The organism is Paenibacillus sp. N22P23 (assembly GCF_059383735.1).
Window position 1 is genome coordinate 1,267,004 of record NZ_JBXENT010000001.1, and the last position, 57,671, is coordinate 1,324,674.

General features: G+C 47.3%; 51 protein-coding genes (1 of these 51 cut by a window edge). 6 read left to right on the top strand and 45 right to left on the bottom strand.

The window, feature by feature from the left end:
* Window positions 1–412: 412 nt before the first annotated feature.
* Window positions 413–1,195 (bottom strand): squalene/phytoene synthase family protein, encoded by a 783-nt coding sequence (locus AC506A_RS06080; protein ID WP_495460074.1) that lies wholly within the window; start codon window positions 1,193–1,195, stop codon window positions 413–415.
* 388 nt (window positions 1,196–1,583) lie between these two features.
* Window positions 1,584–2,222 carry an HD domain-containing protein gene (locus tag AC506A_RS06085; RefSeq protein ID WP_495460075.1) on the bottom strand — a complete coding sequence of 213 codons (639 nt, stop codon included), beginning with the start codon at window positions 2,220–2,222 and terminating at the stop codon, window positions 1,584–1,586.
* Window positions 2,223–2,422: 200 nt separating this feature from the next.
* On the opposite strand from AC506A_RS06085, the gene AC506A_RS06090 reads away from it, so the two are divergent.
* Complete coding sequence (locus AC506A_RS06090) at window positions 2,423–3,409, top strand: aminoglycoside phosphotransferase family protein (protein WP_495460076.1); 987 nt, start codon at window positions 2,423–2,425, stop codon at window positions 3,407–3,409.
* 100 nt (window positions 3,410–3,509) lie between these two features.
* On the opposite strand, the gene AC506A_RS06095 is transcribed toward AC506A_RS06090, so the two are convergent.
* The 19 genes from AC506A_RS06095 to AC506A_RS06185 form a co-directional block, all read right to left on the bottom strand.
* On the bottom strand, window positions 3,510–4,526 hold the full coding sequence (locus AC506A_RS06095; protein WP_495460077.1) for an aminoglycoside phosphotransferase family protein: 1,017 nt from the start codon (window positions 4,524–4,526) through the stop codon (window positions 3,510–3,512).
* On the bottom strand, window positions 4,519–5,535 hold the full coding sequence (rsgA, locus tag AC506A_RS06100; RefSeq protein ID WP_495460078.1) for a ribosome small subunit-dependent GTPase A: 1,017 nt from the start codon (window positions 5,533–5,535) through the stop codon (window positions 4,519–4,521). The genes AC506A_RS06095 and rsgA overlap by 8 nt, the downstream gene beginning before the upstream one ends.
* Window positions 5,536–6,099: 564 nt before the next feature.
* Window positions 6,100–6,276, bottom strand: coding sequence for a hypothetical protein (locus tag AC506A_RS06105; protein WP_495460079.1), 177 nt, complete (start codon window positions 6,274–6,276; stop codon window positions 6,100–6,102).
* 80 nt (window positions 6,277–6,356) lie between these two features.
* Complete coding sequence (locus AC506A_RS06110) at window positions 6,357–6,731, bottom strand: hypothetical protein (RefSeq protein ID WP_495460080.1); 375 nt, start codon at window positions 6,729–6,731, stop codon at window positions 6,357–6,359.
* Between the two features lie 145 nt (window positions 6,732–6,876).
* Complete coding sequence (locus tag AC506A_RS06115) at window positions 6,877–8,979, bottom strand: hypothetical protein (RefSeq protein ID WP_495460081.1); 2,103 nt, start codon at window positions 8,977–8,979, stop codon at window positions 6,877–6,879.
* Window positions 8,980–9,070: 91 nt separating this feature from the next.
* Window positions 9,071–10,618, bottom strand: a complete 1,548-nt coding sequence (locus tag AC506A_RS06120; RefSeq protein ID WP_495460082.1) for an extracellular solute-binding protein — start codon at window positions 10,616–10,618, stop codon at window positions 9,071–9,073.
* Between the two features lie 80 nt (window positions 10,619–10,698).
* Complete coding sequence (locus AC506A_RS06125) at window positions 10,699–11,559, bottom strand: carbohydrate ABC transporter permease (protein ID WP_495460083.1); 861 nt, start codon at window positions 11,557–11,559, stop codon at window positions 10,699–10,701.
* Window positions 11,553–12,518 (bottom strand): ABC transporter permease, encoded by a 966-nt coding sequence (locus AC506A_RS06130; RefSeq protein WP_495460084.1) that lies wholly within the window; start codon window positions 12,516–12,518, stop codon window positions 11,553–11,555. Before AC506A_RS06130 ends, AC506A_RS06125 begins: the two co-directional genes overlap by 7 nt.
* Window positions 12,519–12,692: 174 nt before the next feature.
* Window positions 12,693–14,450, bottom strand: coding sequence for a cache domain-containing sensor histidine kinase (locus AC506A_RS06135; RefSeq protein ID WP_495460085.1), 1,758 nt, complete (start codon window positions 14,448–14,450; stop codon window positions 12,693–12,695).
* 6 nt (window positions 14,451–14,456) lie between these two features.
* On the bottom strand, window positions 14,457–16,019 hold the full coding sequence (locus tag AC506A_RS06140) for a response regulator transcription factor (RefSeq protein ID WP_495460086.1): 1,563 nt from the start codon (window positions 16,017–16,019) through the stop codon (window positions 14,457–14,459).
* Between the two features lie 132 nt (window positions 16,020–16,151).
* A complete protein-coding gene (locus AC506A_RS06145) occupies window positions 16,152–16,535 on the bottom strand; it encodes a VOC family protein (protein ID WP_495460087.1) in 384 nt (127 codons plus the stop codon).
* Complete coding sequence (locus AC506A_RS06150; protein WP_495460977.1) at window positions 16,536–16,814, bottom strand: ArsR/SmtB family transcription factor; 279 nt, start codon at window positions 16,812–16,814, stop codon at window positions 16,536–16,538.
* 94 nt (window positions 16,815–16,908) lie between these two features.
* Window positions 16,909–17,757 (bottom strand): formylglycine-generating enzyme family protein, encoded by an 849-nt coding sequence (locus AC506A_RS06155; protein WP_495460088.1) that lies wholly within the window; start codon window positions 17,755–17,757, stop codon window positions 16,909–16,911.
* 102 nt (window positions 17,758–17,859) lie between these two features.
* A complete protein-coding gene (locus tag AC506A_RS06160; protein ID WP_495460089.1) occupies window positions 17,860–18,498 on the bottom strand; it encodes a glycoside hydrolase family 11 protein in 639 nt (212 codons plus the stop codon).
* Between the two features lie 265 nt (window positions 18,499–18,763).
* Entirely contained in the window at window positions 18,764–19,441 is a 678-nt protein-coding gene (locus AC506A_RS06165) for an ABC transporter ATP-binding protein (RefSeq protein WP_495460090.1), read from the bottom strand.
* Entirely contained in the window at window positions 19,438–20,565 is a 1,128-nt protein-coding gene (locus tag AC506A_RS06170) for an ABC transporter permease (RefSeq protein WP_495460091.1), read from the bottom strand. The genes AC506A_RS06165 and AC506A_RS06170 overlap by 4 nt, the downstream gene beginning before the upstream one ends.
* Before the next feature lie 66 nt (window positions 20,566–20,631).
* Complete coding sequence (locus AC506A_RS06175; protein WP_495460092.1) at window positions 20,632–22,011, bottom strand: sensor histidine kinase; 1,380 nt, start codon at window positions 22,009–22,011, stop codon at window positions 20,632–20,634.
* Window positions 22,008–22,685 carry a response regulator transcription factor gene (locus AC506A_RS06180; RefSeq protein ID WP_495460093.1) on the bottom strand — a complete coding sequence of 226 codons (678 nt, stop codon included), beginning with the start codon at window positions 22,683–22,685 and terminating at the stop codon, window positions 22,008–22,010. The genes AC506A_RS06175 and AC506A_RS06180 overlap by 4 nt, the downstream gene beginning before the upstream one ends.
* Window positions 22,686–22,796: 111 nt before the next feature.
* Window positions 22,797–23,156: an iron chaperone gene (locus AC506A_RS06185; RefSeq protein ID WP_495460094.1), complete on the bottom strand. Its 360-nt coding sequence runs from the start codon at window positions 23,154–23,156 to the stop codon at window positions 22,797–22,799.
* Window positions 23,157–23,317: 161 nt separating this feature from the next.
* Here AC506A_RS06185 and AC506A_RS06190 point away from each other — a divergent pair, with 161 nt between their 5' ends.
* Both AC506A_RS06190 and AC506A_RS06195 read left to right on the top strand, forming a co-directional pair.
* Entirely contained in the window at window positions 23,318–23,932 is a 615-nt protein-coding gene (locus AC506A_RS06190) for a TetR/AcrR family transcriptional regulator (RefSeq protein WP_495460095.1), read from the top strand.
* 51 nt (window positions 23,933–23,983) lie between these two features.
* Window positions 23,984–26,338, top strand: a complete 2,355-nt coding sequence (locus AC506A_RS06195) for an MMPL family transporter (RefSeq protein WP_495460096.1) — start codon at window positions 23,984–23,986, stop codon at window positions 26,336–26,338.
* A gap of 136 nt (window positions 26,339–26,474) precedes the next feature.
* Here AC506A_RS06195 and AC506A_RS06200 read toward each other — a convergent pair whose 3' ends face one another.
* From AC506A_RS06200 to AC506A_RS06240, 9 genes are all read right to left on the bottom strand, one after another.
* Window positions 26,475–27,305 (bottom strand): Cof-type HAD-IIB family hydrolase, encoded by an 831-nt coding sequence (locus tag AC506A_RS06200; protein ID WP_495460097.1) that lies wholly within the window; start codon window positions 27,303–27,305, stop codon window positions 26,475–26,477.
* A 224-nt stretch (window positions 27,306–27,529) separates the two neighbouring features.
* Window positions 27,530–28,171: a GNAT family N-acetyltransferase gene (locus AC506A_RS06205; RefSeq protein WP_495460098.1), complete on the bottom strand. Its 642-nt coding sequence runs from the start codon at window positions 28,169–28,171 to the stop codon at window positions 27,530–27,532.
* A 278-nt stretch (window positions 28,172–28,449) separates the two neighbouring features.
* On the bottom strand, window positions 28,450–29,406 hold the full coding sequence (locus tag AC506A_RS06210) for a phosphotransferase enzyme family protein (RefSeq protein WP_495460099.1): 957 nt from the start codon (window positions 29,404–29,406) through the stop codon (window positions 28,450–28,452).
* Window positions 29,407–29,577: 171 nt separating this feature from the next.
* Window positions 29,578–32,628, bottom strand: coding sequence for an Ig-like domain-containing protein (locus AC506A_RS06215; RefSeq protein WP_495460100.1), 3,051 nt, complete (start codon window positions 32,626–32,628; stop codon window positions 29,578–29,580).
* Between the two features lie 409 nt (window positions 32,629–33,037).
* Window positions 33,038–34,471 carry a sigma-70 family RNA polymerase sigma factor gene (locus AC506A_RS06220; protein WP_495460101.1) on the bottom strand — a complete coding sequence of 478 codons (1,434 nt, stop codon included), beginning with the start codon at window positions 34,469–34,471 and terminating at the stop codon, window positions 33,038–33,040.
* A 160-nt stretch (window positions 34,472–34,631) separates the two neighbouring features.
* Window positions 34,632–34,817 carry a hypothetical protein gene (locus AC506A_RS06225; protein ID WP_495460102.1) on the bottom strand — a complete coding sequence of 62 codons (186 nt, stop codon included), beginning with the start codon at window positions 34,815–34,817 and terminating at the stop codon, window positions 34,632–34,634.
* 1,008 nt (window positions 34,818–35,825) lie between these two features.
* A complete protein-coding gene (locus AC506A_RS06230; RefSeq protein WP_495460978.1) occupies window positions 35,826–37,055 on the bottom strand; it encodes a serine hydrolase domain-containing protein in 1,230 nt (409 codons plus the stop codon).
* A 176-nt stretch (window positions 37,056–37,231) separates the two neighbouring features.
* Entirely contained in the window at window positions 37,232–38,587 is a 1,356-nt protein-coding gene (locus AC506A_RS06235) for a DUF2252 domain-containing protein (protein WP_495460103.1), read from the bottom strand.
* The gene (locus tag AC506A_RS06240; RefSeq protein WP_495460104.1) at window positions 38,584–39,717 is read right to left on the bottom strand and encodes a stalk domain-containing protein; all 1,134 of its coding nucleotides are present in this window, start codon (window positions 39,715–39,717) and stop codon (window positions 38,584–38,586) included. The genes AC506A_RS06235 and AC506A_RS06240 overlap by 4 nt, the downstream gene beginning before the upstream one ends.
* 180 nt (window positions 39,718–39,897) lie before the next feature.
* Here AC506A_RS06240 and AC506A_RS06245 point away from each other — a divergent pair, with 180 nt between their 5' ends.
* A complete protein-coding gene (locus AC506A_RS06245; RefSeq protein WP_495460105.1) occupies window positions 39,898–41,718 on the top strand; it encodes a PAS domain S-box protein in 1,821 nt (606 codons plus the stop codon).
* Between the two features lie 721 nt (window positions 41,719–42,439).
* On the opposite strand, the gene AC506A_RS06250 is transcribed toward AC506A_RS06245, so the two are convergent.
* From AC506A_RS06250 to AC506A_RS06310, 13 genes are all read right to left on the bottom strand, one after another.
* On the bottom strand, window positions 42,440–42,901 hold the full coding sequence (locus AC506A_RS06250) for a small multi-drug export protein (RefSeq protein WP_495460106.1): 462 nt from the start codon (window positions 42,899–42,901) through the stop codon (window positions 42,440–42,442).
* A gap of 38 nt (window positions 42,902–42,939) precedes the next feature.
* The gene (locus AC506A_RS06255) at window positions 42,940–44,034 is read right to left on the bottom strand and encodes a DUF5808 domain-containing protein (protein ID WP_495460107.1); all 1,095 of its coding nucleotides are present in this window, start codon (window positions 44,032–44,034) and stop codon (window positions 42,940–42,942) included.
* The gene (locus AC506A_RS06260; protein WP_495460108.1) at window positions 44,031–44,432 is read right to left on the bottom strand and encodes a GntR family transcriptional regulator; all 402 of its coding nucleotides are present in this window, start codon (window positions 44,430–44,432) and stop codon (window positions 44,031–44,033) included. Before AC506A_RS06260 ends, AC506A_RS06255 begins: the two co-directional genes overlap by 4 nt.
* Window positions 44,433–44,463: 31 nt before the next feature.
* Window positions 44,464–45,237, bottom strand: a complete 774-nt coding sequence (locus tag AC506A_RS06265) for a CPBP family intramembrane glutamic endopeptidase (protein WP_495460109.1) — start codon at window positions 45,235–45,237, stop codon at window positions 44,464–44,466.
* A 603-nt stretch (window positions 45,238–45,840) separates the two neighbouring features.
* Window positions 45,841–46,515 (bottom strand): PspA/IM30 family protein, encoded by a 675-nt coding sequence (locus AC506A_RS06270; protein ID WP_495460110.1) that lies wholly within the window; start codon window positions 46,513–46,515, stop codon window positions 45,841–45,843.
* Between the two features lies 1 nt (window position 46,516).
* Window positions 46,517–46,999 (bottom strand): hypothetical protein, encoded by a 483-nt coding sequence (locus AC506A_RS06275; RefSeq protein ID WP_495460111.1) that lies wholly within the window; start codon window positions 46,997–46,999, stop codon window positions 46,517–46,519.
* 170 nt (window positions 47,000–47,169) lie between these two features.
* Complete coding sequence (locus AC506A_RS06280; protein WP_495460112.1) at window positions 47,170–48,480, bottom strand: sensor histidine kinase; 1,311 nt, start codon at window positions 48,478–48,480, stop codon at window positions 47,170–47,172.
* The gene (locus tag AC506A_RS06285) at window positions 48,464–49,144 is read right to left on the bottom strand and encodes a response regulator transcription factor (RefSeq protein WP_495460113.1); all 681 of its coding nucleotides are present in this window, start codon (window positions 49,142–49,144) and stop codon (window positions 48,464–48,466) included. Before AC506A_RS06285 ends, AC506A_RS06280 begins: the two co-directional genes overlap by 17 nt.
* Window positions 49,145–49,366: 222 nt before the next feature.
* A complete protein-coding gene (locus tag AC506A_RS06290; protein ID WP_495460114.1) occupies window positions 49,367–50,269 on the bottom strand; it encodes a phosphotransferase family protein in 903 nt (300 codons plus the stop codon).
* Window positions 50,266–50,613, bottom strand: a complete 348-nt coding sequence (locus AC506A_RS06295; RefSeq protein WP_495460115.1) for a VOC family protein — start codon at window positions 50,611–50,613, stop codon at window positions 50,266–50,268. The genes AC506A_RS06290 and AC506A_RS06295 overlap by 4 nt, the downstream gene beginning before the upstream one ends.
* 30 nt (window positions 50,614–50,643) lie before the next feature.
* A complete protein-coding gene (locus tag AC506A_RS06300) occupies window positions 50,644–51,156 on the bottom strand; it encodes a P-loop nucleotide/nucleoside kinase family protein (protein ID WP_495460116.1) in 513 nt (170 codons plus the stop codon).
* A 517-nt stretch (window positions 51,157–51,673) separates the two neighbouring features.
* The gene (locus AC506A_RS06305; RefSeq protein ID WP_495460117.1) at window positions 51,674–52,003 is read right to left on the bottom strand and encodes a hypothetical protein; all 330 of its coding nucleotides are present in this window, start codon (window positions 52,001–52,003) and stop codon (window positions 51,674–51,676) included.
* Window positions 52,004–52,158: 155 nt separating this feature from the next.
* Complete coding sequence (locus AC506A_RS06310; RefSeq protein ID WP_495460118.1) at window positions 52,159–52,659, bottom strand: hypothetical protein; 501 nt, start codon at window positions 52,657–52,659, stop codon at window positions 52,159–52,161.
* Window positions 52,660–52,911: 252 nt separating this feature from the next.
* On the opposite strand from AC506A_RS06310, the gene spoIIP reads away from it, so the two are divergent.
* Window positions 52,912–54,399, top strand: coding sequence for a stage II sporulation protein P (gene spoIIP, locus AC506A_RS06315; RefSeq protein ID WP_495460119.1), 1,488 nt, complete (start codon window positions 52,912–52,914; stop codon window positions 54,397–54,399).
* Between the two features lie 26 nt (window positions 54,400–54,425).
* On the opposite strand, the gene AC506A_RS06320 is transcribed toward spoIIP, so the two are convergent.
* A complete protein-coding gene (locus AC506A_RS06320) occupies window positions 54,426–55,313 on the bottom strand; it encodes a M15 family metallopeptidase (RefSeq protein WP_495460120.1) in 888 nt (295 codons plus the stop codon).
* A gap of 136 nt (window positions 55,314–55,449) precedes the next feature.
* The gene (locus AC506A_RS06325; RefSeq protein ID WP_495460121.1) at window positions 55,450–56,421 is read right to left on the bottom strand and encodes an AraC family transcriptional regulator; all 972 of its coding nucleotides are present in this window, start codon (window positions 56,419–56,421) and stop codon (window positions 55,450–55,452) included.
* A gap of 191 nt (window positions 56,422–56,612) precedes the next feature.
* Between AC506A_RS06325 and AC506A_RS06330 the strand changes: the two genes are divergently transcribed.
* On the top strand, window positions 56,613–57,671 hold the 5' portion of the coding sequence (locus AC506A_RS06330; RefSeq protein WP_495460122.1) for an MFS transporter. 351 nt of this gene lie beyond the right edge of the window; only the first 1,059 of its 1,410 coding nucleotides appear in the window; the start codon lies at window positions 56,613–56,615; its stop codon lies off the right edge, out of view.

Genomic DNA, 57,671 nt, shown 5'->3' on the forward strand with positions numbered 1-57,671 from the left:
CACCTCCGTTGAAACGATCAGGATATGAAAGCGCTTACTGTATTGTGTATTTTTCTACATGTAGTGTTGGGTTCCTGCTCTGCGGCAATATTTTTTTTTGCCCTTAACGAAAGCATAGGGTGATAGCGGACAATGAATCCAGTTTCGACATCATTCGCCAAATAGGATGTGCAGAGGCGGAACCATCGTATAGGTAGACTGCAAAGCCGCGATTTTCGCGACCTTTCGCGGCCTTTAATAACGTCATTCTATTTTATCCTTTTGACTCTGAATTAATAGGTCCAGCCTTTCATTGCTATTTCTTCGAGTATGCTAAATCCCCCAAGGCTAGTCATCCTGCATAAGTTCAATAATAAAGATTTTACAACAACAAAAAAGAAGCCAATACACATATGGCTTCTTATTCATCGTATTAACCCGTCACTCGACTCACAATTTTCAGAACGGTATCTCTTGTTAATTTGCTTCCACCAGCAGCGATGAGGTTTACAGTAGCATGAGCTAGCGCTAATGGTACCTTGCAAAATTTCAACGCTGGACCATTATTCAAGTCGGCTACGTAAGAGTCGGCGAGTTGCAAATTACGTCGTGTATACTGTTGCATCTCCTTAAATCCCCATCCATCAGGAAAAAAGTCAACGCCACGTTTAAGATCCTCGTTTCGATTTCGGAGGATATTTACCGCCTGCAGTCCTCTTCCGAAAGCAACTGCCTTCGTCAAATCAGATTGAGTGCCGTCATGCCATAACCACAGTTCTGATAACATCTCTCCAACCATGCCAGCTACGCTATAGGTGTAACGATCCAAATCTTCTTCCGTATGAATATTCCACCCGTTTTGAACCCATTCGGCCATTTGTAGAGCCATCTTTGCGATGTAACGATATACAATTGGGGCTCCTGAAGAAGGACAAAGTTTCAGCCATTCATCGAGTTGTACCGTAACTGCTGGTAATACCTCCCGATAAGGCCATAATAATTGTTGTGTAGCTTCAATAAAATGCGGAGTTTGGAGTGCATCGTGTATCCCAAGCAATAGTTCCACTTTTAATTTGTCTGTGATTTTATCATGATCTTCAATTTCATCTATTGCCCGCATACACAGATAGGCAGATGTTACAGCCTCTTTCAATCCCAAATCCATTTGACTTATCGGGATATAAAAAGTACGGCTCGTTTTTTTCAACATGGTCATTGCTTCATTTAGGACGCCGTTATTAATGTTAATTCCCTCCAAGTATAAGCTTAGCTTTTTAACTTTTTCATAGTTTTATATTATGATAACATACATTTATATTGTCAATCCAATAAGAAGTTGCTTGTCATCACCAAATGACGAGAATTTGAACCGATAAATAAGAAAAGCCCGCGGTTTCGCGGACTCCATTCACTCTAGTTTTCATTTCTTCAGTGAATCCCGAAGCATTGATTCCTAATTTTTCTCAACGATTACAAGTGAATAGACGGTTGAAATATCCCCGCCTCCTGACATAGCACTCTGAGATACAACCTTCCATCCCTCTTGTAGAAGTTGATTTAGCTCACTTAAGTTATTCTTCTTATCAAAGCAACCGATTATTCCATTACTCATCCCATTTGGAATGAAGGACATGATGGCAGAAGTTGGGCCGCTTATATCCAGGAAGAAGCAGTTCGCACACGTCGGCATTAATCGTCCCGTATGTTGTTTCCGGTTTGTGTTTGAAGCCTTCTAAGAATGCATGTAAGATGTTGTGTTTGAACCGGTTGCGAGGAAAAGCTTCGACGACTTGCTGACGCGCTTCTGTTGAGATGAGATCGAAGTTCTTCCCGACCACATCATAACCGACGCCAAAATTCATAAGCGCTACTTCGGTTTCCTTATATTCGACGATGCCGATGGTTGTATGCAGGGCAACAGCATCCCATACAAGCCGAATGGAATCTTCCGGGACGCCGCGACTTTTAAGAAAATCGCGGGCAGCATTAGCCCCATCGACCTCAAAGCGTTTGTCCGTGCTTCGGAATTTGGGGGTAAGTCCGATATCGTGGAAAAGCGAACTGATATATAGCAATTCAGAATCGAATTTCATTTGATTCATGTTACCCTTCATTGCCGCAAACAGAAATACCCGGTTCGAGTGATTCCACAGAAGGTCGTCGCTATGCTCACGCAATAATTCAGCAGCTTCAACGGCTAATTTACTATCGGGAATCTTTATTTCAGCGATTAAATTTGTCATCGTTACTTCCCCCTGTAAAATACATTTATAGCTTGTTCATCTAAGAAGACAATTGAAGGAACATATCTGTGACAAAAAGCAACCATGCTCACGATTGGGAATAACACGATTCATATAGAATTCCCAATATTTCCGTGATTATTTTATATCACCATACCCGGTAGCAGGATTTTCTTTTCATTGAAGAGGGAGGTAGACTAGTGGAACTGACAGCCGATTATAAATTAATAAATTACTGCTTATCGAGATTAGGTTATACAGTAACTGACTCCATTACTTCCGAAAAGATTAACTCTGGCGGAAGCGGCTCTACTATTTACACGATCAATGTGCACGAAGAACAAGTGATTTTAAAATTTACAGATAAGAATATGAATAACGATGTTCTGTTGAGAGCGTCGAGAGAACACCATTTTTACCATGAGATGTGCTCGACGATTGACATCCCAATTCCCAAATTGATTGGCTCATTCGCAGATGAACATATGGGTATTGGTATACTTCTACAAGCATATAAACAAACTCCTGAGCCGAATCGTTGGAGTACGGAACTTTGTTTAAACGCGGTACGGATGATTGCCAGATTACATGCAGCTTTCTGGAATAACATAAGTTCTTTAACTTCTTTCGAATGGCTGAAGCAAAATGATGACTTTGTTTCAATCGAAGCCAAAAGCACGGCTGTTCAAGCCTGGAACGAAAGTCTTAGTAACATGCCGAGCAATATAAACAACAACCTCATATCTAACAAACAAATTGAATACATGATGGACAGGCTGGAAGACCTAATTTCCTTAAAAAATAAATTCCCGAGGACACTATGTCACGGTGACTTCCATATGGAGAATGTGTTGCAACATGCGGACAACTCACTGGTGATTTCCGATTGGCAAGAAGTATGTATTGCCAGCGGCCCGGAAGACATTTCGTTTTTTCTGCAAAGGGCGAATGCAAGCGGAAACCAACTCTCATCTGATGTTGTAATCGAAGTCTATACGAATACGATCAATGACATTTTACTGGACAACATATCTACTCGCTCTGTCAGAGAAGTAATAGATGCCGCTAAGTTGCACACCATGTTAATACATTGGCCGCATTATTTGTTAAGCGCTTCTCCCGAAGTTATCCTCGGAATAAGCAATGAAATGAGATTAGCAGCAGGCAGATTGGGGTTTATATCTTAGGCAGCCGTGTACCAATTGAACCTATATAATAAATAACTACAACTTATTTATTACACACAAAAGCCACATCGGAGGATAATCCGATGTGGCTTTTGCACATTTAAGTGAGCATGGCTTTTAGAATTTCTACACAACGCCTTTTAGTATAATCGTCCTTACCATTCAAGTAGAGACTGGTGATGCGGAAGCCCCATGCAAGGGCGAAAACATCCCGTACAAACGTATCCTTCATGTCAAAATCCACACCTTGAAGCTTAGCGCCTTGACTGTAGCCGTCCATAATGCGCCGCCGGAAGTAGGGCAGTAAGGTAACATCCCTGTCTGAGTAGACGAAAGCTTCAATGAGGACATCTACGGCATCCTCACCCATTCGGCCATACCCAGCGCTGTCCCAGTCAATGAGGTATATCGACATGCCATCCGCTTCTTCGCGTAAAATTAAATTATCATGGTGAACGTCCCCCTGACACAGTGTTAAGGGGAGGGCGTCGAATGAGTGAAGTAGTTCAACAGCTTGTTCCGCATAGCCATTAAGGATTTGTCGTAACTCCTCAGGGAAACCCTCAATATTCTCGCGGAGCGGTTCGGCCACGTAGTTCCACCAAAGATCAAAACTGGAACGTACAGCCGGGTAGCTTCGTAGCAAACTCAAATCTTTCTGTCCTCTCAGGTGAAACTCTGCTTGGAAGCTGCCAAGCCTTTCAGCGGCAAGCGCCAGCTCTTCAGCATGCAGCTGCTTACCTGTGACACCTTCTACATATTCCATCCAGATGCGGGTTAAGTCTGCTTCTTCTTCGAGCAGCAAACAGCGCGGCAGTTTGATTGAGGTGGGGAAATCATCAATTATATTTGCGTCGTATAAATCATGTTCCCGCCGCCAGCAATGGGGATCGCCATGCCGTTCCCACTTCCGCTGTGTTTTGATGACAATTTTATAAGGCTGACGACTGTTCCCCATTAGCGCATCCCCGAATATTAGGTATACTTCGCCTAGTGTTCCTCCCTGCAGCATCTCCATCTCAAACGATGCATCGGTGACGGTCGTACTAAACAGCGCAGTCAGCGCTTGAAGAAGTGACGTTTTGTCTATTGTAACCATTGGATCCATCCTATTCATGTTTCTTCTTTCCTTTCATAGTTCCTGATTTTTTCGCAACAATGCTTGCTTCGCGCTTCTGCGCAAGATAGCCGTTCCACTGCGATTGCGGCAAGCTTCCATTCTTAAGTGCTGACTGCACTGCACAGCCAGGCTCATGGTTATGATTACAGTCTGAAAACCGACATCCAGCAAATAACGCTTCAACTGCGGAGAATGAAGCGCTGATCCCTTCTTCCGCATGCCATAATCCGAGTTCGCGCATACCAGGCGTATCGATGATAAGCGCACCTGAAGGAAGCTTAACCAGCTGTCGGTGCGTGGTTGTATGACGGCCCCGCGCATCATCCTCGCGGATTTCCTTAACTGCCATCAACCTATCTCCAGCCAACGCATTGAGCAAAGATGATTTTCCTATCCCTGACGAGCCTAGGAAGACAATGGTCTTCGCAGGTTCTAAATAATGACTAAGCTGTTCAAAGCCTCTACCCGTAAAGCTGCTCAAAGCAATAATGTCGATATCGTCTGCTATCTTTCGCAGCATTTCCACATGCTCATCACAGGTTTCGCATAAATCGGCTTTTGTTAATACAATGACAGGAAGGCCGCCACTTTGCCTAGCTAACGTTACATACCGTGCAATGCGGTTCAAGTTGAAATCCTGATTGAGCGACGACATGATGAACACGTAATCGAAGTTGGCGGCCACTACTTGCTCCAGAATGCTTTTGGCATAGCCTGCAGCGTGTCCGGAGTAATCCGTTCTGGAAAATTTGGATCGTCGAGGAGAGACGTTGACGATGCTCGAACTTCCGCTGTCATTGTATTTCAGCCATACGAAATCGCCGACTGCGGGGTATTCGCTTCTATCTTCTGTTTCATAGACAAACGAGCCTTTAAGGGTGGCAGCAACTTCTCCATGTTCGCAGATTGCCTTGTATCGCTTGCGGTGAATCTCTATAATTCTTGCTGGAATCAATCCGTTGATTGTCGAGCTGTTACTGTAACCATATGCTTGCAAATCTATCATCTTGCATCGCTCCCTGAATTTGATTATCCGAATTTGGGCGCAAAAATACCGCAAAACAAGCAGCCTCGTTGGAAGCTGGTTGTTCTGCGGTATTTGTCAGGTAAAATAATCCTGCAAATATAAAGACACGACCTACATCGTATCCAGCAAACAAGCAGTATGCACGAAAGGTTACTTTGGATGCGGCGCATCAAAATAAAGGGTTGTCCCCCCCGATACTTTTGACGTGCGCCTACTATTCGGTTTTAAATTAGAACCACCGTAATTGTAGTTGTCATAAGATTGAACATCCCCTTTCGAGTGTAATCCATCCTTTACGGATTGAGTTTACTATATGCGACCATCCACTTATTTGTCAATATTAGGAATTGAATACATATTGCTTATTCATGATGGATTTCGTTGTAAAATCATAGATCAGAATTCCCTCTTCTGCATCATTAAGCTGATCGACTAAATATTCTTCATTGTCCGGCGGTAAACTGCATCTTGTTTCATTAAGCTATCGTTCCGCGTGGAAGAAAAAACGTCCCTATCGGGGACGCTTTTTCGTAGAGATTACATTCACTTCGTAATGACAGCAATGATTTTATTCAAGGGCACGAATATTTTCGTTCCCAACAGGGTTCGTAGTACGACGATGCCGTTGTTTACTTTGATGATTCGGCCTCCGATTTCTTCCGACGAAGCTGTTTTAAGCACGACAAATTTCCCTCGTAAACGGTTCAATAGTGTTAGCATGGAGTTTCATCCCCCTCTCGTTTATTCTCATTCTATGAGAATTGGAACGCTAGGGTTCGGGCTTGTACGCCAGGGAAACTTTATTGAATGACATCCGCTATTGGCAATTTAAGATAGACGGCATCAATTTCATTTTCATCATTAATCAATGCTCTTGCAATTCTATGTCCCCCATCGATTAATTGGCCATCTGAACATAATAATATGGGGTACGCCATGTCTGCATTGATTATCCGCTGACAATGAAACGCAACATTTCGTATAGTTGGAACGGGTCTACTCCTGCTATCTGCAAACCAACAATCCTGATCAAGTTCCATTATGGAATCAATCTTAATTTGTTGAATGGGTAAATGCTTAGACAATTCCCACAGTTTTTCTACGTCCCAGAAATGTTGCCTTCCGTCAATTACCCTTCCGTGTTTATGCTTCATTCGCGAGAGTAACTCATCCATAATAAGCACCTCCGTTTTTCATCTAGTTCATCCTATATTACACTTGCAACCAAAAACTAAAAAGCCTTAATCCGGTTCAAGACCGAATTAAGGCTGCTTAGGGCTGCTTCTTCATATTGTCCGGAGTACGCCTTTTCCGTGGACTTCATTCGGACACTGCTTGAGTCCTCCCATTCTCATGGATCGTTTCCAGCTCTTCATTGACGGTCTTCATGATCGTGACCATATCTGTATAGGGCTGATCCTGTTGGTTGACCAAGCCTGTGTTGAAATTCTCGCCGTCTTTACGCCCGGTAACCGCCTGATCGAAATATGCAAACCAACCTGAGCCGACAAACAACGGATGTGCTGTTTGACTTTCGATGAATGCTTTGTAGGCCGCGCCTCTGTCCGCAATACTAGCCGTGCTAGTAGCCGCATTGGCAGGCGATAACCCGCGCTCGCTTGTGCTAAATGTGTATTCCAAGTTGAGCAGCGGTTTTCCGAAAGCTTCATACCTGGAGAGCCAAGCTGCATCTTTCGAATATTGATCGACAGAGAAAGCATCCACATATTCCATAGCGGCCGAATCCCAATCCAGACTGGTCCGCCAGGTGGAAACGATCGAAGAACCTAGGAACAAATGGTTCGTATCATATTTCTCGATAACCGTACGGATTGTTGAGAAGTATGTTTTGGATGCCAGCTTGATATAGTCCGATACATCAACAGCCGGAACTTTTGCGATTGTGATTGACGTATTCATTAATGCGTCAAATGATTCGGCGCTCGTGCCAAACAGCTGGTTAACAGCAGCAATGTCATTGTGATATCTTGGCGCAAGAAATTCTACAAAGGCTCTCTTTGCCGCGGATGTTGCGTCATACGTCAAAATCTCTTTAACAATATCCGCCGTCCATCCGGCCTCGTTATCGTACGTGTAGCCGATCAGCCACCGGTCGTTCTTCGCATTCTGAAGCTGTGGGCTTAAAGCATTGTCGATCATGGACATAGCCTGCGGATCGAATACGTCGTACGACCATTGAATGCGTTTCAAATTCATCGGATCTTGTAAAACCTGAATATAAGGAAACGTGACGTGATTAGGTCGGGTCCACTTGCTAAAGGCATTAAAGCCCCAATCGATCAACCGTTTCTTGGTGATATCCTCCCACTTTGATTCATAGTTGCTGCCATATTTTCTCATGACATTGGCGATGACAAAGCTGACTCTTTCGCCATTTAAGTCATTTGTGTAAGCGGGAGCAAAACTGCTCGGATCAGGAAGCTCCTCGAACACCATCCGTGGTGTGCCGTCCGCCCGTTGATACGGCGTTCCGTATCCCCACTCCCATATGCTTGTCGCATCCACGCCTTTTAAGATGAATTTATAGCCGGCCGGTGTAATAAACCACCATTTATGATCGATTTGTTCAAGTCGGAAAAATCCGGTGCCCGTGTGCTGCCCCCCGCTTCTTATCCCGCCGTACGGATCATATTTGCTGCGGTCCAGCGAAACTTTCGCCAGCGTTCGTGCCTCATTCACATATTCCTTCTTCAATTGCGCGTCAGTTGCAACCTTTCCCGGCCATGTTTCATAAATCCATTGTCCGTATTTATCGACCATCAAAGCATCTTTCAGCAGTTCAGCCTGCATTTGTTCTACGGTAAAAGCTGGAGCCGGATTCTGTCCTTCATCGCCTGTGCCTTTATTGATTTGCACTTCCGTAAGCGGGATATGCTGATAGGCGTTCGACCGCTTGATTTCGATGACAATAAACCTGGCCATCTTGTTGTTCATCGGGATGCTAATCGAATCGTTCAAGGCGGTTCCTGATTTCGCATGTTTGCCGGCAATATAGTAATAATCCGCAGCAGCCTCGGGACGGTATTTCACCGACAATTGTTTAAAACCCCAATAGCTGTTAGGCGAATTCAATACGATGTTTATGCTATCCAGCGGGTAATCCTTCAGCAGGTCAAACACCACCTTCACCGTTCCTGCGGCGGTGGCGCTCCCCATCCAACCGGCATAGGTCGTCGTTAAGTCGTCAAAAAGTTTGCCTCCCTCGGACGATACCAAGCCGGTCGCACGTAAGTCGGGAGAATTGCCTGCATCCGGGGCAGGACTGTAATAATAGTTTCCGGTTGTAAGCTTCAAACCTTCCGCGAGCGTTCCACCTCCGGCAGGTATGCACGACAATACCAGCAGGAATAAGAGAAATCGTCTACAAGTATCACCTCGAAACGATCCATACCATTTGCTCATAATTTACCTCCGCCTTCGTAGTCGTCGACATGGTTGAGTTGGTAAATTAATCCTGTTAAAACGATACACCTCAATGAAGCGCTCTTCCTTCTTATTTGCCGTAACCGAGCTCCTCCAGCTGCTTGGTTGATGCATCCATGTAGGTTTTGAAGTTCATGCTCGATTCAAGCGTTTTAAGGAAGCTGTCGTACTTGGAGAGCGGGTTGTTACCATAACTGAATTTCACGAATTCTTCATCTATGAAACGACTGGTGTCCGCCGGATTATACCCTTCAGGATTCGTCAGGAATCCGTTCAGGATTTGAATTCTCGGCTGGCTGTTGGCAAATTGGATATAGGGGGACTGCGGCGCGAATTTTGTCTCTAGATAAGCCATTTCCGGTCGACCGGTAAACTGGTACAGCCAAGTAAAGCCCGCTTCCTTGCCCATCAGCTCGGTCGGCGTGACCTTGTCGCCTTCCAGATTGTAGTGCGTTCCGTTAATACCGAACTGCACCAGCATCGAACCATCCTTGCCGGAAACGAAGTTCAGCAGATCGAATACTTTCTGAAGCTTATCCTTGTTATTTTCCAGCGCTTTGGGGATTGCATATATACCGGTGGTACCGCCAATATCGTACGGCCCGTCATATTGTCCGCCTGGCCCTTTCGGTGGTGCCAGCTGTATCCAATTCGCGTTCGGGTTTACTTTCTTGATTTGCTCGGTGAATTGATCCTTACTCATGTTCGGCCAATCGATCCAGATCAATCCGGCTTGCCCTTTAATCGCCTTCTCCTGATGCTGAAGGCCGGTGTTAGCCATAATCTCCGGGTCGACCGCTCCGGTTTCGATCAGCTTCTTGATGAAACCAAGTGCGTCTTTCATTGCCGGGTCATACAGAGAATTGGTCAGTTTCCCGTCTTTGATATAGAACGTGTTCGGGTCTCCTACGCCGAATGCGCCGAAGATCGGAGAGAACGTGGAAAGCTTGCTGCCGGTGAGTCCGAGCGTATCTTTCTTGCCATTGCCGTCCGGATCCTGCTCGGCGAACGCCTTAACCACATTCAGAAACTCATCGATCGTAGAAGGCGACTGAAGGCCGAGCTTATCGAGCCAATCCTTGCGGATCCAATAGGTGTTGTAAGGGATGCTGGGCGCTTTCGGAACGGCGAACACCTTACCATCAATCGTCGTCTTCTTCAAGCTCTCGTCGCCGATGAAATCCTTAACCGGCTGCAGTTTATCCGTATAGGGGGTCAGATCGAGCACAAGCCCCTGCTCGACTAATTGCTTCAGTGCCGCACGGTCCGAGACTTGGAATAAATCAGGAAAGTTACCGGATGCCAGACGAACATTCAATTGGTTCTTATAATCATCAGCCGACGCATATACGTTTAAATTCAAATCCGACTGGATCGCTTTGTCTATAGCCTGTTTAATAAAGTCCTTGTCCGGAGTCGGCAAATTGTTACCGGTCTCAATGATGTCGAGTTTGACAGCACTTCTCGCTTCGCCAGTACCCTCGGTGTTACCACCGAGTGAGTCCGAAGTATTCTTGTTCGAAGATTTCAAGGAATTATCGGATGAGCAGCCTGCAAGCACGCTGCATACAAGCACAAGGCTGCTTAGCATGACGGCAACAGCTTTCACTCGCTTCATGGTTAGGTTCCCCTTTCAGCTAAAACCCTTTTATCGTTAAACCGGCCTTTCCCGTTCCTGCAGTAACGGAATGCCGAGCTTCAACCTTTGACGGAGCCGAGCAGCATGCCTTTCGTAAAGTGCTTCTGCAAAAATGGATACACCATAATAATGGGTAGACTGGCCAGAATAACGGAAGCCATTTGCAGGGTTTCACTTGGTGTCATGTTGTCGGCATTTTCGAGCGGCTGCTGCGTTTGGATCAAGATTTCCCGCACGACCACCTGAAGCGGGAACAGCGTTCGATCGGTCACATACATGATGGCTTGAAAAAATTCGTTCCAGTGGCCCACCATATAGAACAATCCGATGGTCATCGTTACCGGTATGGATAGTGGGACGACGATCTGCAGCAAAATGCGAAATTCTTTAGCCCCATCGATTCTTGCGGATTCGAACAGTTCTTCGGGGAGCGACTCATAGAAGCTTTTCATAATGAGCACGTTGAAGCTCCACACGAGGTTTGGCAAAATCATGGCCCAGATGGAATCCAGCAGCCCGATCGATTTGACAACCAGATAGGTCGGTATGATCCCGCCGCTGAACAGGAGGGTAAACACCACCATCATGAGAAAGAAATTGCGTCCCGGTAGCTGTTTGCGGCTGAGTGGATACGCCATCAACGCTGTAATTACCATATTGAGAATCGTGCCGATGACGGTTATTAGTACAGTAACCCCAAAGGCACGGGGAATGTTCGATTCCATAAGCAGCTTCTGATAGGCGCCGAACGTGATCGATCTCGGGATGAGAATGAAGCCTCCGTTTTTGAGTACTTCGCTGAATGGAGTGAGCGAAACGGACAGGACATATAGAAGCGGGAACACCGCGACAAGCCCACACACGAGCAGGATGACAAAGACAACGGTATTTGCGATGCGGTCATTCTTGCTTTTTACCATATACCCTCCCCCCACCGTTTCGCGAGTTTGTTCGATCCCAGCACAAGAATCAATCCGATCGCAGCCTTAAACAGCCCTACCGCCGAAGCCAGACTGAAGTTAAGCTGCTGCAAGCCGGTCCGAAACACCCAGGTGTCGAGAATGTCGGCAACGGCATAGACTTGAATGTTGTACATGATATAAATTTGCTCGAAGCCCGCATCAAGGATATGGCCCAGGTTCAGAATCAACAGCATGATGACAACAGTCCGTATGCCGGGAAGCGTAATGTGCCAGATCATCCGCCGTCTTCCTGCGCCGTCCACCCGCGCCGCTTCGTAAAGCGTTGGATCGATTCCGGCAATAGCCGCCAAATAAATGATGGCTCCCCATCCGAGATTTTGCCATATCTCCGATCCCACCAGAATGGAGCGGAAGTAAAACGTCGAAGTCAGGAAGGGAATCGCCGTTCCTCCCGCATCCTTCAGCCATTGATTCAACAATCCAGAGCTTTGGGACAGAAGCGCAAGCAGAATGCCGTATATGATCACCCATGACAGAAAATGCGGCATATACGTTAAGGTTTGGATCAGTGATCGAAACCATCTGATCCGACATTCGTTAAGCAGCAGTGCCATGACAATGGGAGGTATCATGCCGAAGAGCAATTTGTATGTGCTGATCAGGAAGGTATTTGCAAGCAGATGTGAGAAATAGGGAGAATGAAAAAAGGTTGAAAAATGTTTATTCCAAGGGCTTGCCCACGGACTTGACCAGATCCCCTCCATCATGTTGAAGTCTTTGAACGCGATAATGACGCCATACATCGGGATATATTTGAAGACGATATAATAAATCAGTCCCGGCAACAGCATCAAATAAAAAGCCTTGAAGCGCCAAATGGTTCTGCCGAATACGGATATAGCGCCAGGTTTTGGTGCCGATCTTGCTTCGGAATGAGCTGCAATCCGTTGGTTCATAGCTTCACCTCGCCTATGTGTAAGCGCATACAATAGCGCAAACCAAGTATAGCAAGGCGATACAGGTATCCACTATACAGTGATCTTGCGAAATGATGCACAAAACCGACAATCTCACCTCAAACCAATCATTCTCGATGAATGCTGAGTCGACCAAAAGTCGCCTCAAACCAATCATCGTCGCAATACAGGGATCGTGATGCAGACAACCGTTCCCGCATTCGGCAGGCTGCCGATCCTCAGGCCGTAAGAATCGCCATAGTGAAGCCGCAGACGTTGGTGGACATTCGCCATTCCAATTCCGGAGGAGCGCACGCTGTTAGGTTCCGTCGTCTGGTCTTCTAACGCCTTCCGAAGCTTCGACTTCTCCATCCCAGCCCCGTTGTCGCGGATAAAGAATCGGAGTTTCCCTTTACGTATGGATCCCCGGACACGAATGATACCGTCCCCGCTGCGGCTTGGGGCGATACCGTGAAAGACAGCATTCTCCAATATCGGCTGAAGTGTTAGTTTCAGTATGCTGCAGGATAACACCTCAGCATCGATTTCCTGAACAAACCTGAATTTGTTTCCATACCTTATTTTCTGGATTTGCATATACATGTTCAGCCCTTCCAGCTCTTCCTTCACCGTTAAGAATTCCGATGTTTTATCGAAGCTGAGCGATAATACGCCGACTAGTGCCCTGATCGTTTCCTTGACCTCTTGCGTCCGGTGCTGCTTGGCCAAACTTCCGATGCATGCCAGCGTGTTGTACAGAAAATGAGGGGCGATCTGGCTTTGCAGCACCTTCAGTTCCAATTGTTTCTTCCGCTCTTCCATGTGCTTCGTTTCTTGCAGCAGATTGCGAATCCGCTCCATCATCGCGTTAAAGCTTTGGGTAAGCCGTCCGATCTCGTCATCCCTTTTCACGACAAGGCTCGGGATTACGCCCATATCATGTACCCGGTCCATCTTGATTGCGAGCATCCGGATCGATTTGGTCATATAGCGGGACATGACAAACGCCATGAACAGCAGGACCACGAACCAAATGCTGGCAGCCGTCTTGTAATTATCGAACAAGCGGATCACGTTCTGATAAAAGTAACGGTCTTTGATCAGCACGAGCAGTGTCCAGCCAAGCCGATTTTGTCCGGATTTGACAACAACAAGCTTGCCGCTTGGCCCACTCATCTCACTTGCTGTTACCGGAAGCCCTGCGAGCTTGCCGACGAACATTTCGGGGAGGTCTTCGTGATAAGTGCCCGGCTTTTGAGGCAGTATGCCATTGTCCCGATCGAAGGTAACTACCTTGTCCTTATCGGACATAATCACGAACGTCTGGTAGGAGCCGGAGGTCAATTCGCTTATTTTCCGGTTCAGGTTATCCAGATTAAGCTCGATGACCGCGACACCTATAATGTCACCGTTGTCAACGCTTACCGGACGGGAAATGGCTACCGTCTCACCGGAGAGCTTAGAGACATAGGGTTGGCTCACAACCGCCGCACCATAGGATTGCAGCGAATTGTCATATATAGAGTTCAGATTTGGGTTGCCTATAATATCGTAAGTGACCTGAGAGCTGGCATACACATTACCATCCTTGCGGATGAAGTACAGCGATTTCACGAGTGCGCTGTTGTTCTCTACAATGAACCGAAGTGATTCGGATATTTTGCTGCCGTCTCCATCCCGAAGCAGGTTGGCTTCCGTCGATAACAGCAGAAGTACATTCCGACTATTGTCCAGATACGTATCAAGAAACTGGTTCGTACGCGCAATCAATGTCACGGAGTCCGATACCATTTGATTTTTAAACAGATCAGCTGCCCTGTAGTAGTTGTTCCAAGCTAGTAGACTAAAAAAGGCGAACGTTATGATAAATAGAAACAGAAACTGCCTGGTCGCGAGGCTCCAACTTCTGTACCAGCGATAGATCCGGTTCATTTGCCATCATCCTTTGCCATCTTGGTCAGCCATCCTTAGCTCGGTTGGTGCCGCTCCTGTCCACTCGCGAAATAGCGCTGAGAAATAACGGTAGCTCGGAATGCCTACCTGCTCCGCAATCTCATAAACGCGAAGTGACGTATGCTGCAGCAGATCGGTCGCCTTCTCGATCCTCTTCCCTGTGACGAAATCGTTGAACGGAACTCCCGTTTCTTCCCGAAACAACCGACTCAAATAATGCGGGCTCAGCCCGACCTCCAGGGAAACAGTGTTAAGCGTTATCGGCTTCTCGAGGTTCGCTTCAATAAAGGACTTTGCTTCCGTGATTTCTCTGCGGCACTTCTTGACCCTGCCAATCGACTCGACTTCATGTATGAAAGCTTCCGTCATTTCATCTAGGGTAGTTGCTTCAAGGATCTGGCCCGATGCTTTCCACCCATTGCCGCCTTGAGCAGATTGTTCCCGATGCCAGACGCGGAGCCAATCGGCAACGAACGTCCGCAGCTCTTCCGGCACGACGCGTTTGTTCATCGCCCATGGAACGAAATCCCCCCGAATGACTTCCACCAGCTGCTCCCGGTTCCATTGCGCTTTGGACAGCTTGACCGACATTTCATTCGCCGACTGTTCGTCAAGTGAAGCGGGCCCGGTTGGCGGAGTCGCAAATACCCGGCCCTCGCCATCATAGAAAATCGCATCCGGTCTCTCGCAAACGCCGAGGTACCTATCCGCGAAATCCGAGTAACTCCTGATAGGTTCGCTTATAACGCCAAATAGCCTGTATCCATCACTAAGGAAAGACAGTCTGTTCTCGAGCGATTGATGCAGCTTCTCGGTTATCTCCTCTAGTTCGCGGTGTATATCAGGTGAATTGTCGTCCTCTCTACGGAATACCAGCACATAAAGGCCGCTGCCGCTGTCGGCCGGAATCCAAGTGAACGGCTTCAGGCGTTCCAGCGACGTCAGCGATTCTTCGCATATATGATGTACGAATAATCGGCCCGCCTTTCTCATCTCCACATGTATTGCGGCAAGCTGCAGCGGAAACTTGGCCTGGAAAGTTGCTTGCAGCCAGGCTGTAAGCTTGCCTTCTTCGTCTCCAGTCTGCCGAGTTATTTCCATCAGCTGTTCGGACGCCTCTCGGCGTTGACGCTCCTCTTCGCTGCGCTGCAGCGTTTTCTCGCGAGAAACGCTCTCCCTCGCCCGATCGATCGCCTGCGCGAGATCGCTGTCATCCATCGTGACTTTCACAAGGTACTCTACCGCACCAAGCTTGACCGCTTCCTGCGCATAGGCGAAATCTGCATGACAGGTGAGCAGGATCACTTGGATATGCGGAAATTCCGATTTCAAGTTTCGAAACAGCTCGAGTCCGTTCATGACCGGCATCGTAATGTCCGTGATGACGATATCCGGGACGAAGCAACGGATAAACCGCAGCGCCTCCTCGCCGTTCTCCACTTCACCTATCCATTCGGTATGATGTTTCTCCCAGGAAAATAAACGAAGCTCCTGACGAATTGGCAGCTCGTCATCGACAACCAAGACCGTTAATAGATCATCATTCATTCGGCACCCCTCCCGAAAGAAAGTAACAAATCCATGCGAACAACAAAAAGATGGTTTGCATACAAGCTGCATAACCATCTTATTTTTCGTGTCTATAAACTATTCGTACACCTATAACCTGTCCATCAGGTTTCACTTCTGAATTAACTGAATGAGATTGCCGCATGTATCATCAAAGACAGCTATTGTGAATTCGCCCATTTTTGTCGGCTTCATCGTAAAATTAACGCCTTTTTCCAATAATTGATTGTACTCTTGATGAATATCTGCAACGCCGAACATGGTTGCTGGGATGCCATCAGCAAGTATTTTCTGTTGGTATTCTTTAGCAGCAGGATGATCATTCGGTTCGAGTATAAGCTCGGTACCTTCCTGTTCATCCGAAGAAACAAGAGCGATCCACCTAAATTTCCCCATGGGAACGTCATGTTTGATTACAAAGCCCAGCGTTTCTGTATAAAACGCCAATGCCTTGTCCTGATCTTGAACGAATAGACTGGTCACTATGATTTTCATTTATTCGATCCAACCTTTCAGCAAATTTTTCAATGGCTCATTACTGAAAATAACAACACGAAATTTCCCTTTTTTTTCTGATTTGACGAGCCCGGCATCTTCCAATACCGATAGATGTTTAGCGATCGCCTGTCGCGAAATGGCAAGTTCATGATTCGTAATGAGTCGTACCGTAAGTTCATACAACGTTTGCTCCTTGCATTCGGATAGTTCATCTAAAATAATCCGTCGAGTTGAGTCGCCAAGTGCTTTGAATATCGTATCTCTGTCCCAATTCATAATTCGATTATAAGCAACCCCGTGGTTGCTTGTCAACGATAAGCAACCACAGGGTTGCGTGATAAGTAAGAATCTAATGCTGCGATAATTGGACTTACTCGCCGCGAATGACTCGGAACCCTTGATCAGGGCCGAACCCGTTCGCCTCGAACTTGCCGCGAAAAGATACCGCATTGTTGCTGACGTCGCCGATCCAGCCTCCGCCTTTCACAACCCGGTAAGCGCCGCTATCCACATTGGAGTCTGCGTACCAATCCCAGCACCATTCCCTTACATTGCCTGACATATCGTACAGTCCCAGCTCATTGGGCTGCTTGGTGCCAATCATCTTCGTTTGATTATGGTTATTTTCGATAGCAGGCCAGTTCCAGTCCCCAGATAGGATTTTATCACCGGCATTCATCCAATTCCAGGCTACTTCTTCTGCTTGATTGCTTCCGCTGTAGATGTAGTTCTTGCTCAATCGGCCTCCGCCTGCTGCATATTCCCATTCCAATTCTGTCGGCAACCGGTACCCATTCGCACCTTCATTGATCGTTACAGTCCATTTGACAACATCGTGTTCACTCGTATTGTTCGGGTCTTTCATATTCTTATCTATCGTGTAATACACTACTAGGCCCTCTTGGCGACTCCTTTTATTACAATACTCTACTGCTTCATACCAACTGACCGTTTCGACAGGCAGCTCGTTGCTTTTGAATTGCGAAGGATTGCCTCCCATGACATCGATCCACTCTCGCTGCGTGACCTCATATTTACTCATATAAAAACTTGGAACAGGTACGCTTTTACCATAGAAGCCGGACGTGGTGTTACTGATAGCTCCGCCTTGGACTAGCACAAATCGATCAGGCTTTTCTAGCTTGTCCGCCTCTTCTTGCGTGCAAGCGCTGACAGCAACCATGATTGCCATTAGTAGGATCACGACTGACTTTCTCATGGATAGTGTTCTCCTTTAGAGTTGAAATAGATAAGGCCGCCGGCTGCGAGACCGGGGCCTTAAGCAATATCAATGATTCATTCGGCTAGGATAAAACGACTGCTACCACACCGTTACGTTAGAGCTTCCGCTGCTTTGATAGCCCTCTGTCGCCAACACCTGGTACGACCAGCTGCTGCCCAGATTCATGCCTTTACTCTTCCATGCGTTAACGTGATTGCTAAATGTAATCGATACGTTGCTGCCGGTCGCTCTCTTCGCCTGTCTTACGCTCCAGAACTGGGTGAACGTCGCAGTGCCGTCTATGGAAGGCGCGTTCGTACGCGTCGTCGTATAGATGTCGTACGTTCCGCCATCGCTTGTCACCGTGCCTTTAAACGTTCCGGTAGGTCTGTAGGTACCCCATGTATCAACAACGTAATATTCGATGAGGGAGTTTCTTGTCCATCCATATAGCGTCAAATACCCGTTGCCCGAAGGGGCCCACACGCCGGCATTGTAGCTGACCGTTCTGGTTGGGGAGCCGGTATTCCAGCCTTTGCCGACAACGAAGTTCCCTGTATTGGACCAATTCACGCTATAATTACCGCCAGATCCGTTTGTGGCATTGACTGTTCCGCCGCCATCGGTCCAATTCTGCCAATAGTCTGTCGCTGCCGCATTTGAGGTTGCTGCAAACATGCCCAAACTCATTGAAGCCGCTAGTACCGCTGCCAAAATCTTCTTATTCGTTTTCATCATTGTATTCCTCCTAAGATTTGTGGATTTGTCACTACTTTCCAAACGTTCCGCTTGAATAGTGCTTGATAACAATTTCTGCCTATCACCTCCTTCCTAGAAAATTATAGAATGTAAGCGCATACACGACAACTTGGCAAACTATAGATAAACCCCGATATTTTTAACTTATTTTTACATGCCGGAGAGGCTTCGCCAGGCTGTCTGCCGAAGAATCGTTTACTACAAAAAACACGCCATGATTTGGCGTGTCCTGGATACAATTCTTTTATTTTCCAATCAGACAACCATTCTCTAAATAGAGAACACGATCGCACAGTGGCAAAATGCGTTCGTCGTGCGTTACCATGACGGTGCTCTTGCCCCGCTCTCTTGTTTCTTCGGCAAGCATGTGCACGACGTCCATTCCCCTGGAGGCATCTAGACTCGCCGTAGGTTCGTCCGCAAGCAGCACGGCCGGATCGTTCATGAGCGCTCTGGCAATGGCGACGCGCTGACGTTCGCCTCCCGACAACTTGCCCGGATAAGCGTTTCGGCGATCGTTCAAGCCGAGCATGTGAAGCAGCTCGCGAATGCGTTCAGTCGCCTTCCGCTTGTCTATATTTCCCAACTTTGCGACAAGCATCAGCTGCTCATCCACCTTCAAGTAAGGGATCAAATTCGCGCTTTGAAAAATAAATCCGAACTTATGAAGGCGAATATCGGACATCTCGTATCTATCCTTACCGGATATCGACTCCCCATCGAGCAAGACCTCGCCGCCTTTTGGCTCAAGAAGCGCGCCTGCAATCGACAAGAAGGTGCTCTTGCCTGAGCCGGATGGCCCCATAACAGCGACCAATTCACCTTCCGATACCTGCAGGTTCAGCTTATCCAGTACCGTTCGCCGGAGGCCGCCATCCTCGAAGGTATGCGTAATATTGTTGAGAATCAGTCGATGACTCATGCCGCAGTCCTCCCTATTGCATCCAAGGCGTCTATTTTCATTACTTTCCAAACGGAAAGCAAAGAACCCGCGAGCGACATGACAATAAAAGCGCTGCTTGTTAACGCCAAGGTAGAGGCTTGAAGCTGAAACGGCATTCCGCTAGGCAAGATGGCTTCAGTCGCCTGGATAAGCAGTATGCTGACCACAAGACTGCCTGTCGATAAGAGCAACACTTGAAGGGCGACGCTGCGAACCAGGTATCCTGTGCGAGTACCGATTGCCTTCAGGATGCCGAACTGACTGCTCTTCTGGATGGTGATGACATAGAAAAACACCGCTAAAACGAACGAAGAGATGACAAATAGAAAGAGGATCATCATCCAAAGCGAGCCCTGTTCTTCCTTATAGCCGGGGATGGCCGAAACGGCATCTGCTTTCGTCACGATTTCGGTATCCGGCAGGACTGCTGCAAGCCGCTCCGCCAGGTGCGTATTTGCTTTTATGGCAAACGCATTGTAGATTATTGAGTCCATCGGTTTTGCCGCTTCAGGTCGCATTGCCGTCTTCAGCTGAAGCTGCTGCCAATCGTGCTCAACGAGAAATACTGCTGGCGAATGGCTGAATGACTCATGGCTGACAAAACCGCTAACCGTCCACTCCAAACCTGAAGCCTCATCGATCAGAACTGTACCGAGGATAACACCCGAATCCTTCAGCTTACGATCAACAAGTACTTGTCCTGTCCCTTTCGATGTAATGGCCGAACCTTCTATCACCGGGGGCATTAACCAGCCTTCCGCTCTAATTCCGAGAAGCGTCACATCCAGCTTGCCCGCCATTTCCGCTAGCGTCACGGTAGTCATCTTGACACCAAGCGGCTGCACGTTATCTTCACCTACAATTGAACCTGCTTGTTCTACAACTTGATCGCTAATCTGTGAACGGGTAAAGCGATGATTCGAATCCTTTTCCATAATAAAATGGGTAGCGTCCATATTCTGAATCGATGCCGCGTTATCATAGCCGAGCCCGCGAGCAAGCCCGGTAACGAACAAGACCAAAAAAGCGACGAGCAGCATGATAATCGCAATGAGCGAATATCGGACTTTAGCGAACCTCATTTCTCGAATGGCCAGATACATTGTGCTTCCCTCCCCTTGAATGTCTCCAGTTTAGGAAGCGAATATAAACGGCGCATAAATAACAAATTACATTTTGGGCAGCGTTACAGTAAATCGAGTGCCTGCCCCTGGCGTGCTGCTCACTTCGATATTACCTTCGTGCAGCTGCACAATCTTCTTCACGATGGAGAGTCCCAAGCCGGTTCGACCCGAGGCACGTTCCCGTGCGTGATCAATACGGTAGAAACGGTCGAATAAAAAGGGTAAATATTCAGGAGCGATTCCTTCTCCGGTATCCGAAATCATGACACTGGTGTGCGATTTCCCTTCTTCCGCGCGGACTTCAACGCTTCGCCCTATCGGGATATGATTCACCGCGTTGCTTAGCAAATTAGTCCAAACCTGCATCAGCAGCACTTCATCGCCATCAATCATAAGCGACTCCGGAATAGACAGCTTCAATAACAAATCCTTCTCCTCTAGCTGCCATTGCAACAGTTCTGCGACTTGACGGATGTGGCCTCGTAAAGAGAAGTGCTTTTTGTTCAGCGCCTCTTCTCCTTGTTCCAATGTCGAGAGCAGCAACAGCTGTTTGCCCAGCTTGGAGAGGTGGCGGCTTTCGGTTTCCACGATAGCGGCATATTGCTCACGTTCTTCTTTCGGTAGATCCCCTTGAGCTAACACTTTAGCAAATCCTTGAATGGAGGTAAGAGGCGATTGGATCTCATGCGATACATTCGCTACAAACTGCTGTCGTGCCAGGTCTACGCGCTCCAGCTCGCGGCTCATCGAAGTAAAATGCTCCGCCAGCTGACCAATTTCATCGCGTCTGCCCATCGTTAGCCGATGATTGTAGTTTCCTTGCGCAAGGTGTTTAGTCGCTTCGGTTAACCTTGTGATAGGCTTGACGATATAGCGCGTGCTGATCAAAAACAATAAAATACTGATGACGATGGTCAGCAGCCCGATTAAGGCAAAGAAAGTACGAAGCTCGCCGAACTGCAGCATCACATCCGGCCGCATGAATAAGGCATATTTCCTACCGGATAATTGGACGGGTACGCCTACCGTATTGCTTAGCCGGTTGTCGAAGAATCCGGAGATGAACGGCTTCTTCGGAAAGCGTGCCACACCGTGATAAACGCCTCCGTCTAGGACCACCTCTATATCCTGCTTGTCCAGATCCTGTTGTCGGAAGCTCTTTCCGAAGAAATGCGTTTCCCCCTGTCCATCCGTCACATAGATTTCATAACCAAGTGCAGCTGCATTGCGTAGATACCGCTCCATACCGTCAGGCTCCGATTCAATGAATGACTTCATTTGCTCAGCAATGGATACAAGCTTCTCGTCGTTATAAGGCTTTAGCTTCATATGGTAGTACGTATTGGATGCTAGGAACCCTAGTATACTGCTAACTATAATGACAGCTATCGTGATCAGAAACACACGGTAGTACAAGGATTTCATTTGTCCCTCACCACGATCTTGTAGCCGATGCCGCGAACCGTCTGGATAATAAAGTCCTCCGCATAATCGGTAAAACGCTGGCGGAGCCGGTTAATATGTACATTAACCGTATTATCGTCACCTTCATAATCCGGGCCCCATACGAGACGAATCAGCTCGTCACGGGAAAACAAACGTCCCGGGTACTGTGCCAATTGGGCCAGCAACTCGAATTCTTTCATCGGCAGCAAAAACACGGATTGGCCGTCGGACACTTCAACATTTTTGCGGTCAATGGTAATGCGATGCATTCGGATGACGTCATTCGCTAGTCGGTTATAGCGGCGGAACAGCGCTTTGACCCGGAAGAGCAGCTCTTCCGGCTCAAAAGGTTTCGTCACATAATCATCTGTCCCTTTTTGATAGCCTTGTTCCTTATCGGCCAACTGGTCTTTAGCCGTAAGCAAAATAATCGGAATGTCGTAATTCTGCCGAATATGGTCGCACAGCTCAAACCCGTCCATATGCGGCATCATCACATCAATGATCGCGATATCAATCGGTGAATATTTCATTACTTTTACTGCCTCAGCCCCGTCCTTAGCTTCATGCACGCTAAATCCTTCTCGGGTCATGACATATCGCACCAGCGCTCTAATACTTGGATCATCGTCTGCCAGCAGTAGTTGGTTCATCGTAAAGACCTCCCATTCTTCCCCATGTCTCGTTGGTAGCATAACTGTACAAGCATGCATAAATCAAACGAACATGTTAGTGCCGACAGATCTCCTCCAATAATAGGGTCATTACTTCTTCGACTTGTTCTCACTAACACGGAACGCTACAACTCTCTTGATTAACTCGTAGGGTAATGGCTTGTTAAGTGGAAATTGAACCGATCCTTTCGCCATTTTATACGGTGATAGTTCCATCTTAAACTTTTCAATCCCACTAGGCGTAGGATAGAATCCAATATGTTTTTCGAAAGCTGCAAAATGCACCAAATTGCCATTCAATGCGAATGTCGGCATTGCATAACTGATTTTTTCTGTCGCGTCCGGTGCGCAATCGTGAATTAATTGTCTAAGCCTGATAAGGATCTCGCGTGTCTCTCCGGTAAACTGCGCAATATAATCATCAATTGTGTTAACCCGAGTTTTCTCCATTCTTCCTCATTCTCCTCCTAGGCAGTAGCCTCAGTATCTTGCCACAATTTCGTAATAGCTTCCCATTGTGCATCATTGCTCAATGGGCAATAATATAGATGTATTCCTTTCTGAAGAAGTTAACATCCTATCCAAAAAGAGGTGTGCGCTTAAGCGATAAAATGAACAAACAAAGTTTGCGTGATTTCAAGAGAGAAGCAACTGCTACAGCCCTTTCCGAAGCGGCGTTCGAGCTAGCTCTTGAACGAGGAATGGATGGATTCGTCGTCGACGATATTGTGCACAGAGCCAATTATTCCAGAAGAACGTTCGCCAATCACTTCTCCTGTAAGGAAGAAGCGGTGGCTAGCGCTGCTATAACCTTTCAAAGCTCCGCCGAAGCAGATGAATTGATTGCAAGTATGCAAGGCAACAGCTCTCCGCTTGACCTGCTGTACTTTTTAATGAAAATGCAGCTTACTGCAGAACTTCTAAGGAAATTACGGGAGCTCATCACCTTATCGAAACAATATCCATCGCTTGAGCCGTACATTCTCAATGCTCTCCGGCGTTTGCAAACATCATCGCAGGAAATATTGAACGATTATGCCGATGGACGCTACCCGGAAGGATATGCTCATTTGCTTGCCGGCGCCGTCTACGGGGCATTTTTGCCTTTGCTCGATGGAAGTCTGAATGTACTGCTGCCGGGCCAATCTGAAGAGGAAGTACCGGGGGCCACAACGTTCGATCAATACTTAGAGAATATGTTCGGCTACTTACGTCACGGCTTCTAGTCTTTTTTACTTTTCACCACTTATCTACTTGCAAAGGAGAAACATCCTATTATGTCAACATTTCTGTACAAAGTGGGCAAAGCAGCGTACGACAGACCTTGGTATTTCATCACCAGTTGGATTGCGATTCTCGGTATCGTACTCGCCTTGCTCGGCGTAAACGGCATACATGTCAGCTCCGATATGAAAATCGAAGGCACAGAGTCGCAGAAGGTACTCGACCAATTGGCAGCAGAACTGCCGGAAGCATCAGGCGGTCAGGCCAGTGTCGTATTCACGGCACCTAAGGGAGAACGACTAGACACAACGGAACGGTTAAGCTTAATCACCAAAGCCGTGAATGATGTGTACAACCTGGATTATGTCATTAACCCTGCTGAATTGGCTGCGGAAGCTGGTGCATCGGCAGCGGGAAGTGATCAAGCGAATGCCTCACCCGATCAAGCTAACCAGGAGAATAACGCGTCACAGTCGGCCGCGGCTGAAATGCCTCCTTTTGGCCCACTAATGAACAATGGCATGCCCGTGCCTGGTGTGATGTTATCTTCAGACGGCAGCGTTGCCTTATTCCAATTCCAATTCACTGTCCAACAGATGTCACTTCCCGAATCGGTACCCGATTCCGTGATTGAGGCGATCTCGGCAGCAGAACAGAATGGCTCCGGCATTACAGCGTTACCTAGCGATTCGCTGGAAACAAAGCCTGCACTTGGTTCAACGGAAGCTGTTGGTCTTATTGTTGCCGCCGTTGTTCTGTTAATGACGCTTGGCTCGGTAGTAGCAGCAGGCCTGCCGCTGCTAACCGCCATTCTCGGAGTTGGGATTAGTGTAGGCGGCGCCTATGCCTTCTCGAAATTCATTCATATGACCGATATCACCCCTGCCCTGGCGCTCATGGTCGGTCTTGCCGTCGGAATCGATTACTCGCTGTTCATCGTTAACCGCCAGCGCCGTATGATGCTCGATCAGGGTCTGAGCTCTCGCGAAGCTGTGAGCCGAGCGGTCGGCACCGCAGGAAGCGCGGTATTATTCGCAGGCTTAACGGTCATTATCGCCTTATGCGGCATGCTCGTAATCGGCATTGCTTTCTTGTCTGCCATGGCGCTTGTCGCGGCGGCGGCAGTCGTCGTGAATGTACTCATTGCGCTAACGCTGCTGCCTGCGCTGCTCGGTTTAGTCGGTGAACGCATTTGCTCGCCGAAAGCGCGCACGAAGAGCGTTGCTCAAGCTAATACCAGCCGTCAAGGATTCTCGCATCGCTGGGTTACAGGCGTTGTAAAGTTCCGGTGGCTCATCGTTATTGGTGCCATTGTCATCCTTGGTGCAGCTGCGATCCCGGTCGGCAAAATGGAAATGGGTATTCCTTCCGGTGCCACAGCGAACCTGGACACCGCTTCACGGCAAAGCTATGACGCGATATCAAGCGGTTTCGGTGAAGGCTTTAATGGACCGCTGCTACTGGTCGCTGAACCGCAAGACGCAACAGGCAAAGTCACGCCTGAAACGCTGAACAATATCGTTCAGGAGCTCCAGAAGCATGAGAACGTTGCGCTTGTGACGCCTATGGGCATCAATAAAACGGGTGATATGGCGATTATTAGCCTCATCCCGAAAACAGGTCCAACTAAAGCCGAGACCAAAAACCTGGTGCATGATCTGCGTGCATCCGATTCGCAGCTCGCTCAAACCTATGGTGTTACAATGGGCGTTACCGGATTCACTGCCATTAACATCGATATGTCGTCTAAGCTCGCGGAGGTGTTCCCGCTCTACGTTGGCATTATCGTCATTCTCTCGCTAATTATCCTGTTGCTCGTGTTCCGATCAGTGATCGTTCCGATCAAAGCGACTGTTGGATTCCTGCTGAGTGTACTTGCTACCTTCGGGATCACCACGGCCGTATACCAATGGGGCTGGCTGCATTCCATCTTTGGTTTTGATACCGGCGGACCTCTGCTAAGCTTTATGCCGATCATGGTTACCGGAATCCTATACGGACTGGCAATGGACTATCAGGTCTTTCTGGTCAGCTCCATGCGCGAGTCTTACGTTCATGGGCATCATGGAGTCAAGAGCGTCGTTCATGGCTACAATCAGGCGAGCCGCGTAGTCGTGGCCGCAGCCGTGATCATGGTATCCGTCTTTGCAGGCTTTATTTTCGCCCCAGATATTATGATTAAACAGATCGGGTTCGCTCTTGCCATTGGCATTCTGATCGATGCTTTCATCGTCCGCATGGCCCTCGTTCCTGCTGTCATGGCCCTATTCGGCGACAAGGCATGGAGCCTGCCGAAATGGTTAGACCGTTCGATTCCGAACCTGGATGTCGAGGGAGATAAGTTAATCGCCGAGTTGAAAGCAAAGGAAAGCGTCGGTAAGCTCAAACCTGCTCGAGCTGCGAAATAACCTCTGGCATAATGATTCATGGCCTTGGTCTAATTGGACCAAGGCCTAATTCTTGTACTCATGTCTAAGCACAGACATAACTACAAGAGATTCGAAATCTTTCATCCTTTTACCCCAGATAAATCTCACCTGCAGGCTACCTGCCACCTTGCTTCATATCCCTCTTACGATAATTCAGCACAAATTTCTCAAGAGCAACAGCAACACCATCGTTATCATTGGATTCGGTAATGTGTTTTGCACAATTCTTCAGTTCCATTATCGCGTTATCCATAGCGATAGGAAATCCGCACATTTGAAATAATCCTAAATCGTTAAAATCATCCCCGAATACCATTACATGTTCGGACTGCACTCCGATATCGTTTAACACACTTTGCACGGCATCTTCCTTTGAGGCTGATTTGTGCATAATTTGAACCAATACGCCTCCATCGGTTGCGATTACATTCACATAGTCACCGAATTGCTCGCTAACATCTCTACTTGTGCTGTAACCTAGAACCAATATTTTGGTCGGGGATAGTGAGCTAAAAAAATCTTTATCAACAAGCTGGGGTTTAGGATCATTGGAACGGATACCGAAATGACTTTGTTGCGATTCGGGAACTGGTGTACATGTAAACCAGGAGTCATTGACCTCGTATGAAATGATCGATTGAGGTGCATGTAACGCGATGAAATTGTTAATCTGTAGGCTAATCTCTATGGGGATACTAATGTGCCGCTGAGTTTGCTTAGACTTACATGATATAAGAGCGCCGTTGTAATAAACCAAGTAGTCTACAAAAGGAAAATTCTTCACAAATTGATTAGCCGCTCTGGGCGGTCTCGCCGTGGCAACAATAATAGGGATGCCAGCATCAAAACATCGTTTAACCGCCTCATAATTCCTTGTGGAAATCGTTTTGTCGCTGCTCAGTAAGGTTCCATCCAAGTCCAAAACAATTGCCTGTATTTTAGACATCTATACCCCTCCAAAAGTAGAACCGGATTATTATTCTTCCAATAATAACCTAAGAGTGGAACAGTTGATAGACTCATTATTAAACTAAACTGCCGTTACTTCAATGAAAAACAGCAGCCCATTATCTTGCTAGCTGCTGTTCGTAGTATTGAGCTATAGTGTCACGTTCGTAATAACATAGATGCTCTCTGTGTTACGTTTCTACTTGTGATAACGACAATACGTTAAAATTCTTCTATAGAAGAAGAATTCACAACCTCCAAAAACAATCCCGGAGCCTTGGTTATTTTCAGCGCTTGAAATGCGTCGGTCGGCATAATTCTTTGTAAGAATGGAAGACACTCCTCCAAATCATTTCTTCTAGTGCCGATAATCGGATCGCTCAACAATTCAAAACCAAAGTCGGCATACAGTTTTATTGCGCGATTACTCTGCGGCTGCGTATGAAGAAACACCGGAAACTCAGACATTGACAGACTAAGCATGACATAAGAAAGCAATGCTCTGCCGATCCCGAATCCCTCATATTGTTTTAGCACCTTAAACCAATGAATGGTCGTAATCTTCTCGTAAGCTTTCCAAGCGAAGCATGTTGCAATCGGGCGGTCTTGCGAATCACATACAAACAGACATCTATCAAAAAACACTTCTTTCTTATCCGAGTATACATTTTGAAAGTAGGAAGACATAAAGCCTCTATACTTTTCAGCTTCCCGTGAGTCATCGAATGGAAAGTCCATCCAGATGCCAAGCTCCGCTTCGCGGCATTTTCGAATGTGAAACCCTGTCGGGAGACTCCGAACTGCAATAGGGTTTAACACCGTACACATCATAAACAAGTTTTTATCCGGTAATCCTTCCGACAAGGAGCTCACCTCAACTATACAATCTTTCAACTCAACAATTACCGTCACGAGAAATTAAAGCATGATACTGGACGATCTTATCAACGACGTACGCGACCGGTGCGGTGGCGTCGATTATAATGCCGTTTTTCGGAATGTCTTCTTTCGATTGGTGCATTCGCGCAATGAGTTCCCGTTCCTTTTTTTGCCCGCCCCAGGTTGGCGACCAAAGCTTTTACTTTATCTACATGCCATATGTCAATCAGATAATTCCTAATGCCCATGGCCAGACCCTCCATTCAACTGGATGCTTCTTCCTCCTCCAAGATACCTTGAAATAACTTAATAGCATCCGCCTTGGTTTCTTCGCCTAAATCGTCCCTAATCCACACGTTTCGAGCACACTCAATTAGATCCTGAAGTACCCTTTCTAAGCGGTAGTAAGTGAGTACCTCCTCATCAACCTCTACGTCTCCGTACCCCTGAAAAAATGCATGGTCGTGTGGATGACTGACGAAAATGAAATCACGCTCTTTGGGAGCGAACATTACTTCGTCCCAATCGATTATAAACACTTGCCCAGCCCGATCTCGAATCAAATTGGCTGGATGCAGATCCGCGTGACAGATTACATTAGGAATTATTCGCGATTGAAGCAGCCTTGCGAACTTTTCCAATGAGCTCAACTTTGAATGTATCTTAGACCTATGCTCTACCCAAGAAGCTTGAAGTGTTCGCTCCAATGTATTACCACCTTCAAAAAGTCCAAGTTGATCTTCAAAAATTCGTATCCATCGAACATATTCCGAAGGATCAAAGGTCTCCTGTCGGAGCAACTTAAAACCATCAGGCGGTAAACTAATCTGGTGAATTCGTTCTAAATTCCCCCCCAACTTATTCCACTGCTCGGCCGACATCCCCGTGAAGCTCGACTCCCCGTTGATAAAGGGATAGACAACGACAGACCACTCCTCTAGACTGGTCCACAAGGTACCGAACCTGCTGGGAATGGGAGCCACGACACATATTATCCCCAAATCGTTGAGATATCGGGGAACCTGATATTGTGGTTCGTACAAAGGCCTCGACGTAACTTTTATCAGATAGGCGACTCCAAGCTCATCAACCAATTGATATACAGCTGAACAGTAATCAAGTCCCAAGGGAAGAAACTCAAGGGAAGCGGAAGTCAAATCATATTGCTCCTCTAGATATGATCGAAGGTTCTCCTCTGAAATATTCGGCGAGTTACGCATAGCTCCAACCTTCCCTTCCAATCCATTTAGGGCATTATTTCTACTATATGAGATACAATTTAATCAATTAATAATGCAAAGTGAAGATGCTTTATATCGCAATTCTCTCACAAAAAAGAGACCCACAGCAACGGGCTGTGGGTCTCAAGTTTATTTTTAATAAGGGACATCTTACTGGTACGTGATCGACAGCTTCGGCCGGTTTGCCGTTGTGGCGTCTTCTGCGGAGTATATATCCACCGCAATGTTAGTTGGATTATCAATATAAAGCAGAACGCCCTGATTGGTGGACGGTGTGGTCAGCCAGCCCTGTACGACTGTCGGATCGAGGGTAATATCGATCACCTGATCGCCGGTCGCTGTGAAGCTGTTTATCGCAAACGATTTTCCGGACACATAATCGGTCCCGTTGCCTTTTGCTCCTGCCGTCGCCCATAGCGCTCCTGACTTGCGGTTTTGCCATCCGATGAGCGAATAGGTCGGATCGTAATCCGTCTGCATGTAGCGACCTTCCATCGTAAAGCCGGTAGCCCATGTGTTCATCTTGAGTGTTAGCTTTGCCGATGCGACCGTTTTGCCGGCCGGAATCGAAATACTATCGAAGCGCAGCAGCGTATCGATTTCATACGGATTTGTCTGGCTGGTTTGATCGAATACTTTCAACGTGCCGCTAATGATATTACCGCCGTTGCCGCTGTATTGCGAAGTGAGCGACACATCCTTCGCGCCGGTGTAGCTGCTCACTCCTTGCTGGAAGGTGACCGTTCCCGTTGTGCCATTCGATACGGTTACAGGTACCGAGGACGATGTCGTCGTATTGCCCGCAGCGTCTCGCGCTACCGCCGTAATCATATGTGAGCCGTTTGTAAGCGATGTCGTGTTATACGAGATCGAATACGGCGAAGCCGTGTCTTCCGTGCCGACATTAGTGCCGTCGACCTTGAACTGGACGCCTGCGACGCCAACATTATCCGAGGCGTTTGCCGACACCGTTATCGTGCCCGATACCGTTTGGCCGCTTGTTGGCGCTGTGATCGATACCGTCGGCGCCGTCGTATCGGCAGCCGCGCTTTTAGTCACGGACACCGAGGACGATGTCGTCGTATTGCCCGCAGCATCACGCGCTACCGCCGTAATCGTATGTGAGCCGGCCGCCAGGCCTGAAGTGCTGTACGAGATCGAATACGGTGAAGACGTGTCTTCAGTGCCGACATTAGCACCATCAACCTTGAATTGTACGCCCACAACGCCAACATTATCCGAGGCGTTTGCCGACACCGTAATCGTGCCGGATACCGTTTGGCCGCTTGTCGGCGCTGTGATCGACACCGTTGGCGCCGTCGTATCGCCGGGTCCAGGGCTGGAGCCGGACAGCAGTTGGGACGCCAGCCACGTGAAGCTGCCGGTTGTGCGGAATTCCCAGCCCCACTTGCGGTTAGGCGTAATCCGGTAAGCGGTTTTTCCCGCCGAAGGACCGGTTGGGCGAATCCAGAAGTTGACGCCGATATCGTAGCCGTTGTATAGGTCGGTTACAGCTGATTCCCAGGTCGTATTTGGCGAACCGCCGAGCAGCTGACCGAAGTAGTCGGCCCACAAAATCGCGTTCCCCACCTCCAGGTCATGCTCGATCGTCGTACCGCCGGTTGGATCGCTTGAGCTTCCGCGTCCGCCGTCCAGCACATCGGAAGTGCCGTCATACTTCACCATATAATCCGGATAGCGAAGCGCTCCGACATAAGTATCGTAGGCGTGATAAGCATCGGAACGCGAAGCGTTATTCAGGAAGGTGCCCATTCGCTTCACAAAATTAGCGATATTCGAATCTTCCGTGAACGCGTAAGCGCGGATCATTGCATCTTCCGTCAGCACGCTCATCCAGGTCGAACCGATTAAATCGCCGGGTACGCCGTCGCCATGCTGGCTGCCGTAATGATACAGTCCGCCGTCGACACGGTTTGCCGGTATAAGTCCGCCAGCACCGTTCTGATGCCAGATGAAATCAGCTGTTTGATTTTGCACATTAGTCTTGTAGGTCGTGTTGCCCGTTACCTCGTAAGCGATCAGATTGGCGAGCAACCGGAAAGCCGTATGCCGTTCGGTCCAAGTCCCCAGACTCGGATCCCACCGTGTCGGCTCGTCATTCGTTTCATGCGCCTGAACGATCAACGGGATGTAGGTCAGCATATCGTTGTCGCCGGTCAGCCAGTACGAATAAGCCATCGACTCGTCGTAGCTGTACATAGCACCGTTGCCGCCCGGCCAGCCGTTCGGATCGGGATTTTTTATCGTAAATAGTCCGATGGCACGTGAAGGCGTCGTTGTAGCCGGATAAATTTTCGTTTTGTAAAAGTCGGTATGCCTCACTGCCTCGCGCAGTGCTTTCAGCGAACCGCTCCGCATGTATAGCGTGTACATCGTTGCCGCGCGGTCATATAGCCACGGATCGTAGTTTGTTTTGTAGTCGCTTTTGTATCCGGAGCCGGAATCGCCGGCGATAACGGCAGGATCATCCTCATTGATGAGCATGTAGAAGTTGTTTTTGAATGCATGCTCCATCTCCGTGTAGCCCGTCCAATGCTCAGTTGCATCCATCGTGGTCGGATTGTCCCTTGACTCGGTTATGCTGCTGTCGAACGTGTTCATCCGCGTTCCTTTTAGCACGCCTTTGGCAAGAAAGTCTTTCGGCAGCACCGCATAAACGTCAGGCTCGTAAACGTTATCCGCTGCTACGAACGTACCCGACGTCACTTGATGCCATGCCGATCTCGGATTCGTAAGTGTCGAAATGTTCTGGATCCGGTTATTGAGACCCCATTCCACTGTTATCGTCTCCGAATTCGGATAAACGGAAGTAAACGTGTTCTGAATCTGGATGCGCGCAACGCGAACGGAAGCCCCATCTAGAGAAGAGTTTGTTATGCTGCGCCATGGCGTTTGCATTTCAACGTAGGCGGGAATTTCCGTGCCGCCCTTCAGCACACGAATTTTCGATACATTCGCAGGTGTTATGGAGCCTCTTGGGAACGGTACGCCGAACGTAACTAGCTTCGTTTGTCCTGAGGTGACATTTTCCATCGGATACAGTTTGACGGAGATGCTGCCGGATGTTTCAGCTGGCGCAAAGAACGATTGGGTCGCGCCGAACGAGATGGTAGGAATTAAACCAGTAAGTAGGGCGATCAAGCATAGGAAGGAAACTAGCTTAGCAGAAAGCCTTCGCATAAATCCACACCTTTCAACCTGAATTTGTTTGGTCCTCGAGTAAAAGCACGCTGTGGTCTTGGATGAGAAAGCGAGCTCATACACTATGAAATTGCTATCTTACTCACCCCCTCCTCGGATTGCCCTATCCTCCACGATTGCACGATTGAATTCTTCTCAATCTATTCCAGTTGAAGAAGAGTATGAGGGATGTCTTCTTTATTTGATATATCGATATTTTTTAAAACTACCGTTTTTTTTTGAAAGTATTAAAATAGTGAAGAAAGTGATAAAAGAGGCAAGAAAACGGAATTCAACCGTTCGGTCCTCGTTTATAAAATATCTCCCGGTAGTTGAGAAAAGGCACCCGTTCACAGAACGGCTGCCTTTTCTTTAGCTTCATGAGCGCTTGTTTCCATAGAGCTTAAGCTTAAACATTTGTATCTTCAGTTTCTGTCCATTTTAGATTATTAGCAACTAATAACAAATCATCTTTTGTTACGTTTAATGATTGAGTTAAGATTCGGAACGAATAGGTTTGCCCATTTTTTAGTTCATATCCTCTAATTTCTTTGCAAACACCAGTCTCAGGGGAATCGATCTCCGAAAAATAAGCAACATCGAAAGTAGAAATCGTGATCTCCTCTGGACTCGGCATAATTGTTATTACTCTATCGCCAGGTATTAAACCATAGTAAATATTAATTTGATCCTTAAGCTGATTAGAATAAACTAAACAAGCGGTTTCTGTAACAAAACATTCATTTGCTGTTTCAGCCTTTTGCCAAGTCATTTTCTCATTAGTCGCAATTGCTTTTTCCTTTAACATATCGTAATATTTCATTTCGTTCTCATAGGTGAACCCGCCTAATGGGCCGTTTATTTCCCCTTTTATAAAAGAAAATCCATCCGGCAGTCGTGTAGGTAATTTAAAGTCTACAAAATCATTCCAATCTGTATTTATTTTTTCCTTCCATTGGTTAAAGTCCGAATACGATTGTGGTTGAGTCACTCTAGAAAATCCTAAAGAAGGCATACTCCCAATTTTTTTATCCAATTCAGTAATATAGACAAATGCCGATTCACATGGAGATAATTGATTTCTAATTCCTTCTGTGCTTTTAATTGTTTGAGCTTGCGAAATTGTGAATTGTGAATCCTTATAGAGCTCAACATTAAGACCATTTAAGTGAATGCTAAAAAGCTGCTCGATTTGTTCATCAAGATAGATCGGTGGTAAAAACTGTTCAGCAGCTTTCTTGAACTCATTTTGATTTGGTTTTCGAGCCATATAGGTAACTGCCTCCTCATTTCCTTTCATATCAACACTTGCTAAATTACGTAACTTCTCTAAAGCAATATGGTGTCGTGATTTAACCGTACCTATGGGGATATCCAGCAGTTCAGAAATTTCTTCAAACGAACATTCTTGATAAAAACGTAGTATGATCACAACTCTCTGTTTGTACGAAAGTTTTTGAACAAGTGCGACGAGTTCGTTACCAATCTCATTTCGTAAATGAATACGTTCTGGATCCGGGGCATGTTCTACCACTTCTAACAACATATTGCGGTCATTTAATCTGGATCTGCGCCATATCTTTCTATTCCAGTTTGACGTTTGTTTAACAATCAATCCATTTAACCAAGACCGAAAAGGTTTCTGAAGATTGTAATAAGGTAGTGACTTAAACATTGCCGCATACACTTCATTAACAACATCGCACACATCTTGTTTGTTATTTACAAGAAAAGAAACCGTTCTAAATACATGATTGATACTTTGCTTATAGACCACTTGAAATGCTTCTTTATCTCCATTGCACATCTTCCTTATCCATTCATTTAGTTGTTCTTCTGTCATAAATGCCTCCCCCCTGATTTGCTCTGTCATACAATATTGGTTCCGAGTTGATAAAAAGTTCATTATTTTAGAATAAACTCCTTGTTAACGTAATAAAGCTGCCGATCGTACCGGCAGCTTCATCATTAGTGTATTGAGCTATTGAGTCCCGTTGCAAATCCTATTTCTGATTTTTCCGGATTCTAGAGAAGACCACGAGCCCTGCGATCAACATGCCAATGAACCCCATATTTTTGGCCGACTCGGATTCCATTCCAAACACCATGCACAGATTCGTAACCAAGCTCTTTGTTAGGAGTGCAATCGCAATCAGCATGATCGGACGAAGTATATTAAACTTATTCATATATGCCACCCTTTCTTATGTGTCTGCTAATTCTTCGTGTATTATGTAAAGACCAACTCGTCGAATTATGCTGGAACTTATTCCACAACCTTAACTCTAAAATGATAAAACAAAATAGACTAACATAACAAAACTGATACCGAATACAACAAGCTTACCATTAACTAAAAGTAAATACTTAGGAATTCCATTAATAAAAGCCAATTAAATTCCCGAAGATATAGAAACTATTATTGGAATCCATAAATGATATCCCCGAATATCAATTGTTTTTGATGACCAATCATGAGTTCAGTTTGAAATCCTCCTTAGTTTATTATTTTCTATTGCCTATACGCAACTGAAATGAATATGTTGCATAAACCGTTCAATAGGCTGCCCCGTGTACCATTTTAACCTCGAGACGGTAAACCAGTGGGGTCTGGTCTTCGCACAATAAACAACAAGATCGCCTAAACCTGCCTGCTCGGACAGGAGGTTGGCGATCTATTTTATGTTCTCGCATATCGAAGTCTTCCGTGCTTGCTCCAGCACTTTTCTTTCCGCGAACTATACATGTCTAGGGGCACGCGCTGTTTGTTTTCGACTTTGTGTATTCCTGCAACATGAAAGGCAGATTGCGCTAACGAACCGTACGGCGCTTATTTGCCCATTTATGGCCTCGAAAAATAATGCTAACGAACCGTAGGGGCTCTATTTGACGGTTTTGGAGTTTATGGGAGCCGTTTATCCCCAAATAACGCCTCTACGGTTCGTTATAATCTCGAACTTCCGAAATTTGGCCTAATAACGCCTCCACGGTTCGTTAGAATTTCACCGAATACAAGACGAGGCGTGTGAGATAAGATTTGTATGGCTGTTGGAGGGCTGGCGCGGCGAGCTTGCACAATTGGATGCGCGGCAAAGATGCCGGTGAACGGAGCCAAGCACTAAAACCGAAAGAGCCGGAAAATCCGTCTATTCCGACGATTCTCCGGCTCTTCGTTGTTTCTCTAAGCTTGATCAGATTCAGTCTTCTATTGCCTGATAGACCATCGTCCAGAAATCATGGATAACTCGCGCCGAATCGGGAGTGGTCATCCCGACCTGGGTGAGGAGGATTCCGGTGAGCTGTTTCTCTGGATCGGCGTACGTCGAAGTGCCGGTTCCACCGTCCCAGCCGAATTGACCAATGGATGCGTAGTCGCCGCGGTAGGTGCGCACCGCCATCCCGAAGCCCCAGCCGCCGTGCTGCCCTTGGCCATGCGACAAATGGACGTAGTTTTTGGCCATGGCGTCTCGGACAGCTTGCTGCTCTGGCGTGAGGCGGTTCGTCGTCATCAGCTGCACGGCAGGCCGGGACAGGATCCTTTGTGTCCCGTGCATCCCTTGGTTCAGCAGCATCTGTAAATAGGAGTGATAGTCAACGGCGGTTGAGACCAGCCCACCGCCTCCTCCTTGGAACTCCGGAGGTTGACTGTACCGCCCCCCAGAAGCCTCATCCCACACGTTGAACTGTCCAGTTCGCGGATCAGGTGCATAACTGGTCGGCAGTCGGCCAATCTTGCTAGCGGGCACGTGGAAGCCAGTGTCCTTCATTTCGAGCGGATCAAGGATGCGTTCGCGCAGGAACGACTCGAACGTCTGACCCGTGACTCTGGCAACGAGCACACCGAGAACTTCGTTGCTGATGTGGTACTGCCACCTTTCTCCGGGTTGGTAACTCAGCGGGAGTGTGCCCAGCCGGCGCATCCACTCGTCTGGATCGGGCAATGTCACCTGTCCTGAGTCGTATATCCCCTGCGCGAAGAGCGAGGTGAAGATCGGCGAACCCAGCAATCCCATATCCATCCCAAGCCCGAACGTGGAGGTCAACAGATCACGTACGGTGATCGGCCGCCGCGCCGGCACGGTGTCGTCCAGTGGGCCGTCAGCCTGTCTCAGCACCTGCCGATTGGCGAGTTCGGGCAGCCAGGTATCTACCGGGTCGTCCAGATGCAGCTTGCATTCGTCGAGCAAGATCATCACAGGCGCAACTGCTACAAGCTTGGAAGTGGACGCCATTCGGAAGATCGTATCACGTCGCATCGGCGCACCACCGTCATGGTCCATTGTGCCGATCGCTTCATTATGCGTTTCACCATTCCGACTGACCAAGGCGACGAGTCCCGGAATCTTCCCTGACTCGACATGCCGTGCCAGCACATCTCGCAATCTGCGCAGCCCTGTTTCGGAGAATCCTCTATTGCTCAGTCCCATTGTATTCTTATCCATTGGGTTATCCTCTCTTTACTTTATTTTTCAGCGCTATCGTTTTACAACTTGACGCACCTCCTGTTTTGGTGAAATCTAGTGATTACCTCACAAACATGATTACCCAATAAATAGAAAACGGCACCCGATTATTAACCGGCTGCCGTGATGACTTCTTTCCATTATCGTGTACTTTCGTTTCGTTCGGTCCGCTCGCCAATCCATTCCTTGAACAAGATGTAGTCTTCCTCCACCTGATTCGCATATGAAATAGCCCAATTGGCGATATACTCGCAAAAAGCATCCGTATCTTGTCCAATTGCAAGGAGTATCGCATCCTCGCTATGGTAGGATATCAGTCCGTGCTCCAAATCCACATCCGCCCGCGCATGAAGCTTCGCCGTGATCCGTCCCATACAATCCAACACCGGCAACAGGTCCTCTGTTCCCGTTATCTTCTCCAGCTTAAGCCGCTTCTTGTATGGAGAACGTTCACGCACGTAAAAATCGCGGTCGTCAATCGTCAAATAGCCCAGATACGGGTCTGCCTCGTGATGCATGGCCTGCTGCGTGAAAGTAACTCGCTTGCCCTGATGACCGAAATTCGTCCAGAACGACTCATTGTACGGCATAAAATATGCAGGAATCGGGGTGCGCACTTCCTTCACCTCGAGGATGATATCGTCTAGTGCATGCTCTCCGCCTTCGCCCTCGATAAGCACATAATAGCGGTCTAATCCAATAGACGCGGTGCCCGAGCCATGCTTCACTGCCACGTCCTTAATGGCGTAGTACCCGCCTTGACGCTTCGTGCTCTCCGCAAGCGACATCAGGTAATTCGGCCAGCTTTCCTCCAGTTTGAGATGCTCTTCCTCAGTTGGAGGGACAATCTCTTCCGAATCCATGAATCTTCTTGCTGTGTGCGTCAATGTGGTGATGCCTTCCAAAAATTGCGATGCTAATCGCTTCTCCGTCTTTTTCAACAGCTTGCGGATCAGCCCTGCCGTCGTGTTCTTGTCGAAAACAAGCGTGCGCGGGTCATCCTTGCGTTTCGCAAACCTGCGTATCTGATTCACATACCCTTCCAAATACGTAGTGATCGCGTCTTTTTGTCCTTGCTCCTCAATCAACTTGGTCCTGCATACCAGCGCTGTGCTGACAGACATTCTAAGCAGATCGTACAAATAGGAGCCAAGATAACCTTCGTCAAAATCGTTCACATCGTATACGATCCGACCTACTTCACTCCGGAACGCTCCGAAGTTCTCGAAATGCAAATCACCCTGAATCCATGTCGGGCGATCCTGCGGACTGTGATAAGGAAACCATTCCCGGCCGACGTCGAAATAAAACAAATACAAGCTCCCTCGGTAAAATGAAAACGAGTTCTCCGCCATCTTCGCATATTTTTGCAGTCGCATGTTTTCCGGTAACTTCATTACTTGCATGTCGAACTCGTTGAGTACGCTGCTAAGCAGCTCTTTACGCAACCGTTTTTGTGTGATCCGGACGCGTTCCGTAATTCGTTCCGTCTTCATGAGAGGCTTTGAGCGGTTACTTTGACATCATCAAAGTAAAGGGTAGTCAACCCTTCGAAGCCGGAATCCGCTCCGATTAGAATATAAATTTCGCCTTTGGCATTTGCTGTCACCTTGGCGCTGTAGTTAAAATCAACACGCTGATAACCACTCTGATCCGCATTAGGTTTGGCAGCATTGCCGATTACTTTGACATCCTTGCCACCGGTTCCTTGACTGCCGATGTCCACGTTCATTCTGTAATATTCCGATCCTGGAGAAGTTGTTGGAACAGATAACGGTTCGTTTGACAGTATACCAGCCTTCAAGAATATCGATTCAGCAGGAGATCCGCCAATACCGATCATTCCTCCGCCCGCATCTGTGTACATCGCAAACTTCAAATTGACGTTATAGGAAGTATTTGGTTTGAAGCCGCTAATTCCCTTGGAAAGATACATAAACAAATCATCGCTGCGATTATGCCCCGAGAGCTTCAATCCATAATTAGTCGTGTTTTTATCGACGGGAAGCAGTTTACGGGAATAATCCAGTTCGTAAATCTCTTTATCATAATCGATCGGCAAATCGGCAAAGCCCCCCTTCCATCCTTCCATGTCCTTAGTAAATTGATAATTGAAGTCTACACTACTGGGAGATTGCGGCTGATTGGATAGCGTAAGCTTATGGGTTGCAGCCTCCCATTGTAGACCAATGCCCATCAAAGAAGCTAACGATCGGGCGGGAACGAACACCGTACCTTTTGTCTGACGAACCTGCACGGGCAGCTTGATATTCTCTCCTTTAACATTTACCGCATAGGCCGAATTCATGGTGAATTTAATAGTGCCGAAGCCTTTTCCTGACAATGTAATCATCTGGTTCTTGTCATTCCAACTGATCGATGCACCTAGAGATTCAGCAGCGGCTCTGACGGGAACCATCGTATTTCCGTTAGTAACAAAAGGTGCTGCCAGCAGACTATGCTTACCTGTGTTATTGAAATAATTAACGTCATTCATTTTAAAAGTAACAGCAGAGGAAGCACCGGTAATCGGTTTATTTTCTGCTCCGTTTGCTCTATTTGCGCTGCCTGCTGAAATGACAGTTGCAACAATTAGACTAGACAATATGAGATTGTTTCTTTTCATTTTTATATTCTTCCTCTCTACTTAGATGTCTTTTTCTAGACGGAATGATTCATTGAAAGGTTACATCTAATATTTTCCCCAAAAAAAGAACCCGCTTATCCAACAGGTGATCAAAGGATTTTACACGCCTCATGTCTAAAGCCTATATATGGAACTTGATATCGTCGGAGGTAGAATGTCATGCCTAAAACTTTACATTTTTCTGAACAAGAACTGTTCACTACTACGTTCACTAACGCCCCCATCGGGATGGCCTTGGTATCTGATGAAGGAAAGTGGCTGAAGGTCAATTCGGCTCTATGCCAACTCAGCGGTTATTCCGAATCCGAACTTCTTGGCATGACCGTACAGGACTTGACTCACCCAGCCGACACCCCCACTTCGCTTGATCTCCTAAACCGTTTTTTGGACGGTAAGTTGGATTATTGCCAAATGGAGAAACGTTATATTCACAAGAGTGGTTATATCGTATGGGTATTGTTAGTTCTTTCTACCATAAGAGACGATCACGGGCTGCCATTAATATGTATCGCGCAGATCCAAGACATAACGGAAAGTAAGTTTGCGGAAAAAGAACTACAATCCAAAACTTCCCAATTGCAGTCTTTTATGAACCACAATGCGGATGCCATCTGGTTAATTGACATAGAGGAATCCGTTCTAGATGTAAATCCGGCATTTGAAAGGCTATTCGGCTGGTCCGCAGATGAGATCAAAGGGAAAAAGCTGCCCTTGATTCCCGACTTCCTCAAGAATTCTATGAATGGAATCCATCAGATTATCAAATCTGGAGAAACGATTATTGGTTTGGAAACGATACGCCAGCGAAAAGATGGTCAATTGCTGGATGTGGAAGCAACGTTGTCCCCTCTTCGGGACCATAGCGGAATGATCATTGGTATCACTGGGATATGTCGAGATATTACACCTAGGAAACTTGCCGAAGACAAGCTGAAAGCAAAGACGACGCAATTGGAGTCTTTTATCAAACATAATGCGGATTCTATTATTATTTTCAATCACGATTGCCTGGTACAAAGGGTCAATGAAACGTTTGAACAGGTCTTCGGATGGACCAAGGATGAAATGATCGGCAATACCATATTTGACCTTCCGATCATTCCGGCAGAAAGCTTGGATGAAGTGAACCAGTTTAATGAACTCGTGAGGAATGGACAAGCGGTAATAGGAGTGGAAACCGTCCTCAAACGGAAAAACGGAGAGTCGATGAATGTGATGCTGACCGCCTCTCCTATTCTCGATGGCCGAGAAAACCAGAATGGTTGGTCCGTAACTTTAAGGGATATTACAGAATGGAAAATGGCGCAAGAACATATGAAAAATGCCGAGAAATTATCGATAGCCGGTCAATTGGCGGCTGGAATTGCCCATGAGATTAGGAACCCGATTACCTCCATTAAGGGATTCGTTCAACTAATGAAAGCGGGATTCGGAGAGAAACAAAAATACTTTGATATCATGACCTCTGAAATCGAGCGAATTGAGCTGATTCTTAGTGAGCTATTAATACTTGCTAAACCACAAACGATCAAATACGAAAGAAAAGATATTCGCGTGCTGTTAAGTCAAGTGATGACGCTGTTGGATTCGCAAGCAAACCTCAATAATGTACAATTTACGACCGAATATAAACCTGGCGCGACCCATCTTTACTGCGACGAGAACCAGTTAAAGCAAGTTTTTATTAATTTTATCAAAAATTCCATAGAGTCCATGCCAAAAGGCGGCACGATCATGATTCAAGTTAAGAGCGATAACGAACAAGAACTATCGATTCGTCTTATTGACGAAGGCTGCGGCATTCCGAAAGATGTCCTCGCTAAATTAGGACTGCCCTTTTATACGACGAAAGACACTGGAACCGGACTCGGGTTTATGGTGAGCAAGAAGATTATAGAGAATCACGCTGGTAGATTGAAAGTCGAAAGTGAAGTAGACAAAGGAACCAGTATCGAAATCAAGCTGCCTATTTCTTATTAACGGAGTTCCTTAATTGGGCACAAAAAGGGACACCGTTTCAGGTGTCCTTAGGCTGTTGACAACGCCCTCATTTAACAACATCCCCGCGTTAAAATCTAACAATCTCATCTTGCATTCCGCGAGATTCTAACGAACCGTAGAGGCGTTATTGGGCCGAATTTCGGGCCTTCTAGATTCTAACGAACCGTAGAGGCGTTATTCGGGGATAATCTGCTGCCAATTACTCAAAAACCGTCAAATAGAGCCCCTACGGTTCGTTAGAAATATTTCGGTGCCATAAATGGGCAAATAAGCGCCGTACGGTTCTTTAGAGCATGCAGTTCAATCATTGGTCTTTTTATCCTCTCTTAAACTCATCACATTGAAGAAACTGAACAAGAATACGAATAATGACCCCCATATAATAAAAGGTCCTATACTGAAAAGACCAAGTACCGAAAACCCGGTACAAAGAAAACCGATGAATAGGCAAAGCTTCCAAAATTGTTTGTACATCAGCCACAATGTTACAAGAAAAATGAAAAGTAATGCTGAACCATACTTAATTAACAGCAGCCCGTTATGGTACTCGCCTGAGTCGGAGCTGAATGAATGAATATCGCGAGATCCAATAAGGATTAGGCCGAGACAACCAGCAACTCCAACAATTATTCCTAGTATGCTGATGATAAGTTTCATTTGCCATCCCTTTCTTCAAGCCATCTATATTACCAAATACTCTTTAGATAAAGTTAAAACCGTAATATGTAGCTGCCGCGAACAGAACAGTCCAGAATACAAGGCCCGTCGTCATCCAGAATAGGACGTTTTTACGCGGGGCTTTGAAAATCATAGCGAAGACGACTGCAACTTCCGTACCGATCAATAGCGGACCAATTATGGCAAGGCCGGGCAATCCATACTTAACGAACACTTTATGCGCGCGTCTGCTCTTTTTGCTCTCCTGCTGTTGACTTACATCGCCAATACGTTTTTTGTTTCTCCACTCCTGCCATCGATGGAAGAGGAAGACCAATAGCAGTACAGTTAGCCAGTTGCCTGTAAAAGCAAGAATCGCAGACCAGATCGGGTTTAAACCAAGCGCTATTGCCAGCACGACTATCGCTGCAGACTCAATCCAGGGCAGTGCTGATAAGATGAATACCGCCAAGTAAGACCATTCTTTTAGATAATCCTCAAGCATTCGTTGACCCTCCCTATTTGATGTTCTCCACATTTACTTTATACAAAGAAAATGGGCACGAGAATGGCGGTTATCAGAACGGCTAACATCAAAGCAGCTATGATCTTACCGAGCGAATTAGCCATATTGATCGTCCATGCGAATCCGTATCGATCCGGAACGAACAACGCAGGATCTTCGGGGTTCACGTATATGCTGCCAAGCCACTTCCAGTGCCTCTCTTCCTGCGACGGAAAGTCTTTTTGCTGATCAAGACCTCTGAACCGCAGGTAAAGCAATACGCCGATCAGCGTTAAGAAGAACACAGCCATGAACGAGACGTTGGAGCGGAAGAGCAGATTGAGCTTCCAGCCGTACAGCATTACGGCTTGCAACAACCCTAAGTTTGCAACCCCCAGCAGCGAAATGCTCCAAGATGCAATCGAATGGATTTTCTTCAGCTTCAATTGTTTCTGCAGCGAACCTTCCCGGTCTTGGGGATCCAGTGATGTCCTGGCGCGGCTGATCATCAGATTATAGCCGGCGAATAACACGATCATCAGCGCTTGTACGATGTTTATCATGAACACGGTCCGTACGGATTTGTAAGTGAAATGATCCGGAGAGCCGTTCGGCCCCATATGCATCGCGAACGACTGCGGAATCTCGTTCCATCTCGCGACAGCAATGATGATGCAAACCACCATCAAGGAGACATGCGCCGAATACCACCAAGAGCCCAGCACCGAGCGATGCGTCCGACCGAACGCGAGGCTTGCTGCACGCTTCGTCTGTACGACAACCTGCCAGCCTCTTGCAGCCTTCAAGCGTTGCGCTGACATCCGACTGATCCGAATAGCGAAACCTGACGCAAGCATTAATAGTAAGACGGCAGTCGTCCAACACAGAATGCTCCGCCCCGCCGTTTGATGACGTGTCACAAAGAAACAAGCTCCTCCGATGACGATCGCAAAACCGCCGGTGAGCAGAACATAACGCCGACGAATGCCGAGGACAGCTGCATCCCGCTCGGCTTCCTCCGGCAGCACGATGCCGAACAACAAGGTCCGCAAGCCTATAATAGACTGTATGCTGATTATCAATGCGATAAACAAATATACGCTGGCCATCATGATCGTTTCCTGTACAGTCAAAGCTGTTCCCCTCCGCGATTCGTTATTGTTTCTCGGTAAACCGACCTGCTCTGCTGCGCGAATTCCTCTTCCGTCATGCCTCGTACCGCAGCTGCCGCCGCAAGAGATCGCAGCTCCCGCCGAAGCTTCTCCTCGAACGCCTGCGTCACGCCGGGCATGCCGTCTGGCTGGACGATAACGCCTTTTTTCCGGTGAACTTGTAGAAAGCCCTCCAGCTTGAGTAAATTGTAAGATTTGTTGACGGTATGGAGATTGATCCCCAAGTCCTCCGCCAAACTCCGAACCGACGGGAGCGGATCCCCCGGCTTTAACTCACCCGACGCGATCCCTTCGACCACTTGATCGACTAGCTGCGCGTAAAGCGGGGTTTCAGATTGTAGATCGAGCTCTATGAACATAAATATCTCTCCTTATGGCAGATGCGCGTCTTCAGGAAGCGAGGGGGCCGATTATGCCATGCAGAAGCAAGTCGGTCGTCATATGCGCGACAATTGCGTATTCCAAGCCTTGCCGCTGGTAAAGATAGCCGAACCAAATGCCGTACAACGCGTTCGGCACGATCGTAGCCGCAACGACGGCAGGCATCATTCCCCCGAATATCGCGCTCGCCTGCGGCAGATGCGCCATTCCAAACAGAACGGCCGCAACCACGTTTGCCGTCATGTATACGTACGATGGAATTGGAGCGTTTTTGATTCGGATCAGTTTTACGAGCAGCCACGTGAACAGCGACATCGCGAACAATCGAAGTACGATTTCCTCAAAGATCCCTCCGGAGAAAATCGTCAGCATCCCTTTCCACCAGGTTTGATGGGGGGTATCCACGTGCGGAAGATGGGGCTGCACTAAAGCGTTAATAGGGACAATCAGCAGCGTGATGACGAACGCACCTGCAATACCGATCAGAAACCATTTTCGTGATACTGCAGGTCGGCCTACTCCGTAGATCCAACGTCGGAGAAACGGCGCATCCAATCCGACGCGACTCGCAAGAGCCAAACCGCCCCATGCGGCGAAAAAGCCAACGATGCCGTTCTGCAAAACCTGAGCCGCCGTTAACATGAGCACATACTGCTGATGCGACATCGCCGGGTTCTCGGCCTTCGGTAGCACTTCGAGCGAATAGGGCATAATCAGCGCGCCGGCAATGGCGCAGACAACCATTAACCATGCCGCGATTTTGACATGTCGAAGCCGTCCCATATCGAACCACCAACTTCCATTTGTTATCTGTTATATTACATATATAACAGATATAAAATCAACACGCAATATCTAGTTGAAAAATCTTCCAACTTGCTTAGGATGGTTTGTAATGTTCTTACAGGTTTGAACCAAAGTGTCATGTCAGTTTGCGTGTGCTACAGCGCTAAACAAACCTTCCTTAACTTAATGAAAACGGCAGCCAATCATGTGATTGGCTGCCGTAAAGTTCTGTAACGTTGTCGGTACAGATAGTTCCCCGAACTGGCGGCTTCGTCCGCACGGTTTTAAATGCGCTAACGAATCGTACAGCGCTTATTTGCTCATTTATCGCACCTAAAAAATTCTAACGAATCGTAGGGGCTCTATTTGACGGTTTTGGCCTAGTTGGGAGCCGATTATCGCCTATTAAGACCTCTACGGTTCGTTAGATTGTCGAAGCCCCGAAAATCAGCCAATTAAGACCTCTACGGTTCGTTAGATTTTCTCTGAATGCAAGCAAAGGAATGCGAGAGGAGATTTGTTCGATATGAACGCGGTGATGTTTTGAAGTGGGTTAATAAAAAATGGCCGTCCGAGACTTTATCGACGGCCTTCACACTATTATTCTACTGCTGTCGCTGGCTGCTGCTTCAAATCTGCCAGTGACGCTTCGATCTCCGCCGTTAGCGTCGGATCGAGATACTGCGGCGCGGACCGTTTAGCCGGCGAATTGAAATGATTCATTGCCTCCAGCTCCGCCTCGATCATCAGCACCCTCTCCTCCGCACGGGCGAATCCTCTGACAATGCCGTCCGTCTGAAACGATACAACGCTCTGGTTCAACTCCTTCAAGGAGCTTGCCACATTGACCCGGGATTCGAGCAGCAGTCTGCGGTGATTGTACTCCTCCGATTGCACCAGCAGCTGGGCGATGCGTTCCTCAAGGACCTTCGTTTGTTCCTGGATAGTTGCGTACTGCTCGCGGTAGACTGCCAACTTCTTCTCTTGCAGCAGCTTCTCCTGAAGCGCCAGCTTCGCGATCTGATCCTCGTCTTGGGCAACCGCAAGTCTCGCTTGGCGGTCACGCTTCTCCACTGCCGTCTCTGCGTTCGCGATCAGCACCGCTTGCCGCTTCTCAATAAACAGCTGGTGCGCCAGTGCCCGCTGCCCTTTCTCCAGCTCAACACTAAATTCCCGCATATATTGATTCACCATATTGAGCGGCTTCTCGCATTTATCGATCAGACCGTTCGTTTCGGCCAGAAATACATCTTTGACACGTTTGAAGATACCCATCTTACTTCGACTCCTTTGTTTGGTTTTGCTGAATTTCCCATTGGTCCAGGAAGTCCGATGCCGACGGAATGTTTGCAAGCACATTCGCCCCATCCGCGACTCTCGACCGTTTGCTTCGCTTGCTCATCCAGAACAATAAAAGTCCTGCGATAAGTATCATGAAGCCCACCACTACGCCAGGACCAACACCATGATCATGACCTCGTTCGATGTGAATGCCGCCCTCTTTGAACACCGGCGCTCGAGGAGGCACTGGCATCGTTACTTCTTCACCGCGAAGCGCTGGCACGGCCGCATCCCTGTCGCCTCTGATCTCAACCTTCATATCGCCTGCGGGTCTGCCATGAAACTCCTGACTAACCCCCACAACTATCGCCTCATCACTCCTGTTCACACCACCCACCAAACTTAATCCGGCGCAGGCAGCTACGATGATGACGGATACTAGCAGCGTCTTTTTCACCCAAGGTCTAACGCGTCTCACGTTTTATCATCCTTTCGTTACAATGTTCTTGTCTCTACAGTACCTACTATATCGAGCAATGGTAAAAGTACGGTAAATAAGGTGAAATGGCTGTCGCCGTCCTTTTGGGTATAAAAATACCCTTCCTCTTCATCTTCCCAAGAGAAAGGGCTGCTCGCCTTCTTCGTGTGCTAAACGGGAAACTCTACCGAAAATGTACTTCCTTTCCCAGGGGTACTCTCGAGAACCACCGAGGCCCGATGGGCGATAGCGATCTGCTTCGCAATCGCGAGACCAAGCCCCGCGCTGCCTTCTTCACGAGAGCGATGTTTCTCGACCCGGTAAAACCGGTCGAAGATGCGCGGCTGATCTGCTTCGGTAATGCCGATGCCGCTGTCCCGGACGATGATCCGCCACTGCTTCGGGTTAGGATCCAGACCAACGTCGACCTTGCCTTCCTCAGGCGTGTATTTAATCGCATTATCCAGCAGGATATAGACCAACTGCTTGAGCCGCTCCGGATCGCCTTTAACGGTCAGCGTTTCCGGCAGCATCGTCCGCAGCGTGATCCCCTTCTTCTGAGCAACGCCTTCGAAGGCAAGCACCCACTGGCGGAGCTTCGGCGCAATGTCGAAAGCGTCCATCTCGAACTCGGCTGAGCCTGCGTCGGAACGGGCCAGCAGCAGCAGATGCTGCACCATGCGGCTCATTCGGCTAATCTCTTCCTTCATATCCGATACAACTTCCTTCGAATACGGCGTAATGGTATCCCCGTTCTCCAGCTCAATCACATCGAGGGACGTGTTCATAATACTGAGCGGCGTCCTCAGCTCATGAGAAGCATCGGCCAGAAATTGCTGCTGCTGCCGGAATGTTTGCTGTATCGGGATCATTGCTTTTTTGGACATCGAGGAACTGAGCTTGACGGCTGCAATTATGAAAATAACAAGAATAATGATGAACACGATGATCAGATTGCGGAGTATATCCCAGTAGAAGGTGACATCCTTCGCTGCATAGATCGTAGCCGGCCCATTCGTCGTCATAATCGGGTGCGCGCCTACAAAGAGCAGTCTGTCATCCGTACGCATCAATAGATCGCCATAGAGTCGCTGCTGCTCGGGCTGCCAGCGCAAACGGAACGAATCCCGGTCTGGCTGCCACCCATCAATCTCCGCCATATTAAGGTCGCTTAACTGCGCGATTGCATCGCTCTGAGCAAGCACTTGACCACGATTATCCAGCACATAGAAGAAGTACAAATCATCATTGCGGCTGTTCTCCAAATCCGGAACGACAACTCGGCCGTCCTCGGTCGCATACAGGGTCGATTGGAGCGAATTGCGCTGCTCCTGATACGCCATGAAGATGAAGAAGAGCGATACGATGATCGAGAATAACGCCAGAAACAAAATGATGAGCCACGTGTAGGTAACTGTGAGCTTCCTTTGTGTGTATTGGAATAAGTCGCGCTTCTTCCCTTTTTTAAGCGTCCATTTCAAACCGGTAGCCTACCCCCCTGATGCTGTGAATGACCGGTTCCCCTCCGTAATCGTCCAGCTTGTCCCGGAGCATCTTCACGGTAACATCGACATTCTTGTAGGAAACATCGCTGCCGAGTCCCCATATGCGATTGAGAATCGCCTCTCTCGTCAGCACATTGCCGGTATTCTGCAAGAATAAATCGAGCAGCTGATACTCCCTTGGACTAAGCTGTATCTCCGCGCCATCTCGTGATAGTTGGTGTGAGGTGCGATTGAGCGTGAATTGCCCGAACTTCACAATATCCGCCTGCCTCGGGGCAAAATTCCGCCGTGCAAGCACACGAAGACGTGCGAGCAGCTCATCCATCTCGAAAGGCTTCGTCAGATAGTCGTCGGCTCCTGCATCGAGGCCGAAAATTTTATCCTGCAGCGAATCTTTGGCCGTCAAGAGGACGATGGCTTGTCCATAATGTTCGCCCCGCAGCCGCTTACAGACATCGACACCATCCATGAGCGGCATCATCCAGTCCAGGATGAGCACATCGTATTCCGATCCACGGGCGTAATCGAGCGCATCCTCGCCGTTCTCCACCCAATCGACGTGATAGCCGCCTTTCTTCTCCAACATGTATTTAACAAGCTTGCCGAGCTTCTTATCATCTTCCGCCAGCAAAATATTCACGTTTACGATCACCGCCGCTACATTCGATATAATAGGTTAGTATACCAAACTAACGGTAAAAGTACGGTAAAAAATAACCCCATTCACCAGTATGGCGAATAGGGATTGTATACGAGTTCATTTGTCCAATCACATCTACAGTCCAACTCGGTGCTTCACCTTCTAATACCAATATTCTTATTACTGTGGTTAGAGGCTGATTGACTTTCGACAGCTTCCCGCTTAGATGTAAGTCAACAATTGATCGGCATTTCGTCTCTTATCTTCAGTGCGATCCCTAAAAGCGCTGTAGGCAATATGGTCAAGCCCAATGTGGATGAGATAGCAGTGTATGCGTTCCTTCATCTGTGCAGGCGGGCCTCCGCGCTTCTCCCAGTGGTCGTCCAGTATTTGTTGCAAGTTAATCCCTTGCCATTGCGGAAACCAAGACAGCCAATATAGAAACAAAGCATGGTCGTAGAGTGGATCGCCATAGAACGCATTTCCCCAATCAAACACTCCGGTTAGTTTCCTCTTGTCCACCAACACGTTTCGATTCAAAAGATCGTTATGTACGATTCCGCGGAACTCCGGAAGCTGCGGTGCGAGTTTACTAAGCTTAGCTACGCCGGCATCGAAGATACTTGCCTCCCGTGGCGAAGTGTTTAACCGTTCGCGCCAGCCAGCAAGCCTTTCTCTGGGCTCAGCCACCGATAATAGCTCTGCCCCCCAGCTCGGACCTGTTCCTTCTGGGCGCCAAAGTCCAACATCCTGTGTGCTGGTGAGATCTAGCTTCTGAAGCTCATCAAGCGCATCGAACAATTGCGGAAGGACAATCCGCAGTTCCGATTCGTCAAGCTCATCGAGATGTTTCTCTCCTTGCACTCGTTCAGATACGGCGAAGAATCCATCCTCCGTCTTACCAACCTCTATAACCTTTGGAATCGGCATCAAGTCCATGGAAAACGATCCCATTACACGATCTTTTTCGAAATCTTCAAGATACGCGCCGAAACGAATGACCATTTCACGCCCATCGAGCATGAAGGAATAAGCTCTTGACCAATCACCAGAGGCTAGAGGTGTAAGATTCTGTGCACGGTCACCGTAGTGATCCATTACAAACCGGGTCGCTGTTTGTTTCATTTCTCCCATAGCTCAATCAGTCGACCTTCAGGATCTTCAATCCAAACAAATTTTCCATAATCACCAATCTCTGCTTGCTTTGCAAGAGGGACACCAATATGTTCAAGATGCTTCATTGTCTCGTTTAAATTATGTACTTGGAAATTTAACATCACTTGTTGTTCGGTTGGGAAATAACTGTCATTCTCGGTAAAGAAGGAGAAGATCGTCTCATTCCCTTCTTGGGGTTTTATCACAGTCCCATTCCAATCAGCAATGTCAATCTTCAGCACATCGCTGTACCATTTTTTCACAACTTCAAGATTCTTCGTTCTCCAAAAAATGCCTCCGAAACCTTTTATCATCGTAACTAACTCCTATCTTTATTCAAATTTTTAGCTATGTTTACTTCGTTCCCGATCCATCTGTATACATAAGGTCTTCATGCATTCCGACACGGTTTGATGAGCGGTGTCAATGACGATGTGCTCCCGGTCCCAAACATCGTATTGTCGATTCCGAACCTGTTCCCACGTCGGTAGAACAAAGCCGGGAATATCTGCTGCACGCGTTTCGATTCGATGCCTATGTTCGCGATTATCAGAGCATATCACTTCAATTTCCACAAACGGAATCTCGAGAGACTCCGCCACGTTGCGCCAAGCTTGTCGTGTTATTTGGATAGGATTAACAGTATCTGCAATCACGTCTAATCCCAGCCGGAGATTCTGTGATGCAATTGCATAACACACCATGTAACCCTCAGGGCCGTCGACCCTCGTACCGGCATCCCGCATAGCCTGCTCCACGACATCGACTCTGAGATATGCAGCCTTTAGCTCTCTAGCCAAAGCTGACGACAACGTCGTCTTCCCGGTGCCGGGCAATCCGCCAAAAATATAAAGCATTAAACTCGACTCCTTCAAAATAAGCGCACAACGAATCCCAATAAGCTTAACTAGCGGATGTTGTTGAATATTTGAATCTTTCCAAATAATCATCTATTATACTCTGATCTTGATGCCACCATAACATTGGAAAATCATGATTTTGAACAAATCCTAACTTTTTTGCTAGCTGAATTGACCGTTGATTTCCGGCATCACAGTTATAATTCGGAATTAGATTATGGCTCTTCGGCTTTGACCTCATTATTCGCGCGGACCATCTTCCGACCTGCAACGGTTGTGACAGGGGTTATATAGCCAAAAAAGCCCGATTTTATTTGCTTACGGTTGTAAGCGGGCTTATTTGGACATTTTCCGAGAGATATCAACCATTATGCAGCGAATAACGATGCTCACAACCGTTAGAATTCTAACAGTCGTTCATTTCATTGAATAGACACGCTGACAACCGTTAAAGAATCATTTCTTTCTCGGCAGACAGAAACCACTCCTACTAAGGAGTGGTTTCTGCTCAAATCTATAATAATGGCGAGTGTGATGTATGAAGCTCGTGCGTGTAATCCTCAAGCGCTGCCTTAGCCCGCTGGATATCATCCTTATGGACCTGCAGATTCATATAGCCTGTTGTGTGCATCGTGCCGGCGGCAATACCGGATACCGGCTGACCGTCCTTCTCGCGGATGCGGGACCGTAAGCCCCGTCCGTGCAAATAAGCATGTTTATCCTGTAGTTCCTCCATTTGACTGCCGGGTGCGGTCAAAACTGTTTTCCAGCGGCTTATGCGGATTAGAATAGCGGCCACAATCAAGAACACAGAGACACCAACGATAATCAGTATAACATTCATCGTCATTCACCTCTTCGTTCCGGGGAGATTCCCCTGTTTCCTTTACCTTAACCACCCCCGTTTAGCTGTGAAACAACTGGTCAAGCCCATTTTTTGTTCATCAATTCGTTCCACAAAAAGGCAGCAGATCACTTCGATCTGCTGCCAAGGATGTCTTACCCCATTTTCTTATTGTTTACGTGTCTGTGCACCATGTCTTTCATGGCAGATACGGTTGTTCGCTTATATTGAAGTCCCAGCCGAAGCACTTGCAATTGTTCCCTGCGAGATAGACTCTTGAACCGAGGCTCTTGCTTCAAGAAACGACGGATAATCGCCCAGCTGCTTGTCGGGGTCCGATCCCGCTTGATGTAAGGTATCTCATAGGGCAAATCCCGTTTGCGCATGCGGTGAATCAATGAATTCAGCTTAGCAGACGCATTAGTCTCGTCTACTAGACATGGAGCAGCCGTTTTCCTCGTGTGTTTCTTTAGGAAATCATAATGGCTGCTGCCGCTCACCAGGACGTAACCGCCAGCCTTCCTGCTCTTGCGCACAATCATAAGCTGCATGCAATCCTGCGCGGTCCGTTTAAGTTCCTTGATTCGACTCGTTAGTTGAATGGATGATTCTGGCTTGATCTTGCTAAGGGGGATATATTGAACCGTATATCTCATGGCATTCGCCCCTTCAAGGTTTTCTTATGTATATGCAAGGCCCTATGCTCAAGTTAATACACCAAATCGCCGATACCAAATGCGCTTACCGGGTTCCCTATGACTGGGGTTATTGCTAGAATTGGTTCCTCGAGTTTATCATTTCCATAATTATAGTATTGTGAAAATGGCGAAAGTTTCTTATTTTTAAGAGGCTCTCGTTTTTTTATTGTGACAAGAAGTTGCTAACTTTGACAACTAGACTAGAGGTGCATGATGAAAAGATCGATTCTTACTATTTTGTCGCTATTGTTCGTACTTACTTTCGCTCTTCCGGCTGCTTATGCAGCACCTGCAACGATCCAATTGTTTCTTGACGGCCAAAAGTTAAGCTCTCCCGTTGCCCCTCGTTTGATCCATCAGACCACGATGGTTCCGATTCGCGTCATCGCGGAAGGCTTGGGCGTTAACGTTACATGGGACAAGAAGAGCCAGATCACAACTCTGTCCAATAAGAAGACGACAATCATACTGCCGATAAACGGTACCTATGCGATTCTAGGCGGACAAACGATGGCTTTGGAACAGCCGCCAACCGTCATGAATGGAGTAACGTTGCTCCCGATTCGTTTCGTCGCCGAAAATCTGGGACTTGTCGTGAAGTGGGACGCGTCTGCTTATGCGGTCAGTTTATGGAGAACGAAAAGCGGCGTATCCGGCAGCGACCCGGCCACCGATCCGAACGTACCCATAATACCTCCGGATCAGTATCCTGCGCTGCAATCCATTCAATTGGATAATAATGAATTAACGATAGCAACCAATGGGAGCTTCTCTCCTAGCGTTTCGACTTTAACAGATCCTAATCGTCTGGTCGTCGATCTTCCGGGTGTAACGTTTAATGGGCCCATTAGCGAACCCGCCAAGAATACAATGGGTGAAGTATCCAACATTTCAGCAGACAACCCATATATTTCGAATATCCGTTACATCATGAAGGATTCGGAATCATCGACCATACAAGTCATAGCGAATTTCAAACAGAAAGCAAGCTACCAAATTCAAAACACAGGCGACCCGACTAAACTGGTCATTCGTTTTAATTCGGCGCCATCCGCAAATCCGGTTTCGAAATCGGCAATCTATATTTACCAATCGCATAATCGGGAATCGTGGATCCCCGAATTACCGGGCGTCACGAACCCCGATCTCGCATACAATGCGACAACCAATGTCACCATGTTAGGGGCACGTTTAACTGGAATGCTGCAAGCGATGGGCGCGGAGGTTTATCATACTTCATACGATTATGCATCTATTTACGGAAGCCAATTCAATTACGCGAAATCATACGTATATTCGGAAAAATCGATCATCAATCAACTTGCCCTTCATCCACAAATCAAATACTTAATCGATATTCATCGCGATACGAGTCCAAGAAGCGCGACGACAGTCAACATTCGCGGCACGAACTACGCCCAATTATACTTCGTGATCGGGCTCGAGAATCCGAGTTGGAAGCAAAACGATGCATTCGCCAAAAGAATACAAGCTTGGGTCACCGCCAAATACCCGGGTCTTTCTAGAGGGATCTACTATAAAGATAAAAGCGTCGGTAATGGGTGGTACAATCAAAACTACTCGCCTGCCAGCGCATTAATCGAAGTCGGCGGAACGACAAATACGCTTGCGGAATCGAATCGAACAATGGATATTTTGGCTCAAGCCATAAACCAAATCCGATTGAGCGGACAATGAGTAAGCTGAATCCTATCGAATCTCGTTCACGATATTAATACGGTCACGATAACGCCATCCGTATTGTTGCCCGATACTTCGTAACTGCCTATTGTGGGAACGTGAAGCGTCGTATTCGAAGATACCGGAAAATAATAGACGACGTACGTTCTGTTGCCGACGATTGTCGTCATGGATTTGCGTTCTTTCAAGTCATCCAAGTATTCCTCGAACGCCAAATGATTTTCTTGCATGATCACGCTATGAGGAATCCCAACGTAACGGAAGTGCCAAGGCTCGTTCATGACGCCGGTCACTTCCGTTTTATCCTCCGGATACCGGACGATGAACCCGTACTTCCAGGCATTCTCTTTCAGCCATTTCCCTTCCGGGGCGTCTTTCATCTGCGCCATCGTCGAACCGATGTCCAGTGCCAGTCCCAAGTTATGCTCGCTATGGCCCGGAAGCGCCGCGATATCCGGTCCCAATTGTTCGAATAGCGCTTCTTGCTCCTTGTCGTTTCGGTAACCGCTGCTGATGAGAAAATTGTGGATGCCGTCTTCGGCGGCGTCCTCGATCATCGAAGCGAATATTCTCGTCAAATCGGGCGATAGTCTTACCTTGTTATCCAGTAAGCCGAAACCGTTCAGCAGCTCCTTATGCGTATATAAGTTAACCGCTTCGCCGTCCGCATCGTTAGGCGGTACGGCAATTTTTTCGTTTACGAGCAGCAAGTTTCCCTCGTGCACCTGGTCCTCTTCGACTCGAATTGTAAGCTCGTTTACCGGCGGGCTGTCCTCTATTGTTGGTGGTTCTGGCGTGTTCTCATTCACGGCTTGATCTACCGAAATGATTGTATCCTCTTGAGACATGAACCGATCGTAGAACATTACCACTAGTAGTATCGCCGCAAGCAATAAAAGCCACTTTCTCATTTCTTGTTTCCCCCTCATTCTTTCTTTCTCTAGGTTAAAGAAAACAAGTTAAATTAAAGCGACTGAAAATCTTAAAGATTTATAAAAAACGAATGCAAAAAAGGCCGCGATTTATGCGGCCTTTAAGGAGTTACCCTCAACTATCCTCAAATCCCCTGTCGTCAGCTGATTTTCTCATGGCTTTTATATCCTGCAAGGGAGGCTGACCAAACAACCTTCGATATTCCCGATTGAATTGAGACGGACTTTCGTAGCCAACTGCCAATGCGGCAGTCGTTGCCCCTATAGGACCGCTCAACATGAGGCGCTTGGCTTCTTGCAGGCGAAGCTGCTTTTGATATTGCAACGGTCCCATCGTGGTGATCGCTTTAAATTTATGATGAAGTCCGGAGGCACTCATATTGAAGGACTTAGCTAGCTCCTCAACTGTAAATGAACTTGTATAATTTTCGGTGATCCATTGGATCGCCTTTCCCACTCCATCTGATCCTTGATCAAACAATGCTTTCTGTAAGAATAAGTGGCTAAAATCGCCTGAAAGCAAGTTGAAAATCATCTCTTTTTTGAGCAGTCCAGATAGAAAACGAACTTCTTCTTTGGGCTTATCCATTACCCTCAGTAAGCGATAAAAAACATCCAGCAGCTCTGAATCTGATTTACCGATGAAGGCTCCGGCAGCCGGAGTTTTATGTGTTGGTCCTGTGTTGATATCTGCCTCCATTACCACTGAAGCGATTTCCTGCGTCGTAAAATCGATTCGCAGCGCAATATAAGGCGAATCTTCAGCAGCCCCGACGACTTGGGCGGAAGCCGGAATATCGATTAGGGATGCTATGTAATCCCCTGCTTCGTAATGAAAGATATCTTGGCCAAGATAAAGCTTTTTTGCCCCTTGGAGAATTAGACAAAAAGAAGGCGTCAGTACACCAGAACTTCGCAATGTATCGCGACTGCGTCTAATGATGGACAAGAACGGCACTATGGTTGGCGTTCGTCCCTCTGCACGGGTAATCCGATCCGTCATAACAATGAGCTGCTCCAGCATTTTCTTATGAAAGGACACGCTTTTTCCATTTGCAATGCGGGATTCCATTCCTAGTTCCGACATGTCTTACATCCCCCCATTCTGTTACTAAATTATAACGACATTCAAAAAACTTGCAAAGCAAAAAACTGATGCAAAAAACAGTTTTGCAGCTTTAGGCAATTTATATGCAGGAACGATCTACTTCCAGAAGCAGATCCCATCCATAATAGCTATCAGAACCACTATCATTGAACATGGAAAGGAACATGAACATGAATCAGACCAAATGGATCATGCTTACCATAATTATCGCGTGTCAACTCATTATTGTACTGGACAGCTCCGTCATGGTCACGGCAATTCCTGAAATCGGCCGCACGCTTCATATGTCGACTACCGGGTTAACTTGGGTGCAAAACGGTTATATTTTGGCATTTGGCGGTTTCTTGCTGCTTGGTGCCCGGGCAGGCGATCTTCTCGGACTCAGGAGAATGCTTGGTATCGGCATTGGCTTATTCTCGCTCGCCTCATTGCTGGCCGGGTTAGCACCAACCGCTGAATTTTTACTAATGGCCCGTGTTTTTCAAGGGTTTTCGGCTGCATTGGCAACACCTGCTGCACTGACTTTGTTGTCAGTGACTTTTGTGGAGGCGAAGGAACGAGCCCGTGCCATCGCGATGTACAGTGCAGTCTCGGCTGCAGGCGGCAGTATCGGTCTTATTCTTGGCGGATTCTTCACCGATTTTATTTCATGGCGTCTTGGTATGTTTATTAATGTACCCATTGGGATCGTTTTGTTGTATTTGGTTCAGAAGCATATCCACAAGACAGCAATAAAATCAGGACGATTCGATCTTTGGGGTGCACTGACATCTGTCATCGGTATGACGGCGCTTGTGTATGGCTTTGTTCAAGCTGCCGATTACGGTTGGGAACAGCCTGAAACATGGATTCTGCTAGCAGGTGGAATTATCGTGTTAACGGCATTTGTTCTTATTGAAGCACGAGCGGCTGAGCCGATCATTCCACTCCACATGTTTTCAAATCGCCGGCGGTCCGGTGCTTATCTTGGAAGGTTTCTGCTCGTAGGCGGGAATTTTTCACTCTTTTTCTTTATTCCTCAATATTTACAAAACGTTCTTGGCTTCAGCTCATTTGAAGCAGGCATGGCCTTTCTGCCATTTACAGTTTCCCAATTCGGGATGATGTACCTGATCCCTAAACTCGTGCAGCGTTTTGGCAATGTGAAAGTTCTGATGACTGGCTTATTTATCGCAATAATTAGCACGCTTGGGCTCAGTCATATCATTGCCGTGCAAGTTCCTTTTTTC

Coding starts and splice junctions, on each gene's coding strand:
- AC506A_RS06215 (WP_495460100.1), bottom strand. CDS start 32,628: ATGCGAAGGCTTTCTGCTAAGCTAGTTTCCTTCCTATGCTTGATCGCC.
- AC506A_RS06195 (WP_495460096.1), top strand. CDS start 23,984: ATGTCAACATTTCTGTACAAAGTGGGCAAAGCAGCGTACGACAGACCT.
- AC506A_RS06115 (WP_495460081.1), bottom strand. CDS start 8,979: ATGAGCAAATGGTATGGATCGTTTCGAGGTGATACTTGTAGACGATTT.
- AC506A_RS06135 (WP_495460085.1), bottom strand. CDS start 14,450: ATGAACCGGATCTATCGCTGGTACAGAAGTTGGAGCCTCGCGACCAGG.
- AC506A_RS06240 (WP_495460104.1), bottom strand. CDS start 39,717: ATGAAAAGAAACAATCTCATATTGTCTAGTCTAATTGTTGCAACTGTC.
- AC506A_RS06260 (WP_495460108.1), bottom strand. CDS start 44,432: ATGTTCATAGAGCTCGATCTACAATCTGAAACCCCGCTTTACGCGCAG.
- AC506A_RS06130 (WP_495460084.1), bottom strand. CDS start 12,518: ATGAACCAACGGATTGCAGCTCATTCCGAAGCAAGATCGGCACCAAAA.
- AC506A_RS06155 (WP_495460088.1), bottom strand. CDS start 17,757: ATGAGAAAGTCAGTCGTGATCCTACTAATGGCAATCATGGTTGCTGTC.
- AC506A_RS06150 (WP_495460977.1), bottom strand. CDS start 16,814: ATGAATTGGGACAGAGATACGATATTCAAAGCACTTGGCGACTCAACT.
- AC506A_RS06160 (WP_495460089.1), bottom strand. CDS start 18,498: ATGATGAAAACGAATAAGAAGATTTTGGCAGCGGTACTAGCGGCTTCA.
- AC506A_RS06250 (WP_495460106.1), bottom strand. CDS start 42,901: ATGCTTGAGGATTATCTAAAAGAATGGTCTTACTTGGCGGTATTCATC.
- AC506A_RS06105 (WP_495460079.1), bottom strand. CDS start 6,276: ATGCTAACACTATTGAACCGTTTACGAGGGAAATTTGTCGTGCTTAAA.
- AC506A_RS06210 (WP_495460099.1), bottom strand. CDS start 29,406: ATGCGTAACTCGCCGAATATTTCAGAGGAGAACCTTCGATCATATCTA.
- AC506A_RS06220 (WP_495460101.1), bottom strand. CDS start 34,471: ATGACAGAAGAACAACTAAATGAATGGATAAGGAAGATGTGCAATGGA.
- AC506A_RS06245 (WP_495460105.1), top strand. CDS start 39,898: ATGCCTAAAACTTTACATTTTTCTGAACAAGAACTGTTCACTACTACG.
- AC506A_RS06120 (WP_495460082.1), bottom strand. CDS start 10,618: ATGAAGCGAGTGAAAGCTGTTGCCGTCATGCTAAGCAGCCTTGTGCTT.
- AC506A_RS06185 (WP_495460094.1), bottom strand. CDS start 23,156: ATGGAGAAAACTCGGGTTAACACAATTGATGATTATATTGCGCAGTTT.
- AC506A_RS06290 (WP_495460114.1), bottom strand. CDS start 50,269: ATGAAACAAACAGCGACCCGGTTTGTAATGGATCACTACGGTGACCGT.
- AC506A_RS06110 (WP_495460080.1), bottom strand. CDS start 6,731: ATGGATGAGTTACTCTCGCGAATGAAGCATAAACACGGAAGGGTAATT.
- AC506A_RS06190 (WP_495460095.1), top strand. CDS start 23,318: ATGAACAAACAAAGTTTGCGTGATTTCAAGAGAGAAGCAACTGCTACA.
- AC506A_RS06145 (WP_495460087.1), bottom strand. CDS start 16,535: ATGAAAATCATAGTGACCAGTCTATTCGTTCAAGATCAGGACAAGGCA.
- AC506A_RS06170 (WP_495460091.1), bottom strand. CDS start 20,565: ATGTATCTGGCCATTCGAGAAATGAGGTTCGCTAAAGTCCGATATTCG.
- AC506A_RS06230 (WP_495460978.1), bottom strand. CDS start 37,055: ATGGGACTGAGCAATAGAGGATTCTCCGAAACAGGGCTGCGCAGATTG.
- AC506A_RS06095 (WP_495460077.1), bottom strand. CDS start 4,526: ATGAATAGGATGGATCCAATGGTTACAATAGACAAAACGTCACTTCTT.
- rsgA (WP_495460078.1), bottom strand. CDS start 5,535: ATGATAGATTTGCAAGCATATGGTTACAGTAACAGCTCGACAATCAAC.
- AC506A_RS06305 (WP_495460117.1), bottom strand. CDS start 52,003: ATGAATGTTATACTGATTATCGTTGGTGTCTCTGTGTTCTTGATTGTG.
- AC506A_RS06080 (WP_495460074.1), bottom strand. CDS start 1,195: ATGACCATGTTGAAAAAAACGAGCCGTACTTTTTATATCCCGATAAGT.
- AC506A_RS06225 (WP_495460102.1), bottom strand. CDS start 34,817: ATGAATAAGTTTAATATACTTCGTCCGATCATGCTGATTGCGATTGCA.
- AC506A_RS06270 (WP_495460110.1), bottom strand. CDS start 46,515: ATGGGTATCTTCAAACGTGTCAAAGATGTATTTCTGGCCGAAACGAAC.
- AC506A_RS06125 (WP_495460083.1), bottom strand. CDS start 11,559: ATGGTAAAAAGCAAGAATGACCGCATCGCAAATACCGTTGTCTTTGTC.
- AC506A_RS06300 (WP_495460116.1), bottom strand. CDS start 51,156: ATGCTTTATATTTTTGGCGGATTGCCCGGCACCGGGAAGACGACGTTG.
- AC506A_RS06310 (WP_495460118.1), bottom strand. CDS start 52,659: ATGAGATATACGGTTCAATATATCCCCCTTAGCAAGATCAAGCCAGAA.
- spoIIP (WP_495460119.1), top strand. CDS start 52,912: ATGATGAAAAGATCGATTCTTACTATTTTGTCGCTATTGTTCGTACTT.
- AC506A_RS06175 (WP_495460092.1), bottom strand. CDS start 22,011: ATGAAATCCTTGTACTACCGTGTGTTTCTGATCACGATAGCTGTCATT.
- AC506A_RS06180 (WP_495460093.1), bottom strand. CDS start 22,685: ATGAACCAACTACTGCTGGCAGACGATGATCCAAGTATTAGAGCGCTG.
- AC506A_RS06140 (WP_495460086.1), bottom strand. CDS start 16,019: ATGAATGATGATCTATTAACGGTCTTGGTTGTCGATGACGAGCTGCCA.
- AC506A_RS06200 (WP_495460097.1), bottom strand. CDS start 27,305: ATGTCTAAAATACAGGCAATTGTTTTGGACTTGGATGGAACCTTACTG.
- AC506A_RS06085 (WP_495460075.1), bottom strand. CDS start 2,222: ATGACAAATTTAATCGCTGAAATAAAGATTCCCGATAGTAAATTAGCC.
- AC506A_RS06265 (WP_495460109.1), bottom strand. CDS start 45,237: ATGGGACGGCTTCGACATGTCAAAATCGCGGCATGGTTAATGGTTGTC.
- AC506A_RS06165 (WP_495460090.1), bottom strand. CDS start 19,441: ATGAGTCATCGACTGATTCTCAACAATATTACGCATACCTTCGAGGAT.
- AC506A_RS06320 (WP_495460120.1), bottom strand. CDS start 55,313: ATGAGAAAGTGGCTTTTATTGCTTGCGGCGATACTACTAGTGGTAATG.
- AC506A_RS06295 (WP_495460115.1), bottom strand. CDS start 50,613: ATGATAAAAGGTTTCGGAGGCATTTTTTGGAGAACGAAGAATCTTGAA.
- AC506A_RS06235 (WP_495460103.1), bottom strand. CDS start 38,587: ATGAAGACGGAACGAATTACGGAACGCGTCCGGATCACACAAAAACGG.
- AC506A_RS06325 (WP_495460121.1), bottom strand. CDS start 56,421: ATGTCGGAACTAGGAATGGAATCCCGCATTGCAAATGGAAAAAGCGTG.